Here is a 56,521-nt window from a genome sequence, read left to right as displayed (position 1 = left end):
CTTCTTCTGTCAATGCGTCCTTCAGTGCCGGCAAAGTCGCCGGACCAAGTTGAGCAAGCACCAGCACCGAGATGCCTTCCACCTGACAAAATGCCGCGACGGTCAGGTGACCGCGCGTAAATCGCCGCAACCGCTGTTGCCACAGCCGCCGCTTCACCAAATCTGCCGAACGTGCCATAACGAAGCTCCTTTGCAAAAGGTCGGACTTGCCCCGGACCTTTGCAAGCTACCCTCGCCGTCAAGAATGGCGGTGGAGAACGGTTACGATAGTGAGACGTAGGTCAGGCTTTCCAACCTGACACTGTCAGGCAGGAGAGCCTGACCTACGCCAACGGCCAAACGTTTCATTTCGGCCCGCGTGAAGTATATTTGCCCGGCCATTCCTCGTAAAACGCAATCGCCGCCTCGCTAACCAAGCGGGAGAGCTACCCACACATTCTGCGGAAGAGTCAAAAGTCTCGGCGGCAAATGGACAGGGGCCGATGGCATTCCTTACGAGCAGTTCTGCGCGAAGTGAAACCCGAACGAGTCGAACCGCCTGGCCGAACCGAAGAAACACAGTTCGACGTCCGAAAGCCAGTGACCCCGGTCGGTTGTTTAGCTGCGAAGCCACAACAACGCCTTTGACCGGGCCGCACACCGTTCGCCCGCTGGCATTGGCGCAGCGCGGCGAATGTGTTGGCTGAGCCTTGTAGACACCGCCCATCAAGGGCACGAAAGTGGGGGGCATCCGAAGTCGCTGCGGCGACCGCAAGGAGCTAAGCGCCGAAGATAAACTCCGCGATTGGGACTAAGTCGTAACAAGGTAGCCGTAGGGGAAGCGTGCGGCTGGATCACCTCCTTTCTAAGGATTCCAGGCACCTGCTTGTCAGGTGCCTAGTCACGCGAGTGGCGACATTCGCGTGATATGAATGGGGACGGTCCTTGTGCTCACCTGAGATCGGCCGGCTCGCAAGCTTTTGCAAAAGAGCGAGCCTGCCCGGCAAACTACCGAACCATGTCAGATAAGAAGCCCGCACGGGTCAGCCAGCCCGTCGCGGGTTTTTTATTGCGCAGCAGTGCCCTCGTCAGCGGCCCCAGAAGACCTCGAACCGTTGCCCTACGCTTGGCCGCTCCTTTTTTCCGGCGGATGCTACCATAGTAATGGCCTTGCGCGTGCCGCCTTGCATTGCAGGCGTCGCGGCCGGCCGGACCCGTACGCCCGCATCCGCTCCAATGAGCCAGCTTGAGTTCGAATCGACCGCTCCCGCTTCCGCCCACCGGCCGGGCGAAGTCGGTGCGCTGCGCGTGGCCGGCCATGAATTGACGATCTTCGAAGAATCGCCGCCGCTGATCGCGGCCATGATCGACGACATCGAACAGGCGCGCGTGCGGGTGTGGCTGGAGAGCTATATCATCGCCGACGACGCCGCGGGCCGGGCGGTGGCCGAGGCGCTGGCCCGCCGTGCGGCCGCCGGAGTCGATTGCCGGGTGATGTACGACTACGTGGGCAGCAACGCTACGCCCAGATCGTTCTTTGCGCGCCTGGAGCGGTCCGGCGTGCAGGTGCGCGGCTATCGCTCGCTGTGGCAGGTGCTGCGGCGGTTCCGCTCGCTGCGCCGCTTCCATCGCCGCGATCATCGCAAGCTGCTGGTGATCGACAACCGCCTGGCCTATTTCGGGGGCATGAACCTCGTCGACCAGAGCGGCATCCGCACCGTCGAAGAGGCGAAGGCCCGCCGCCTGCCGGCCTCGGCCGGCTGGCGCGACGTCCACGTGCGCTTGTTCGGCCCCGGTCAGGCCGAGGTGGCCGAGGCTTTCGCGCGGCTGTGGCGAAAGTCGCAAATCGCCCCGCCGCGCCGGCGCTGGGCGCGTTGGCCGGTCCGCCGCATGCTCAGCGAGCAGGGCGAGGGGATTTACTTTTTCGACAGCCGCCCGCAGTTGCGGCACCGCCGCCCCACGCGCGTGCTGGTGCCGCTGTTGCGGCGGGCACGGAAGAACATCACCTTGTCGATGGCCTATTTCATTCCGCAGGGCCGCGTGCTGCGCGAGCTGAAGCGGGCCAGCCGCCGCGGCGTGAAGGTGCGCGTCATCATACCCGGCACGAGCGACGTCAAAACCGTGCAGTGGGCCACGCGGCACTTGTACCAAGAGCTGTTGCGCTACGGCATTCGCATCTACGAGCGCAAAGACCAGATGTTGCACAGCAAGGTGATGGTGATCGACGACCAATGGTCGATGATCGGCTCCTGCAATCTCGACCCGCGCAGCTTCTGGTTCAACCTCGAGTTTTTTGCCGTCTTTCGCTCGCGGGCGATGGCGGCCACGCTGCGGCACATCTGCGGCTTCGAAATGCGCAACAGCCGCCGCGTGACGGTCTTGGACGTCCTTGGCCGCCCCTGGTGGCAGCGGCTACGCGATCGCATCGCCTGGTCGTTGCGGAAGTGGCTCTGAAGACGCGCTGGCGCATTCCGCGGGGCCGGGAGAACCTGTTTAGCAGGCCTCGCCAAAAGGCTACGCCAGGCGCTTGTAGAGATCGGCGTTCTTCCGCAGCACGTAATCCGCCGCTTCGACGAAGTCGCTATTGGGAGAGTCGAGCCAGCGCTTGATGCCCGCATCGAGGAATTCTTCCGGGGTCAGCCCAGCCTCGCCTGCGCGCTCGCGAAGCCGTCGCGCTTCTTCGTCGGGCAATTCAATTGAGAATCTCGTCATAGCGGTTTTCCATCAGCACTTAAGCTGTTCATGATAGCCGACCTACTTTGCCTTCTGCACGACGTCGATCGTGATCGGCCGGCAAGGAATCGCCACCAGCGTGTTGGCCGCCTGAGCGGAGGCGTCTTTCTTGAACGGCACCTGGGCCTGCCCCAGAAGAACCAGCGTGTACTCGCCGGGACGCACGTTCCCCACGTTCAACTCGAACGTTCCCTCGTTCTGCCCGGCCGCAATCTCCCGCTCGCTGAACTGAAAGCCGCCGGGCAAGCCGAGTCCGATCACTTTGATCGCCGCCGTACATTCCGGCCAGTGACGCTCCGCAACCACTTTCACTTGCAACTGGCCGCTGGCCTCGACGGTGGCCCGCTCCGGCTCTGCCCGCAAACCGTAAGGCGCTTTGTCGATCACGGCCAGCGTCAGCTCGCGCGTCGGGCGGCTGGAACCCATGTTGGCGTCGGTCCAAACGCGCGTGTAGGGACGCACCTCGCGCGTCAACGCCATTTCGCCCCGTTTGCCGGTGGCAATCAGTTTCACCGTGCCGTGGAAGGCCGGCGCGTCGGCGTCGGCCCACAGCACGAAGGTGCCTCGCGTGTCGTTGGGTATCTTCGTTTCGGCGGCATGTACGCCCGGCGGCAGCCCTTGAGCCGTCACGGTGATCGGCTCGCCGTAGCCGTCTTGGCGATGAATGACCAGGTCGAGCCAGGTGGCCCCGCCTTGCCGGACGTCGATGCCCGACGGGCCGGGGTTCACTCCGTGGATCGCCGCGATGTGGAAGTCGGGCAGCGAGCGGTGGACCGTGAGCACGTATTGATAGCGCGCTCCGCCGCGGCCGTAGCGGTCTTGCACCATCAAGCGATACTTGCGGCCCGCTTGCAAATCGACCGACCCCACCGGATCGCGCAAGTGCCCGTCGAAGGCGTTCACGCGGGCACCGAAGTCGTCGATCTCGCTCATGCGGTTCCCCTTGTCGTCGACGACCACGATGTACGGATCGGCCTGGCCGGCAATCCGTTCGGAATAGGCCTGAATCTCGTAGCGCCCCGCCTCCCCGGGGGTGATCTCATACCAGTCGACGTCGCGCGGGCGGTTGAAGCGGCCGCTGACGCTGACGGGCGGCACGAGCGGCTGCTCAAGCGTGTCGTTCGGCTCTTGCTCGACGGCGACCGGACCTTCGACGCACATCAGCGTCAGCGGGGGTTGCGAACCGGGATCGATGGGCACCCGCACCTGAAAGCCGTCGAGCGTGCAGGTGGCCGCCGTCGGCAGCACGGTGTGGTCGGTCGGGTGCTCGATAAAGCGATAGACGCCGATCGCGTCCGCCGCAACGGGCGGCGTGATCGTAAAGCGATACTCTTCCAGCGCGCGGTCGTCGATCGACCACGTCGAGGGTTGCCCGGCGGTGCCGAAGTTGCGGCCCAGCGCCGTCAGCTCCACCGGCTTGCCCGCTTCGACGACGCGGGGGAACACATTCTCCACCTGTGGCCGGTCGCCGATCAGCAGCCGATAAGGATAACCGCCGCGATACGAAAGATCGTGGACCTCGACCAGGTATTCGCCGTCGGCCGGGGCGATGAAGTCAATGAAGGGATCGCGGCCGTGATAATCGCTGCTGGTTGCCAGGACGGCGCCGTCGGCGGCGACGACGGCCAGGCAGGCATCGAGCTCGCTGTCGAGTTTGCCGGCCTGGCAGTCGAGCGTGATCCGCTGCCCCTGCTTGAGAGCCACGCGGAAAAAATCCTGCCCGTTGCCGTCGCTGGCGCCGGCCACGGCGGAGTTGATGGCGGCCGGCTGGGCCTCGGCGGGCGTATTGTTGGGCTCCTTCTCGGCCAGATCGGCAAGTCCCCGCGAGACCGCGAACAGCCGGGGATTGCTCAACCCGTAGCGGCCCAGCAACCTCACGTCGTAGCTTCCTTCGGGCACGTCGGGCGCGACGGTGACTTTGAATTTTCGGTTTTCGGTCCATTCGGCTTTCAGGCCCGGATGATCGAACACGAGTTGTTTGGCGTCTTCGTCGTCGGCCGCGCTGATTTGCAGTTCCACGCTGCTGCCGGCCGCGGCGCCGAGCGGCGTGATGCGATTCAGGCGGACCGAGGGCAGGTCGGCCAGTGCCGCGGCGGCGGTGAACGCAAGCAGCACGATCGCAAGCAGGTTTTGTCGCATGGATTTCGGTTGCCTTCCAAAAACGGTTGACTGAACCAAAACTACACCGCCGGTGCTGCAACTGCAACCGGCCGCATGTCACCCCGCCTCGTGTTGCCACCAGCTAAAGCCAGCATCAGGTGCCGTTTCAGCCCGATCCAGCGGCGCCCCTCCCAATGATCGAGTCCGACCTCGCCTTTGCCGTCCTCAAAGCAACGTTCATCGCGCGGCTTCCGCGGCGACGCGTGCCGCCGCGAGTTCGCGCGGATGAGGTTTTGCCGCGCGGCCGGGCAGCGAGGTGAGCACGACGCAAATCGTGTCGCTGGCACGATCGGCCCAACAGAGCGTGCCCGTCGAACCGGTATGGCCGAATGTCTGCGCGGAACATCCGGGGCTGCCCGACTCGTATTCGATCCGCTTGTCGTTCATCAGCGTGTGGACCGGACCGGGGCAGATGGCATTCACGGTGATGCGGAACACCCGATCAACTGTCGGAATCCGACAGTTGGCCAATGGTGGGGGTTCCCTTCGCGTTCTCGACGAGCAGCGCGGGTCCGACACGGCCACCGAGCACTGGTTGCTAAATCGATCTGGCCGGAAGATAATTGCGGCCATAATCAACCGGCAGACATCAGAGTGACGAGAATGGTAAGGGTCGGCATCGTAGGAATTGGTTTCATGGGCATGATCCATTACCTGGCCTACAAGAATGTGCCGGGGGCCAAGGTCGCCGCGATTTGCACTCGCGACAAAAAGAAGCTGGCCGGCGACTGGCGCGAGATCAAAGGAAATTTCGGGCCGCCGGGCACGATCATGGACCTGGGAAAGATCGCCCGTTATGCGGACTGGCGTGAGGTGCTCGACAATCCGAAGATCGACCTGATCGACGTCTGCCTGCCGCCCAAGCTGCACGCCGAAGTGACAGTGGCCGCCCTACAAGCGGGGAAGCACGTGATCTGCGAAAAGCCGATCGCCCTCAATACGGCCGACGCCAGGCGGATGGTCAAAGCGGCCCAGCAATCGAACAAGCTGCTGCTGATTGCCCACGTGCTCCCCTTCGTGCCCGAATTCGCGTTCGTGCGGCGGGCGGCGGCCAGCGGCAAATACGGCAGGCTGCTGGGCGGCCACTTCAAACGGATCATTGCCAACCCGCTGTGGCTGAAGGATTTTTACGATCCGCACAGCGTGGGCGGTCCGGTCGTCGATTTGCACATTCACGACGCCCACTTCATTCGCCTGTTGTGGGGCATGCCGCGGGCGGTGCAGTCTACGGGCCGCGGGCATGGCGACGTGGTGGAGTTCATCAACACGCAGTTTTTATTCGACGCCGAGACGCTGGTCACGGCCACGAGCGGCGTGATTCAACAGCAGGGCCGCAGCTTCACGCACGGCTTCGAGGTCTACTTCGAGAAGGCCACCATGACCTACGATTCGTCGGTGCTCGACGGCCAGGCGGTGACCGGCATGCCTCTGACCGTGCTCACCGCGCGCGGCAAAGTGGAGCGGCCGGCGCTGAGCGAGACCGATGCCTTCGCGGCGGAACTTGCCGACGCGGTCAAAGCGGTGCGCAGCGGGCGGCCCTCGGAGCTGCTGGCCGGCGAGCTGGCGCTCGACGCACTGACCCTGTGCCAGAAGGAAACCGAATCGGTGCAAAAAGGGCGCGCGGTGAAGATCACCTGATCGCCATATCTTGCTAAAAAATGCATCTGACCTTCGATCAAGTCACCAAGTTCTACGGCCCGGTCATCGGCGTGAACGACGTCTCGTGCCGCATCGGGCCGGGCATCACCGGACTGCTGGGCGCCAACGGGGCGGGCAAATCGACGCTCATCAAGCTGGCCAGCGGGCAGCTTCGCCCCAGCCAGGGAACCGTTCGCGTGGGCGAACATGACGCCTGGTCGACCGCCGCCAAACGATTCTTCGGATACAGCCCCGACCTCGACCGCTTCTATGAAGAAATGACCGGCCGCGAGTTCGTCGATACGATGGCCCGGCTTTACGGTTATCGTCGAAGCGAAGCCCGTGACCGCACCGAGTTGGCCTTGGAAGAGGTCGGCATGACCGAACGTGCCGGACGGCGGATGGCCGGGTGCAGCCACGGGATGCGGCAGCGAATCAAGCTGGCCCAGGCGCTGGTCCACGATCCCGAGCTGCTGCTGCTCGACGAACCGCTCAACGGCATCGACCCCGGCGGCCGCCGCGAGATCAACGACCTGCTGCTGCGCCTGGCCGAACGCGGCAAGACCATTCTGGTCTCCACGCACATCCTGGTCGATGTCGAGCAGCTCGCCGATACGATCGTCATGATCTCGCGCGGCCGCCTGATCGCGTCGGGCACGTTGACCGAAGTCCGCAATCTGCTGGCCGATCAGCCGCTGGTGATCGAGATCGTCAGCGACCGGCCCCGCAACTTCGCCTCGCTGCTGGCGGCCGCAAGCTATGTGCGCAGCGTCGAAGTGCGCGACGACACACTGACCGTCAAGACGGGCCAGCCTGCCCGGTTCTTTGCCGACGTGGGTAAGCTGGTCGTCGAACATAACTTCGAAGTGCGGCGAATGCAGACGCTCGATTCCGGCGCCGACGCCGTGTTCGATTACCTGGAGCGGGGGGCCTCATGAGCTTGCTGCGGGCCTGGGTCACGCTGTTCTGGCTGTCGTTCCGCCGGCTGCTGTGGTCGACCAGCACGCTGATGGTGCTGCTGCCGATGGCCGGCGGCACGCTGTTTTTGCTGCGGCGGCGATATGACTTGATCGGCGACTACGACCGGGCGTTTCAACTTTTCAGCGAGTTTGTGATTATCGTGTTTGTGGCCTTCCTGGTGCCCATCTGCGCGTTGGCCTACGGCACGTCGAGCGTGGGCGCCGACCGCGAAGACCGCACGCTGCTGTTTCTGCTCATCCGCCCGATACCGCGGTGGCTGGTGCTTTCGGCCAAGGTGGCCGCCGCGCTGCCGTTGGCACTCGGCCTAGTGGTACTCTGCTTCAGACTCTATTGCGCTCTGGCCGGACCCGCGGGCGAACTGGCCTATCAACTCTTTCTGCCGGCCGTCACCTACAGCACATTGGCCTATTTGGGGCTGTTTCACTTGTTTGCCGTGTCGCTGCCGCACTCGACGATTGTGGCCTTGATCTACGCCTTGTTCTTCGAGTTTCTGCTGGGCAACATGCCGGGCATCGTCAAGCGCGTGGCGGTAAACTATTATGGCCGGTCGTTGATGTATGCGGTCGGGGCGACCGACGGTTTGCAGCGGCCGGGGTGGTTCGAGCCGATTTCGGTCGATGCGGCCGGCTGGACGCTGGCCGGGATCGCCGTCGGCTCGCTGCTGTTGGCGGCGATCGTTTTTCAGTTTCGCGAATATCGCGATTTGACGTGAGGAGGATGGGCTTCCAAGCCCGTCACCGATTGTCGTGACGGCCAAGGAAGGCCATGTGCTCGGTGACGGCCTGGGAAGGCCATCCTCCGTGACGCTTTTATATGGAAGGAAGATGTCATGCAAACGCTTCGTTACGGCATTGTCGGTGGCGGCTTCATCACGCGGTTTCAGCTCCGCGCGATCAAGCAAGTGCGGGGGATCGAGGTGGCCGGACTGGTTTCGCGGCGGCCGCCCGAAACGGCCGCGGCTTATGTTCGCGAACAGGGCATGGGCGAAGGCCGCATTTTCCGCAGCATCAAGGAGATGGCCCCGCACGTCGACGTGATCGCCATTTTCAATCCGAATTTCACGCGGCTGGCGACGGTCGAGGAGGTCGTCGAGGCGGTCAAGGCCGGCGCCGCGTTGAAGGGCGTGATTTGCGAGAAGCCGCTGGGGCGAAACCTGGCCGAGGCGCGGCGGCTGGTGGAGATGATCGACGAAGTGAAGCTCCCGACCGCCTACTTCGAGAACCAGATTTTCATGAACTCCGTCCGCGCGGCGCGCGAGCAGCTTCGCCCGGTGATGGCGGCGATGGGACCGCCGCTGTTGGTCCGTTCCGGCGAAGAGCATGCGGGACCGCACAACGGCTGGTTTTGGGATCCCGTCGAGCAGGGCGGCGGCGTGATGAGCGACATGGGCTGCCATTGCTTGGGCGTCGGCTGGTATGCGCTCACTCCGCCCGACAAGCCGGTGCGGTTCCTCGAGCCGCAGTCGGTGTCGGCCGATCTGGCGCTGTTGAAATGGGGCCAGCCGCGCTGGCGCAAGGAGATGCTCGACCGTTTCGGCGTCGATTACGGCAAGACGCCCGCGGAAGACTATGCCACCGGCATCGTGACCTACCGCAATCCCGATACGGGCCAACACGTGCGGAGCCAGTTCTCGGTTTCTTGGATGTTCGACAAGCAGGGGATGCGGCTATCGCTGGAAGGTCTTGGCCCCGGCTACGGCTTCGACATGAGCACGCTCCGGTCGTCGCTCGACGTGTTCATTGGCGACGTGGCGGCGGCCGGCGTGGCCGACAGCGAGGGGGCGCTGGAAAAATCGCAATCGAGCCGCGGGCTGCTGACCGTGCAGCCGAACGAGGCCGATCTTTACGGCTACACCGACGAGAATGAAGACGCCGCGGCGGCCTTTCGCGCGGGCCGCTCGGCGCTGTTGGACTGGAATTACGGCGTGGAGATCGTCCGCCTGACGATGGCGGCCTATTTGTCGTCGGAGCGAAAAGCGACGGTCGATCTGACCGACCGCGAAACAAACAAGTTTTTGGAGAGCTACGTGCCGTTGATTCAGCAGGGCCGCGGTGGTGAGGTGCTGTAAGGCGGCGAATCGCTCAGTTCGTACTCGACTTGGCGGCCCGCCAGACGGTTGCTATCCTTGTACGTGGAGGCATTTACACCATGCAGACTATCTTTATTCGTTTTTCGACGCAAGAAGATCGCTTCCGCGGCTTCTATGATCTGACAACGCGGGCGCACATCAGCAGCTTGCCCGGCGAGGTGTACCAGGTGCCCCTCGACGCCCTACGTTTGCTCGACGATCAGCACGTCGCCTACCGCCGCGCGACGGACGACGAAGTAAAGGCCGCCCATGATCACAGCCCGTTGCGGACGTCTTCCAGATAGGTATACCCCTGCAAGCCCTCTTCGTAGAACCGCAGCAGGCGGCCCGCCTCCTGAAAGTCGAGGCGCGTCTCGCGAACCGCCATCTCGACGTCGGTCCGCAACTTTCGCACCAAGGCGTCGGGTTCGAACTCCACATAATCGAGCACCTCGCGCACCGTGTCGCCTTTGATCACCGTCTCCAGCACCACGCTGCCGTTGGCGTCGAGGCTGACGTGAACGGCGTTGGTATCGCCGAATAGATTGTGCATGTCGCCCAGGATCTCCTGATAGGCGCCCAGCAGAAACGCCCCCAGGTAATACGGCTCGCCGTTGAACGAGTGCAGCGGCAACGTGCGCTTCACGTCGCGGCGGTCGATGAACAGGTCGATCTTGCCGTCGCTGTCGCACGTGATGTCGCCCAGCACCGCGTGGTGCGTCGGCTGCACGTTCAGCCGGTGGATCGGCATCACCGGAAAAAGCTGGCGGATGGCCCAGCTATCGGGCATCGACTGAAACAGCGAAAAGTTGCAAAAGTAGGTGTCGCTCAACAGGGCGTCGAGGCCTTGCAGGTCTTCGGGCACATAGTCGAGTTGCCGCACCAGCCGCTGCATCTTGCGGCAGATGGCCCAGAACAGGTTTTCGGCCAGGCTCCGCTGGTCGAGCGGCAAATAACCGCCGTTGAACAGGCCCATCGCCATGTCGAGCGCCTGCTGGGCGTCGTGGTAGCTTTCCAGCAAGTTCCGCGGGATCACGTTTTGATACGTGCTCACCAGGTCGGTGATCGGCTGCTCGATGTCGGGCGGCAACTCGCTGGGCACTTCCCACTCGCCCAGCCCGGAGACGCCCAGCACGTTGAACACCAGCGCGCTGTGATAGGCCACCACCGCCCGGCCGCTTTCGGAGACGATGGTGGGGTGCGGCACGCCGGCATCGTCGCATACGCTTTGAATGTGATAAACGACGTCGTTGGCGTACTCTTGCAACGAATAGTTGGCGCTGGACTCGAAATTGGTCTGCGAACCGTCGTAGTCGACGCCCAGGCCGCCGCCTACGTCGAGGTATTCCAGCCCCGCGCCGCGCCCGGCCAACTCGACGTAGACCCGCACCGCTTCATTCAACGCCTGCTTGATGTGCCGGATGTTGGGAATCTGGCTCCCCAGGTGAAAGTGCAGCAGCTTGAAGCAGTCTTGCATGCCGTGCTGCTTCAGCTCGTCGGTGGCGCGCAGCAGCTCGCTGACGGTCAGGCCGAACTTCGAGCGGTAACCGCCCGACGATTGCCAACGCCCGCTCGATTTGGTGGCCAGCTTGACGCGCATGCCGATCATGGGACGCACGCCCACCTTGCGGGCAAATTCGAGAATCAGCCCCAACTCGGTGTACTTCTCGACCACCGGGATGATCCGCCGGCCGATCTTGTGGGCCAGCATCGCCATCTCGATGAACTCAGGGTCTTTGAAGCCGTTGCAGATGATCGGCGTGTCGTTGGAAGCCAGGGCCACGACCGCCAGCAGTTCGGGCTTCGAGCCGGCCTCCAGGCCGAAGTTGAAGGGACGCCCGAACTGGAGCACTTCCTCCACCACCTGCCGTTGCTGGTTGACCTTGATCGGATAGACGCAGCAGTATTTTCCGTTGAAATGGTGATCGCGGATGGCCTGCTGAAAAGCTTCGTGGATTTCGCCCAGGCGGTGCTGGAGAATCTCGGCGAAACGGATCAGTATCGGCAGGTCGATGCCGCGGAGCTGCAAGTCGTCGACCAACTGCTTGAGGTCGATCGAGCGGGCCGGGTCTTTGGTGGGATGCACGCAAAGATTGCCCGATGGGTTGACCGAGAAATACCCCGCTCCCCAGCGGCCAACGTCGTAAAGATCGGCGGCGTCCGTCACCGACCAAGGCTTGACCTGCTGGTCGATCATCGTATGCGGCACTCCTGAGAAAAGGGTCATCGAAAATGGGAATATCGTATCTTATACTTCACGCGGGCAGAAATGAGACATTTGGCCGACAACTGATGGTGGCCGGGGCAGAGGCTGGCCAAGTTGCGGTTGGGAATGCCCAAAAGCGCCGCGGCTAGCCGATGCCCCGGTAGCGCCACCCACCGTGGCATCGCTGGCCGGCAGGGCGTGTTCATGATTCCCAAGTCGAACTCGGCCAGCTTCTGCCCCAGCCACCGCTTTTGCTCGCGGAAAAATGTCTCATTCTGGGCCGCGTGCAGTATAGCGAAGATCGCGTCAGGAACCAGATGGTTGCCGTTGCGCAAAGCGACATGGTATGCTCGCATAATCCACACAATTGCGATGCTACGGAGGTGCTCCTGTGCTCCGACGTTCAAAGACAACGGCTTTCTTGGCGGCGATGTTTGCCGCGGCGGTCGGTCTTGTCTTTGCCGCGGCCCTCTTGGCGGCCCCCAAATCGGGCAAGCGACCGCCTCCGCGCGAAAAGCAAGCGGCGGCCGAGAGCGAGGCGGACAACGAGCGCGACGCGGCCGACGACGAGGAAAAACCCGTTCGCAAGACCGACCGCGAATGGAAGCGGCTATTGACCGGAAAGCAGTATCGCGTCACTCGTCAGAGAGAGACGGAGCCGCCCTTCAGCGGCAAGTACGTGCATACCAAGAAGGAGGGCGTCTACCGTTGCGTCTGCTGTGGGTCGAAACTGTTTGCCAGCCAGACCAAGTTCGATTCAGGCACCGGCTGGCCGAGCTTTTACGCGCCGCTGCGCGAGAAGGCGTTGCGGGCGGCGCCCGACTACAGCGACGGAACGCCGCGCGTCGAAGTGACTTGTGCGCGGTGCGAAGCTCATTTGGGCCACGTGTTCGGCGACGGTCCGCAGCCGACCGGCTTGCGCTACTGCGTCAACTCCGCCTCGCTCAAGCTCGACGAACAGCCGGGCAAGGACGGAAAGCCGGCGAAGTAGGGATCTGCCCCAGCCACCGCCATCCATCAACGACGACTGACAGAGCAGTAGGGCATTTCCAGGTAACCTTCGGCAAGCCGTCAGGCGCCGCCATCCGCCATCGCGCGGCGCAGCTCTTTGAGTAGCTTTTCGATCCGGCGGTGAACGACGACCGGCCGCGTGATCACCAGCACTCCGGCCGGCCGAAAGACGTGGATCGACCGCGGATCGGGCGTGGACTCCTTGCTGGCCGCAGCCTCCGTGAGCACTTCGACCAACGCATCAAAGTCGCTGTCGTCGGTGAAACCTTTGCCCGGCGGCGTCACCAGATCGCGCACCGGATAGACCCGCGTTTCAATGATCTCGTCGGCCTGCGCCTTGCTGGTGATGAACAGCACCTCGTCGTGAATGATCCACGTCAGATCGATCTCGCTAAGAACAAGATCCAGCGCCGACTCCAGCGAGACGCCCTTGATGGATCGCGTGATCGGTGTGTCTGTGGCGCAGCCGGCATCGGCCAACGCTTTCTCGTCAAACTGGACTTCGATCTTATGCCGCTGCTTGATGTACTCGATCACGTCGCTCAGCGGCTGCTCGGCAAAGTCGACCTCGGTCGGTTCATCGAGTGCGGCCACGATTTTGGCTTCGAGCGCACTCTTGGACGGCCTCGCCGATTCGGCCCGGCAGTCGCGGAAGTCCGCATGGACGACTGCCAGCGTCACCACAAGAATTCCCGAAAGCATCGTCGCGCGCGTGCGCAATGGCTGTACGTTGAAACTCCACATGATTCTTCTCCTGTTCTGAACCGGTTTAAGAAGTGTCGCCAGACCAGACCCACTCGGCGCCGAGTGGGCCGACTATGTGACAGGCTACCACCGCCGAGAGCCAGCGGCAACTCGACGGTGAACTGCGCCCTGATTTGTGGCCGCAGACGTAAGGTGGGGCCAGCGAGCTTGCGAGCGGCTGCGAATTCCTCTTCGAGGCCACCCCCGCCGGCGTTCAGGCCACCCTGGTCACGCCCGCACACTGACCCAAAGCGCCAGTTTTGATGTTGCGCTATAGGTGCCCCGGAGGGGCAGAGGAGTTTAGCCGTGGGTGCCAACCCACGGGAAACGTGGGAAAACACGCCCAAAGCCGCGTAGCGGCGGCGGAGAACCCACACGACACTCCGTCGCCGCTACGCGGCTGTGGGGACGATCGCTGAATGTCACCGTGGGTTCGCACCCACGGCTAAACTCCGTCGCCGCTACGCGGCTGAGCTTGGAGTGCGACGTCCACTTCGAGCCACTCGGCACCGCCGCTGGCCCTCCGTCGCCGCTACGCGGCTGAGCTTGGAGTGCGACCCTGAGAGCCGGCGAGGTGTTTGGTGGAAATACCGCCCGCCTGCCCCGGACAACGGACCACGGACGACGGCCAGGTGCTTGCTTCCTCCGCGGCAGCGGTTACAATCGGCCACCGTAGAGGCGTCGATGTCCATGTCTCCCCTGGAGGTGCTTCGATGAAGGATTCCATTCACGCCGAGCGGCCGGACTCCGGCTTCAGCCGCCGGGCCTTTCTGCGCGGCTCCGGTGCCGCCGCCGCCGCGACCGCCCTGGCCACCGGCCCCGGCGCCGTCGAGGCCGCTCAAGCGAAAAAGCCAAAAGTCACCGGCGGGCAAGGCACGAGCAAGATCAAGCTCACCGTCAACGGCCAGAGCCGCGAAGTCGAGGTCGAAACCCGCACCACGCTGCTCGACGCGCTCCGCTATCAACTCGATCTGACCGGCGCCAAGCCCGTCAGCATCGACGAGACCAGCGGCGCCTGCACCGTGATCATGGACGGCAAAACGATCAGTGCCAACACCACGCTAGTCATGCAGTGCGTGGGCAAGAAGATTCAAACCGTCGAGAGTCTCGGCGGCAGCAGGCCCGATGCCGTGCCGCTGGCCTTCGTCAAGCACGACGCCATGCAGTGCGGTTTTTGCACGCCGGGCTTCGTCGTGGCCGTGCGGGCATTCCTGGATAAAAACCCCAAGGCCACCGAAGCCCAGATTCGCCAGGGCCTCAACGGCAACATCTGCCGTTGCGGCACTTACGCCAACGTGATTCAAGCCGCCATCGACGTGGTGAAAGGAGGCAAGAAATGATTGCCTACAATTGGCCCAAATACGGTGAAGCGTCGGTCATCGGCAAAGAGCACGACCGCATCGACGGCCTGGAAAAGGCCACCGGCGCCGCCAAATACACCTACGACATCAACCTCAAGGGGATGCTGTTCGCCAAGATTCTTGGCTGCCCGCACGCCCACTGCAAGATCAAGTCGATCGACACCAGTTCGGCCGAAAAAGTGCGGCGAGTCCATGCCGTCAAGGTGATGAAAAAAGAGGGCGACGAGATCCGCTGGCAAGGCGACGAGATCGCCATCGTGGCGGCCGAAACCGAAGCCGCCGCGGCCGATGCGTTGAAATTGATCGACGTCGAGTATGAAATGCTCGACGTGTTTGTCAAAGACGACGACTTGGAAGCTGCCGAGGAAGCCGGTCGCACGAAGGGAGCCGGCGAAGACGTTACGGTGGCCGCGGAGGCCGAACCCGACGTCGACGAAGACGAGTTCAACGTTCAGGAACTGGATCGGCAGTTCAAACAAGCGGCCGCGGTCGTCGAGGGCCACTACGGCGTGCCCGTCATTACCCACATGTGCCTGGAGCCACACGGTTCGACTTGCGTCTGGGACGGCGATAAGCTGATCGCGTATCTGTCGACGCAGAACGTATCGGGCACGGCCGGCCAGTTCGCCACGCCGCTCGACATCACTGCCGGCGACGTGACCGTGAAATGCGACTTCATCGGCGGCGGCTTCGGCAGCAAGTTCGCGCCCGACACGTGGGGCGTCGCCTGCGCCCAGTTGGCCAAGCAGACCGGCCGGCCCGTCAAGCTGATGCTCGACCGCGATCAGGAGCTGAAGGTGGCCGGCTGCCGGCCGTCGGGCTTCATCAAGGTGCGCATCGGCGCCGACAAGGAGGGCCTCGTCACCTGCTGGGATTCGACGCATTGGGGTACGGCGGGCGCCAAACCCGGCGGCGTGCAAAAGCAGGCGGTGCCTTATGTGTTGGTGCCCAAGAACTATCGCCGCAAGCAGATCTCGATCATCACCGACACCGGTCCCGACCGGGCCTGGCGGGCACCGAATCATCCGCAGGCATGCGCGCTGACGCAGACCGCGCTCGACGACATCGCGGCCAAACTGGGCCTCGACAGCTACGACGTGTTCATGAAGAATCTGGTCAACGCCACGCCCAAGAAACGGGGTGAGAGCATGGCCGACACCTACCGCGAGCAGATGCAGCGGGCGGCCGAGCTGATCGATTGGAAGGCCAAGTGGCATGCCCACGGCAAGGGCAAGCCCAAAGGCGACGTGGTCACGGGGCTGGGCATGGCCTTGCACACCTGGGGCGGCGGCGCGGTCAAGTGCGGCTGCACGGTGAAGGTCCATCCCGACGGCGCGACCGAGGCCTACCTCGGCAGCCAAGACCTTGGCACCGGCACGCGCACCGTGATTGCCAGCGTGATCGCCGAGACCTTCGGCCTGCCGCTCTCGGCGGTGAAGGTCAACATCGGCAGCTCCGCTTATACGGAAGCCAATCCGTCGGGCGGAAGCATCACGGTCGGCAGCGTCAGCGAGTCGAGCCGCCGCGCATCGCAAGAGGCGCTCGGCAAAATCTTCGAGCTGGCCGCCGACAAGCTCGGCGTCGACGCCGACAAGCTGGAGGCCATGGGCGGCCGCATCCAACTGCGGGGCGACGCCAAGAAGGGTCTCACCTGGCAGCAAGCTTGCCGCCTGCTGGGCATGAACGCCCTGGAGGTGACGGGCAAATACGATCCGTCGAAGATCAAAGACAGCCCGCTTAGCAGCTCGCAGGTGGGCGGCGTGCAGATGGCCGAAGTGGCCGTCGATCGACGCACCGGCGTGGTAAAAATGAAGAAGTTCGTGGCCGTGCAAGACATGGGCCTGGTCATCAATCCCAAGACGGCCAAGAGCCAGATCTACGGCGCGGCGATCATGGGTATCTCCTACGCGTTGTTCGAGGAACGCATCATGGACGCCAAGACGGGCGCGTTCGTCAACGCCGAGCTGTCTGACTACAAGCTGCCGCGGCTGGGCGACGTGGGCGAGATCGTGGTCGATCTCTGGCAGCCGGAAAGCGAGTACGAACGGGGCGTAGTCGGGCTGGGCGAGCCGCCGGTAATCAGCCCCGGCGCGGCCATCTCGAATGCCGTTTGCAACGCCTTGGGGGTGCGCGTGCCCGTGCTGCCGCTGACGCCCAAGCGTGTGTTGGATGCAATCAAGAAAGGAGGGAAGGCCTGATGAAAGCGTTTGATTTTGCCTCGCCCGAATGCGAGGCCGACGTGCTGGAGTTGTTGTCGGGCGAGCCGGGCCAGACCGAGATTCTGGCCGGCGGCACCGACCTGGTTCCGCTGATGAAGAAGATGCTCGTCACGCCCGACCGCGTGGTGAATATCATGGACGTGCCCTCACTGCGTGGCGTCTCGGCCGATTCGCTCGCCGTGACGATCGGCGCCACGACGACGCTCGACGACGTTTTGGAAGCCCCCGAACTCGATGACTATCCGGCCATCAAGCAGGCCATTCGCGGCATCAACGCCATGCAGTTGCAAGGGCAGGGGACGATCGGCGGTGAACTGTGTCAGCGGCCGCGCTGCTGGTACTACCGCAACGGCTACGGTCTGTTGGCGAATCGCGGCCGGTTGGTGGCGGAAGGCGAGAACCGCTATCACGCCATCTTAGGCAACGACGGGCCGGCCAAGTTCGTACACTCGTCGCGGACCGCCCCGGCGCTGGTCGCGCTGGGAGCGACGTTGCGGGTGATCGGGCCTCGGCCCGAAGACGAGACCCTTGTGCCTATCGCCGAGTTCTTCCGCACGCCTCGGCACGAAGGTCAGCGCGAGCACGTGTTGGCCCCCAACCAGTTGCTGACGCACATCCTCCTGCCGCCGGCCGCGGGCGTGGCCAACGCGACTTACGAAGTGCGGCACGGCGAAGGGCCGGATTATCCGCTGGCCGCGGCGGCGGTGGCCTTGAAGATCGTACACGGCATTGTGGCCGATGCCAACGTGGTGCTTGGTCACGTCGCGCCGACGCCGTGGATTTCACACGAGGCGGCCCAGGCGATCATCGGCTGGCCGGTGAACGAATCGACGGCCCGCGCGGCCGGTGAGGCGGCGGTGGCTGGCGCCACGCCGCTGAAAGACAACGAGTACAAGGTGCAACTAGCCAGTGTGGCGGTGGAGCGTGCATTGCTGCTCGCCGCCGGTCTCGAGACGGGAGGATTTTAGAGCCATGCCCAACACGAACGTTCAACCGGCCGACGCCCTGCGGCAACCGGCCTGTCGTCACCTGCTTTCCAAGGGGATGTGCGTGACCGGCACGCTCGACCCCGAAGTTGACAGCGGCATCATGGGCGACGGCTATTGCTGGTGCGCCAAGACCCAACGTCAGCTTGGCCCCGACAACGACTTCGTCGACCGGGTGAGTTGCATCGCCGGGCGAAGCTGCTACCTGGAACGGTAGGCAGTCGTCTCCGTCGCCTCGAAAGCCTAATTTGGGTGGCCGCAAGGAAAGGCGAAGCTAGAATTGGCTAGGGTGTTTGTCGACGTCGATCCGCGCACGTTGCACGTGCCCCCGGGCCGAATGTCGGGGGCTGATACCTATAAGCTTTTTCAGCAGATCGGACGGTTCGGTTCTTCAACGATTGGAATGCCAACGCCGTGGGCCTATCGTGGCACGGACGGTGAATTGATGCTAACCAACGGTGTGACGCGCTCGACGCGGTTGCGAAGCTCGCGCCGGGCACAAGAATTCGCGTTGAGGTTGTCGGCAACTTGCGAGGGTCGGTTGGCCATTTACCAACGATTGGAGATTTATTGCCATGATCACGGCGGAGCGTCGAGAGATTTTGCGGTTGCTTGACCAGTTAAGCGAATTGGCTCCTGATATGCGTTTTGGCCAGTTGGTGGCGAACCTGTCGTATCTTGCCGTAGCCCCGACGGTTGAAGCGATCTGGGATATGGAGGATGAGCAATTGCTTGAGGCCATTCGTCAGCAGATTGCGGACCTATCGCAAGCCGAAGTGACAGGAGCGTAGACATTAAGCAAGCGGATTCAGGACCGCGGCGGCAAATTGACCGAGGAGATTCGACAGAAATACGGCACCGTCGAAATCGCCGTCGATCTGATCCGTGAGATTTGCGACGGTGAATGCAGTACGCTAACTTCGCGTGAGTGCAGGATGGCCGATGTAACGGGTAACAGCCTGCGCAGGTGAATGCAGTACGCTAACTTCGCGTGAGTGCAGGAGAGGTGGAAATGAAACGCGATTACGAACCTGACGCAAGGGCGACATCGCCAGCTCTTTGGCGTGAGCTAGGCGAGGTGTGCCAACGCGTTCACCGGCATCTCTATGAAAACGGCAATAAGACCGCAGCGCGGCGCTATCGCCGTCGCTTGGAAAAACTCACTCGCGAGTTGCCTGATAACGATCTGGCGATCCTGAGAGAAGAGGCATTGGCGTTGCTCCACGAGTTGGACGACGATATTCCCGAAGCCGTCCGCCACCGCGAACGAGAGATTGAATTGATCGAGCGGGCTCATGATTCGGTGCGGGAATCGATCAGGTCGGGCCGCTGCGATGAAGGGATGGGCGCGTCGATCCTCGCCGACTGGAACCAGCCCGTGCTCGACGAACGCCGCGAAATTCTGCGCGGCCTGAGAGCCGAGCTTGACCGGCTGGCGGTCTGAAAAGTGAACCAACACCGGATACGGGCTCTTGCCGATGCATCCGCAGCGACAATTACTGCAAGGCTCATCGTTGTCAGGCGTCTCCATGCTGCGCCACGCCCGCGGCGACGTGAACGGGGCAAGCCGCCCCCTCCGTAAAACCCTCCGCCTCGATGCCGAAGCCGCGGTTGAAGCGTGCCCGGAAATTCTCCCAGGCGATCGCCGCGGTCAACTCTACCATCTGCCGCGGACTGAAATGCTCGCGCAGGCTGTTGAACAGTTCCTCCGGAACGTCGGCCGGCGTCCGCGTCAACGCCTCGGCGTAACGCAGCACCCGCTTCTCCAAATCAGAGAACGCCGCGCTCTCCTCAAACTCGGCCAGGTCGGCCAACTGCCGTTCGCTCAGTCCCTCCTCTCTGCTCACGGCAGAGTTGAGGTCGATTCAGAACGGGCAGCCGATGAGCGTGGCTGCCCGGAGGCTTGCGAGCAGCTTTAGTTCAGCAGGCAGCGAGCGTGCGGCCGCCAGCCCGCCCTCCATCTGTCCGATGGCCCTGAACAGCCGCGAGTGGTGCGCCGACACTTTCACCGGTTCGATGAGGCGGTCCTTGCCCGTCAGCTTGACGAATTTTCGGCGGACGAACCAGTAAACCAGCCGAGTCAACCAACCGGCTTCGTTCGGCTCGATGCCCTTCATGCGAGACATAAACCCCCCCTTTCCCAATCACCCGAAATGGTTCTGATTGGTGCAAGCTGCATGCCCTCACCGTGCTATCGGGCGCCGCACGGCCGCCTTTGGGTCTACTGCGACAGCGTACACACCAGGCGGACGCTGCCGTAGGGGGCGGCGAACTCCGGTGGCAGGCCGGCGCGGCTGGCGGAACGCGACAGGACCGCCACGCTTAAGTACGAACCGCCGCGCATCGCGCGGCAAGGCCCCTCGGCGGCGCCGATCGGATCCACACCGGTGCCGCCGGGGATGAAGCCCAGCCAATCATGGCACCACTCTCCCACATTGCCGTGGATCGAAAACAGGCCGCGCCCCGTCGGCTTCAAGACCCAACTCGGCTGCAAGCTGCCGGCGGAATTGCTCTGAAACCAGCCATAGTCGCCGGCCAATGATTGGTCGCTGCCGAAACTGAACGCAGTCACCGTGCCCGCTCGGCAGGCATATTCCCATTCCGCCTCGGTCGGCAAGCGAAAGCCCTTTCTTTCGGGACGCAACGGCCATTGCCGGTCGATCGGGTGCCCGTCGCGGTCCAGCGCCAACGTGGCCGGGTCGGCATAGCACTGGTCGCTTTCGCTCATGCCGGCCTGGAAGGTCAACCAGCGTGCCAGCAAGACCGCGTCGTACCAATTTATGCGGACCGCCGAGTGTTTCGGCGTCGGCGCCATTTCCCGCACCGAGGCGAGCCAGGCGTCGGCCGCCGCGGCGCCGCGGGTCTCCGTCAGAAAGCGCGTATACACTGCCCGTGAAAGAGGCCGATGGCTGATGGCGAAAGGCCGCGACAGTCGCACGCGATGCTGAGATTCCAGGTTCTGACGGTCGGTTTCGGTCGCGGGCGATCCCATCCAGAATTCGCCCGCGGGAAAGGCGATCATCTTCAACACATTGCCGACCCCAGTAGTCGGACCCAACGGGACCATGAACCACTCCCGTTGCCGGTCACGGGCGGCGGAATGCGGCGCGTAGTCAAAGCCATCGACGCGGTCGCGCATGTTCCAGGTTGTCAACAGCCACGCGCAGGCGGAGTGGATCGCGGAACTGGGATCGGTCTGATACCAGTCCGCAAGCCATTGCGTCAGGCGATCGCGGGCCGGTCCGGGAATTTCTTCGATGCGGAATTCGCCCAACGCCAAGATCAGCCCGAAGCGCACCGCCTCTTGGCGCGCGGCGGCGAGAAGCTCGATCAACTTTTCCGGCCCGACGCCGCGGGCCCGCAAACCGGCCACAAACTGCGTCCGGCTTTCCGGATCGTCGCCGGGCGTGAACACCTCGCTCAATTTGGGATCGTCTCCCAGGCGCAGCAGCGCGATCGCCGCCCCGGCCCGCAGGCGTCCCAAGGCGATTCGCTCTCGCTCAGTGATTCTGCCGTCGGCCGGTGGTTGGCGGCCGACGATCTCGCGCAACGTGGCGACGGCGGTCGGCCGGTCGGGCGCGGCGGCCAGGGTCGGCAGCAAGACCACGAAGGGTTCGGCACTCGCCTCGCTGGCCGCCGTCGCCAGCAGGCCGGGCCGGTCGACCGCCCAGGCGGCCAACGCGGCCGTGGCGGCGCTGCACACGTCACCGGGCTGCGAATCGTCGCGGAACGAGCGGTAGACTTCGGGCAACAGCCGCGACGCGATCGGCCGCAGGTCGGCCCGCAATTCTCGCTGGTGATCGACGGATTGGGCGAGCAGTGTGCGCGCCATAAACGCGGAGTCGTCCGCGGTCCAGTGCGTCGAGTCGGGCAGGTAGCTGGCCAGGGCCAGGCCGGCGTGAAAGCGACTGCTTGCGTCGGCGCGAACGTCACGGAGCGTTTGCCACAATGAGTCGATAAAGGTCTTGGCGTGCGGTCGCAAGCGGTCGCGGACGACCTCAAAATCGTCGTAGGAGCAGGTCAAGAGCGACCCGACGAGGTCGGTCACGCGCGTCGGATCGTCGTCGAGCAAGGCCAGATCGAGCCGCATTCGCTGTCGCGGGCTGAGGTCGCCGCCGGCAAGCATCTCTCGCAGCCGCGGCGCGACTTCGTCGTGAAAAGGGCGCAGGTTTTCGAGGATCAACGGTATCGCGGCCGGCTCGGCATTGCAGAGCAAATCGATCTGAGCCAAGGCGCGTTGGTGGTGTGCTTCGTCGATTTGCAGCCGCGCCCGGTTCACCAGACCGCTTGCGACGAGGGCCACGACGGACACCAACGTCAACGAAAAGGCCACCGCCCGCGCCCAGGCCCGGTGGCGGCGCGACCAGCGCGACCAGCGCTCGATCGGCCCTTCGCGATATGCCCGGACCGGCGCGTCGGCCAGCCAGTGCTCGACGTCTTCCGCCAAGGCGTGGGCCGAGGCATAGCGATTGCCCGGCTGCAAGGCCATCGCTTTGAGGCAAATCGCCTCCAGCGGTCGCGGCACGTCGGAGCGGACCCAGCGCGGGGGCGGAAAGTCGCCTTTCAGAATGCGGCTTCGCGTCACCGCGAAGTTCTCGTCGGCAAACGGCGGCTGATTGGTCAGGACCGTGTAGAGCGTCGCTCCCAAGCTGTAGACATCGCTGGCCGGACCAAGCCGGTCGAGCGCGCCGGACGCCTGTTCGGGGCCCATATAGGCGGGCGTGCCGATCACGGTGCCGGCGCGGGTGGCCGGCGTGTTGCCCGATGCCTGAAGGGCCACAAACGTTTGCGTGGAGCTGGCGGCCACGTCGCCTTGCGTGGCCGGTTTGGCCAGCCCCCAATCGACGACGAGCGTTTCGCCGTAGGGACCGAGCATGACGTTGGCCGGCTTGAGATCGCGGTGCAGCACGCCGCGGCTATGGGCATACTCGACCGCATTACAAATATCGATGAAGCGACGCAGCAACTTGCGCAGCCGCAGCTCGCGCTCGCCGGCGTCGCAGGGGGTCTCATGGAACTGCCGGACGGCTTCTTCGAGCGTCTGGCCGCGAATCAGCCGCATGGCATAGAAGGGCCGGCCATCGGGCCAATTGCCCAGGCTATAGACGGGAACGACGCCCGGATGTTCCAGGCTGCCGGTGACTTCGGCTTCGAGCAGAAACCGGGCGCGGCTTTCCGGGTGGTCGGCCAATTGCGGGTGCATTTCTTTGATCGCCACCTGTCTGCGCAGTTCGTTATCGACGGCCACGGAGACTCGGCCCAAACCTCCGCTGGCATGAGTCCGCAGCACTTCGAAGCGCCCAGGGCTGGTGGTGGCGGCGGGCGAGTCGCCAGGTGGCGGGAAAATCGGGGCGCCGAGCACAGGCGTTTCTGCGCCGGCGGGCGCCATCGTGCCGGCGAGCGACGCGAACGATTGCAACATGGCAGGCTTCCGCAGAGCGAGTTGGCAAGACTTCGCAAACATAGCATGACGCCATCGCCTGGGCTGGCGCAGCCGACGCGAGCGAAAACATCGGTACGTTCGTTATGGACGGTATGATCGACAGACACCCGTCCGCAGTAACGCATTGGGCGTAGGGTGGGACCAGCGAGCTTGCGAGCGCCGGCCCACCGTAATCGACGTCGCCAACGGTGGGCCGGCGCTCGCAAGCTCGCTGGCCCCACCCTACCTTGATCGCTCGATATGTGCGGCTAAAGCGATCTTTCCACGGCGGCACGGGTCTTTTCCAGACCCGTGCGGGCAACTTCCAACGGATCCTGCTCCCAGTAACCGCGGTTGAACAACTCCAGCGAAAGCATGCCGCAGAAGCCGGCGTCGCGCAGGTCGCGAAACAATTGGTCTAGCGGCGCAACGCCGTCGCCGGGATAGACGCGATCGGCGTCGGTGATCGTTTGCCGCGGGGGCGATGCCGGGTAGTCGTTCACGTGGAAGACGTGCATGCCCGCACCGCCCAGCAGCTTGATGCCGTTGAACTCGGAGCCGCCCTTGTAAAGGTGATAGACATCGAGGAGCAGGCAGGCGTTGCGATGGCCGGTTTCCACCGCCACATACACGGTCTCACCCAGACGGCTGAGGTTCTTGGAGAAGCCCCACACTTCGAGCTGCGGCGCCACGCCCATCTGCCGCCCCAGCTCGAGCAACGCCCGATAGCGCGTCGCGGCCTCCGATAAATCGAGGGCCGGTTTGTCGGTGGCGCCGGCAGGCGGGGCCGCGATCCGTCGGCCGCCAAGCTGGGCCACCAGATCCATCGTGCGTTTCGCTTCTTCCAGCCCTTTGGCCCGCTGCGCGTCGTCGCCGACGATCCACTGGGCAAAGCCGATGGCGCTGGCCACGGTCAGGCCGCGGTCGCTGATCCGCTTTGCCAGGTCTTTGAGCGAGCCGCCCTGCTTCACGTATTCGTCGATTTCGTTGATCCACGGCTCGATGCCGTCGTAGCCGGCTTTGGCGGCCAGATCGATCTCTTTCTCGATGCCCAGCTTTTGCCCGCGGACGGTGCTGGTGTTCAAGCAATAACCGAACGGCTTGCCGGGCTTCGTTGCCGGCTTCGGCCCGTCGGCGGCCTGCGTGACGGCGGATCCGGCGGCCGTCGCTCCCGCGGCGATGCCGGCTTGGGCCAGAATGTGACGTCGCGTCATAGGTTGGCTCATGGTCAGTCCAAGGTCTCGGGTCGGAAGTTGAAAAGTCGGCTGGTGCCTCACTATCGTAATCGAGACAACCGGAAAAAGGCAGCGGCAACGGGGAAAACGGTGGCTGGGGCAGAAGCTGGCCGAGTGTGCGCGGGGAATCACGAAACACTTCGTCGGCCAGCGATGCCCCGGCGGTGGCACTACCGGGGCATCGCCGCGGCGGAACGTAGAGGCTGAACTCGCCCATCGCGCGGCTCTGCCCCAGCCACCGCGTTTCGTCCTAACGACGGCCTCCTGCGGTATAATTGCCAGTTGGTTTCCTTCGCCGGCTCATTCATCCAGCCAATGCTCGCTCCTGAAACTCTCGCACAGCTTGCCCAACGCTTCCGCCAGATCGTGGGCACCGAAAGCGTGCTCTCGACGCATGGCGAGCTGGTTGTTTATGAGTGCGACGGGTTTGTGATCGAAAAGAACACGCCCGACGTAGCCGTCTTTCCACGCACTACCGAGCAGGTGTCGCAGATCGTGCGGCTCTCGAACGAGGCGGGCGTGCCGTTCCTGCCGCGCGGGGCGGGCACCAGCCTGGCCGGCGGCTGCTTGCCGGTGGGCGGCGGCGTGATGATCGTGCTCACGCGCATGAAGCAAATCGTGGAGATCAATCTCCGCGACCGGTATGCCGTCGTGCAGCCGGGCGTGGTCAATGTCTGGCTCACGCAGGCCCTGAAGGGAACGGGCTATCATTATGCCCCCGACCCGTCGAGCCAGGGAGCCTGCACGATCGGCGGCAACGTGGCCACAAACTCCGGCGGACCGCACACGCTCAAATACGGCGTCACGGTGAACCATGTGCTGGGCCTCGAAGCGGTGCTGGCCGATGGCTCGGTCGTCGAGTTCGGCGGCCCGGCGGAAGATCCTACGGGACTCGATCTCACCGGCACCCTCGTCGGCAGCGAAGGCACGCTGGCCATCGTCACCAAAGTCTGGGTGCGGCTGACGCGCGACCCGCAGGGCGTGCGGACCATGCTGGCCGTCTTCGAATCGGTCGACGACGCCACTAACGCCATCAGCGAGATCATCGCCGCGGGCATCGTGCCGGCCGCCTTGGAGATGATGGATCAGGGCATCTTGCAGGCCATCGAGGCCGCCTTTCACTTCGGCTTTCCACTCGATGCCCAGGCCATTCTGCTGATCGAAGTCGACGGGCTGGAAGCCGGCCTCGACGAGCAACGCGACCGCATTGTCGGTCTCTGTCAAAAGTCGCAGGCGCGCGAAGTTCGCCAGGCCGACAGTCCGCAGGAGCGGCAGTTGCTTTGGAAGTCGCGCAAGCAGGCGTTCGGCGCGGTCGGTCGTTTAAGCCCAAGTTACTGCACGCAAGACGGCGTCGTGCCGCGCACCAAGCTGCCTCACATCTTGCGGCGGATCTATGAGATCGGCGCCAAGCACGAGCTGCGCACGGTCAACGTCTTTCACGCCGGCGACGGCAACATTCACCCAATTCTGCTGTTCGACGAGCGCGATCCGGCACAAGTCCGCCGCGTGCTGGCCGCCAGCGAGGATATCTTGGAAGAGTGCCTGGCATGCGGCGGCAGCGTGACCGGCGAGCACGGCATCGGCGTCGAAAAGCTCGGCTTCATGCACAAAATGTTCACCGGCGACGACCTAGCGGTAATGGAGCGGCTGCGTCGGGCCTTCAACCCCCGCGGCAACCTGAGTCCCGGCAAGATGCTGCCGACTACGGCTGGCTGCGGCCTGGAACAGCGCCACCCGGGGCGAAAAGCGGCCTTGTAAGGGATGAGGGATGAGGGCGAAAGGCGACAACATCTCTCATCTCTTATCTCTCATCAGACCGCCGACAGGCCCTCCGCAAGTCCGGCCATGACCGCGTCTGCCGATTCGATTCCCACGGACAGGCGGACCGTGGCCTGCTCGATGCCCAACGACCGCCGCGCGTCTTCCGACATCGAGCGGTGGCTGGTCGAACTGGGATGGCTGAGGGTTGTGCTCAGGTCTCCCAACGAAGGGCAAAAGGGAATCGTTTTGGCGGCGATGAACCGCTCGGCCGCCGCCAGCCCGCCGTGCAACGTACACGTCACCATGTTGCCGAACCGGCCGTGGAACTGGCTGGCGGCGAGTTCATGATCCGGGTGTTCGGACAAACCGGGATGCTCCACTCGGCTGACCTTTTCGTGACCGATTAGGAACCGGGCCGCCGCCTCTGCGCTGGCCATGGCCCGCTCGGCCCGCAAGGCCAAGGTGCCGAGGCCGCGCAAGGCCAGCCAGCAGTCGAAAGGGCTGGTCGAGAAGCCCCAGGTCGACTGGGCGGCCTTGACTCGTTGCGGAGCGTTCCCTGTGCCGCAGAGCAGGCCGAGCAAAACGTCGCTGTGGCCGCTCATCAGCTTGGTCAGACTCTCCACCACCAAATCGGCACCCAGTTCGAGCGGCCGGCAGACGATCGGCGTGGCCAACGTGTTGTCGACCAGCAGCCGGGCGCCATGCGCATGGACCAACGCGGAGAGCCGGGCGATGTCGGTCACGCGCAGCAAGGGATTGGTGATCGTCTCGGCGACCACCAACCGCGTCGTCGGCCGCAGTGCCGCGGCGGTGGCGTCGAGGTCGCAGGTGTCGACCGTCGCCGCTTCGACGCCGAAACGGGCCAGCTCGCCGTTGAACAATTGCAGACTGCGTCCATAAAGTTGGTTGCCGACGACGACGTGGTCGCCTTGCGTCAGGTGGCTCACCGCGGCCAGGGCCAGCGCCGCCATGCCCGAGCTGCAAGCGGTGGCCCAGCCGGCGGCGTGCAACTCGGCGCATTTCTGTGCCAACTGATCGGCGTTGGGATGCCCGTCGCGGCTATAGACGTATCCGGCCGATTCGCCGGACAGCAGATTCTCGGCCTGCGCGGGCGACTCGCAACGATAGACGGAAGCGGCGTAAATCGGCGGCGACGCCGGCTCGGTCGGCTGCGGCGGCAGCTTTGGCAATCGAGCACAAATGTCGTCGGGCCGGTCGGAGAAGGACGAATTGTCGGGCATCATGGCCGCATTGTAGCAACGCGCGACAGCGGCAACCACGACGGCCTTCGGCCTGGTAACAAAGGCAGCCTGGAGCGTGCTTCACGCCCGGGTGGTGTCCTAATAGTGTGTTGCTGGCCCGCACTAACCCGAAGCGTCAGCGAGGAAATGTCGTGATTCTGCCTCGCTGACGCTTCGGGTTAGTGTCTCTTTGCACACGAGCAACACACTATTAGGGCACCACCCTGAGGCCCGGCACGTGTGGTGTTCTCTGGGGCGTAATGAGAAAATGCGATTGTTGCCCATTCTGTAGTAAAGGAGTCGCCATGCGTCGTTTTCACTTCTCGCTCCGCGGGTTGTTTGGCGTCGTCTCTTTCGCGGCGGTCAGTTGCGGCTTGATGGTTTACGCGACGGCATGGTTCTCCCTGCTGACCTTCACAGCCGTGCTCTTCATGCTGATCACCGCAGCCACGGCGGCGATTTTTTGTTCCGGCGCGCGACGTGCCTATTGGGGCGGCTTCGCGGCGTTCGGCTTTGCATATCTCTGGGCAACCTGCGGGCAATGGCAATCGCCGGATGGTTCTGCGCCATTACGAGACCGCCTGGTCACCAGCGAGTTGCTCGATCGATGCCACCAGATGCTGCCAACGACGGTCATGTATGCGACGCCGGCCGCTGCGCCTTGGCCCTCCGGCTCGACAACTTATACTTATAGCGCCGCGCCGCCCGGCACGATGCCGGGCACACCAGGGCCGATGGGCGCAGAAGCCTTCATCATGCCAACCGTCGATCAAGCTCTTTTCATCACGACTGGTCACGCGCTGTTCGCCCTCGTATTTGCCGTACTGGGGGGCGTGATCGCGAAGCGGTGTTACCTCAGTTCGTCTTGATTTGCAGAGGTTGGGCGTACCGGACTAGGCTAATGTTATGACAAGAACCGCCACCGACAAACTGGCCGCGACGGTCGTCGAGGTTATGGATCTCGGCGAACTCTTTCCGGCCTCTGTTCTTAAAGGACGAATTGGCCTCGACGTTCGCATCGAACGCGGATCGCTCGGCACCGGAAAACGCGTGCGGCTGCACGGCCTCGGTTCCGAGGAAGAGGTCGAGATCCTCGGTATTGAGATGCTGAGTAACCCTCGCGACCCGAATGTCGTTCGCATCCTCTGTTCCAGACCCACGATGCTACCGCTGCCAAGCGGGAAAGTGCAGGGGTGGATGATCGCGGAGGAGTAGCACCTGCACCTTGCATTTGGCCGACTCCGGCCGTCGCGACTAAATGCCCGACGGTGGCGACTCGATCGCCAGCGGCAATTCGCCCAGCACCGGCAATTCCCCAGCGCTCCGCGAGGCGGGCGCAGGCTGCGGGCAACCGAGCAATTCGACGGGCAGGTAGCGGATGGCCCACCACGCACTCGCGCAGCCTAGACCGCCCAGCGCCACCACAACGCTGAAAGCCTCCTCATAACCCCATCGCTCGCCGGCCGCCTGGTAGATGTGGCCTCCCAGCCAGGTCGTGATGGCGGAGCTGATGTTGCAGGTGGCCATGAACAGGGCGAACAGCGTGCCCGCCGCCTCGATCGGACAGGCCCGCGCGGCCAAGTCGACGATGATCATGCTGGCCGTCATATAAGCGAAGCCGGTCAGCACGCTGATCAGCACGGCGGAGGTCCGGCCGGCCAGGTTCCAGTATCCCCAGGTGCTGGCCACGCCCAAAATCACGGCCGCATACACCAATCGCCGCATCGGCACGCGCCGGCAGTAGAACCCGTACGACACGCACGCGGCCAGCGAACCCATGGCGATCAGCGACATCGTATCGCCATAGAACTCCTCGCTGAACCCCATGCCGTCGGTCATGTGCAGATAGAGAACGGCCTGGCAGCAGGGATTGAAATGCCAGAGAAAGACGAACGCCATGACCGCCCGCACTTGCGGCGACCTCATCGCCGCGCCCAGCGAACCGAGCGATTTTCGCCAGTCCTCCCTGGGGCCGATGGCGGGCGTATCTTTCAGGCCCACCAGCGACAGGATAAACGTACACGACATCAGGGCGCCGCATATCACGAAACCAAGCCGCTGTTCTTGGCGCTCGCTGAGAATGCCGCCGAGCTTGCCCGTCAGGATGCTGCCGGCGTAAATCGCCGCCCACTGCACCGATTGCAGCCGGCCGGTGATGCCGCGAGGCTGGCCGGCTTCGATCATCATGGCGTCGACGACCACGTTGGCGAAGATTACGGCCACCGTTGGCACCAGCAGCCAGGAAAGCAGGCGGTTGTATTCGCCCACGGGCCACGGAGTCCACCAGGCCAGGGCGAAGAAGCCGGCCATCGCCACCAGACTGGTGAGGATCAGATAGCTTTTCCGCCGATATCTGGCCAGCGGAAAGAAGTCGGAAATGAAGCCGAACAACGGCTTCAAGCACCAGGGCGCGGCCAGGATGGCCACGAAAGTGGCAATCTGTTCGGGCGTCTCGCCCCACTCGCGCAGCAGCGACTGGTTCGGTTGCGACACCAGCCCGGTCGTCGGCTCGCTTGTCCCTTGCACGAAATAAATCGTGCCGAACAGGAGACCCAGTCGGATCGTGTCGCGCGTCTGCGAGCGCCGGCCACTAAGGCCAGATTCGTCCATCGAGCGGTTTGGTTCGGTGTCTAGCCAGGCGACGTCGGTGGTTGGGCGGCGAGAATTCCGGACAGGAAAAGTTCACCGAGCGTCTCCAGCGGTACTTCTTCCCTGAACTGGCAACCGTACAACCAACGGTCGGCGTCCTCTTTCGCTCGCCATCGTACCATGCCCGACAGGGCGACGTCGATATCAGAGGGCGGGTGGCGCAAAAAAAATCCGATCGTCTCGTCTATGGCCAAGGCCGCACCCGAGCGGAACCGGGCGCCCTGGCGCGAGAAGTCGATCAACTCGGCCGCCTGGCGCGACGATTTGCCGCTCGACTGCCACTGGATCTCGACGTCGACGGTCGCGGCGCCATCCAGTTGGTGGCGCGGCCGCCGGCCGACGAAGCTCCAGTTAGGCAAGTCCATAGAAGAGGTGCCCCCGACAACTATAGCTCAACAACGAGTGCTTTGTCAGTCGTCGATTGATTAATGACACGCGGTGGCTGGGGCAGAGCTTGGCCAGGACTGACTCGAATTGAGGACACGCTCTGCGGCCAAGCGATGCCCCGGCGGGTCACACCGGGGCATCGCTTGGCCGCAGGGCGTGTCCTGATTGTCGGGGCGGTAGCGGGCCAAGCTCTGCCCCAGCCACCGCTTTTGCTCGCGGAAAAACGTCTCATTCTTGGCCGTGTGAAGTATAGCAGAGCACGCTACCGGCCTGACTCGTTCTTGGGCGGCGCCGAGGCGGAAGCCAGAGGCTCCAGGCGGATGACGTGCGAAAGGTCGACCTTCACCGCTCGCTCATAAAGGGTCTTGCCCGGCTCGCCGGTCAGACCCACCATCGCAGTCCATTGCCCAATCATTAAGAGATCCGGGTGCCGAATGTCATAGCCGCCACCGTCTGACATGACCAAGCGGAACGGTTCGAACGGCTGCTGCCGAAGAACCTCACGAACTTCTTCCGGAGCCATAATTTGAACCCTGCGAGCATATAGGCTTTCTTGGATTATATTGCACCGCCCCAGGCACTTTCAATCCACCACCCGCCTAAACAACAGAAACGGAATGGCGGTGGCTGGGGCAGAGCCGCGCCGATTGGGGAGTTCCGCGCAAATCGCTCCGTCGCGGCGATGCCCAGGTAGCGCTACCACCGGGGCATCGCTGGCCGGCGATGCGTATTGCAAGGGCCGGATCAATCTCGGCCAGCTTCTGCCCCAGCCACCGACGATTGCGTGCAAGTAGAGCAACTTGGCGGGTGGTCGCTTTCAATAAGGTCCAATTCACTCCCCTGTCGTTTCACCCTTCCTCCGTGCGCCGTAAATCCTCGTTCGACTCGGCGGCGGCCATCTCGCCGGCTTCGGGCAGAGGCCGTTTGCGCTCCGACGCCGTGCCGGGCACAATCTGCGGACTGGGCGAGTTCTCTTCGATGATCTGACGTAGCTCGTCGGCGTCGATCACTTCGTGCTCGATCAACCGCTTCGCCAGCCCAACCAGCGCCGGCTGACGCGACTGCAAAATCCGACGCACTCGTTCGATGGCCTCCTCGGTAATTCGCTGCACTTCCTTGTCGATCTCGCGAGCGGTCTGCTCGCTGTAGCTGCGATCGCGGGGAAACTCGCCCGATCCGGCTAAGAAGGGCGACCGCGCACTTTCCCGCAAATTAATGCGGCCCAACCGGCTCATGCCATAGTCCATCACCATGCTGCGGGCGATCTCGCTGGCCCGCTCCAAGTCGTTCTGTGCGCCGGTCGAGACATCGCTGAAAATCAGCTCCTCGGCCAGCGTGCCGGCCAGCAACACCTGGATGCGGCTTTCCAGTTCCGATTGGGTCATCAAGTAGCGGTCGCCTTCCGGCCGCTGCATCATGTATCCCAGCGCGGCCAGGCCGCGAGGGATAATCGACACTTTATGCACCGGATCGGTGTTGGGCAGGCTGTAAGCCACCAAGGCATGGCCGCTTTCGTGATAGGCCACGCGCTGCTTCTCGTCTTCGTGCATCACGCGCTGCTTCTTTTCCAGGCCGGCCGTGACGCGCTCGACTCCCTCGTTGAATTCCTCCATGCCCACGGCCGTCTTCCCTTTTCGGGCGGCCAAGAGGGCCGACTCGTTCACCAGGTTGGCCAGGTCGGCGCCGACGAAGCCGGAGGTGATCGCCGCTACTTCCTTGAGCCGAATGCTGCTGTCGAGCTTGACGTTCTGCACGTGAACTTCCAGGATTTTTTCGCGGCCCTTGACGTCGGGCCGGTCGACGAGCACGTGGCGGTCGAAGCGGCCGGGGCGCAACAGGGCCGGGTCGAGCGTTTCGGGCCGGTTCGAGGCGGCCAACACGATCACGCCGCTGTTGGAGTCGAAGCCGTCCATCTCGACCAGCAGGGCGTTCAGGGTCTGCTCGCGCTCGTCGTGTCCGCCGACAAGGCTCGTGCCGCGCGTCTTGCCCAGGGCGTCGAGCTCGTCGATAAAGATGATGCAGGGGGCCTTGGCCTCGGCCTGCTGGAACATGTCGCGCACGCGGGCGGCCCCCACGCCCACGAACATCTCGACGAAGTCGCTGCCCGAAAGGCTGAAGAACGGCACGCCCGCCTCGCCGGCGATCGCCTTGGCCAACAACGTCTTGCCGGTGCCCGGCGGCCCGACCAGCAGCACGCCCTTGGGAATGCGGCCGCCCAGCACCTGATATTTTTCGGGGCTGCGGAGGAACTCGACCACTTCGCGCAGCTCGTCGACGGCTTCGTCGATGCCGGCCACGTCTTCGAACGTCACGCCGATGTCTTCCTGGGCGTACATCTTGCCGCGGCTGCGGCCGAAGGCCATCGGGCTGCCGGCGCCGCCGAACCGCCGCATCATGATGACCACAAACAACACGATCAAGGCGGCGAACATCAAGGCGGGCAAATAATCGCGCAGCGGGCTGGGGGCCGCCTTCCCGCGAACGTCGGTGAAGCCGTGGTCCTGCAACTGCTTGAGCAGCTCGCCGTTGTCGTCTTCCAGGCCCATTCGGGCGGAGCGGAAGTCGACCACCTGGGGCGCGGTCTTCGGTTCGCGAATCTCCTGCGTGACCTTGCCGGTGACCTCCGTCGGCCCGACCGTTAGTTCTTTGAGATTCGAATACCAGAGGATGCGATGGTTGTTGGTGTGCGGGTTTTCTTCGATCTCGATGTGCGGGACCGCGGCCGTGTCTTTGGCCTTGGCCGTGGCGTCTTTCAGATCGCTCGTTTGCGGATTTCCCAGCTTGATGAGCCGGAGCAGTTCGAGGTAAGGAATGTCGGCTTCGTTGCCCCGGTGCAACACCATCACAATCAGCATCGCGCCGATGGCCAGGGCCAGCAGATAGCCGATGACATTGGTGCCGACCGGCGCGCTCTTTTTTTCGGGAGACTTTTTTTCGGGCGGCTTGCGGCCGTTTTCGTTCTTGTTTTCCATTGACGGTTCGTAATCGATTAGCTGATTGAAACAGATGAGAGATGAGGGATAAGGGATGAGAGATGGCCGTCGGCCATCGTTATACCTCACGCGGCCGGAAGTGAGGTCCTGGGTCCCGAAGTCGTCTCTGTAGGGAACGCCCTCCGTGGCGTTCCGCGGCCCACCAATGGACTTTACACCGGCGAGGCTGCGGAACGCCACGGAGGGCGTTCCCTACAGAAGCGGCGGCTCGGGCCTCACTTTCGGCCGCGCGACGTATAATCCCTCATCCCTCATCTCTCATCCCTCATCTCCCTGACATAGTATGCCCTAGACTAGCAAAGGTACAACGCCGCGGCGGGCGACGGCCCACGGGCCGATTCTTCGCTTGTCGGCGAGCGGCCGGCAGGCTTACAATGCGGCTGGCCGGTCGGAACCCCAAGTTGCATCAGTAATTAACGCCAGGAACCCACGGCCATGAGCAGCGTTTCGCCTTCCGCCGAAATCATACCGGCCCAGGCCAGCCCTTTCCCGTTTTTCAGCCCTGTGCCCAAGCCCCACGTCACCCGTGTCGCTGTTCTCGGCTCGACTGGCAGCATCGGCAAAAGCACGCTGGAAGTCATCGGCGCCTCAAGCGGCAAACTGGCCGCCACGGCCCTTTCGGCCCATGCCAGCCTGGCGGAGTTGGCCCGGCAGGCGACCGAGGTGCGGCCGCGCTGGTTGATCGCCACCGATGCCGCCGCGGCAAAGGCGCATCCCTGGCCCCCGCTGCCCGGCGGCGTAGAATTGCTTGTCGGCCCGGAGGGACTGGAGCGGGCCGTCACCTCCTCGGAGGTCGATGTGGTGGTTTCGGCCATCGTCGGCAGTGCCGGTCTGCGGGGAACGTGGGCCGCCCTGGAAGCCGGCAAGACCATCGCCCTGGCCAATAAAGAGACGCTGGTCATGGCCGGGCCGCTGGTCACGGAGTTGGCCCGCCAACGCAAAACAGCGATCCTGCCGGTCGATAGCGAGCATAGCGCCGTTTTTCAGGCCCTGCAGGCCGGCCGGCGGAGCGAGCTGCGGCGGATCGTGCTCACGGCCAGCGGAGGCCCGTTCCGCAACTACACTCCCGAACAATTGGCGAAGGTCACGGTCGACGACGCTCTGGCCCATCCGACGTGGAAGATGGGGCCGAAGATCACGGTCGACTCGGCCACGTTGATGAACAAGGCGTTGGAGATCATCGAGGCCCGTTGGCTGTTCGATCTCGACGCCGACCAGATTGCGGTGGTGATCCACCCGCAGTCGATCGTCCACTCGATGGTCGAGTGGGTCGATGGCTCGGTGATCGCCCAGCTTAGCCCGCCCGACATGAAACTGCCCATTCAATATGCGTTGACCTATCCTGAGCGGCAGCCGGGCGTGGCGGCCAAGTTCGATTGGACGCGGTCGTGCCGGCTGGAGTTCGAGCCGGCCGACGCCGAGCGTTACCCGGCCTTGGGGCTGGGCATGGAGGCGGCACGCCGCGGCGGCACCACCGGGGCGGTGCTGAACGCGGCCAACGAAGCGGCCGTGGCCGGCTTTCTCAAAGGCAAGTTGAAGTTCACTCAAATCGTGCCGCTGGTAAAAAGCGTGCTCGAACATCATCATTTCGATCCGTCCCCGTCGCTCGACCGGTTGCTCGTGCTCGACGGCTGGGCGCGCCAGGAGGTTGTGCGTTGCATTGGTACTTGATCGGGGGCATCGACTGGTTCCTGAAGCCGGAAAACTGGCCCATCATTTTGCAGGTGGCCGTCGGCATCGGCATGGTGATTTTCGTGCATGAACTGGGCCACTTCGCGGTGGCCAAGGCGTGCGGCGTGAAGTGCGAGAAGTTCTATCTCGGCTTCGACATCGGCGGCTGGAAGCTGTTCAAATACAAATGGGGCGAGACCGAGTATGGCGTCGGCGTGCTGCCGTTGGGCGGCTACGTGAAGATGCTGGGCCAGGACGACAACCCCAGCAAACTGCACGAGGAGACCGAGCGCGCCAAGCTCAAGGTCGCCGAAGGCGAAGCCCCGCCGGAGGGCGAATCGGTCTTCGACCCGCGCAGCTACATGGCCAAGAGCGTTCCGCAGCGGATGGCCATCATCTCCGCCGGCGTGATTATGAACGTGATTTTCGCCTTCGTGGTGGGCGGCATCGCCTACGGCATGGGCGTGGAACAAATTGCCTGCGTGGTGGGCAAGGTTTTTCCGGGCGAGCCGGCGTGGGAGGCCGGCTTGCAGGACGGCGACGAAGTTCGGCAGATCGCCGGCGTTAAGAATCCAACGTTTCGCGATCTTCAAACCGGCGTTTCGCTGGGCGACATCGACCAGGGTGTCGATTTCGTTGTCAAGCGGCCCGGCGTCGATGAGTTGTTGAAGATCAAAGTTTTTCCGCGGCGGAGGAAACTGGTTCCCCTGATCGGCATGAGCAACGGGCACACGAACCAGCTCGTCTTGGTGCTGCCCGGAACGTTTTCGGGCCCCGTCGGTCTCAAGGCCGGCGACCGCATTGTGGCCGTCAACGACAGGGCGGTTCAGGAAGGGTGGCAGCTCGACCAGGCTCTGGCAAATGGCGATAGAAAGCTGACGTTTACGGTCGAGCGGGCGGAAAAGGATGAGGCAAAATCGGCCGATCAACCAGCGACGGTCGAACGCCTCGACGTGGAGGTTCCTCCCGTGCCGATGCGGACGTTTGGCTTGGTCATGGCCGTGGGCAAGATCGTGGCGGTGCAGGCCGGCTCGCCCGCGGAAGCGGCAGACATCCGTGCCGGCGATCTGATTAAAGAGATCGACGGCGAGGCCCCCGGCGATCCGATGCGGCTGGCGGAACGGCTTCAACAGCGCGAAGCGGCTGCCGCGAAGGTCACCATCTCACGTGGCGGGCAAACGTTGACCAAAGACGTGGTCCTGGACCGGAACGCCTTTGACAACACGATGCCCGGAGAAGATAGCCCGGTGGCGGTTCCCGCATTGGGCGTGGCAGTCGAGGTCGAGAACAAAGTCGCCGCGATTGAGGCCGACAGTCCGGCTGCCGCCGCCGGCGTGAACCCCGGCGACACGATCGAGAAGGCACGCTTACTGCCTCCCGACGAAACGATGCAAGTGGAGAAATACGGCCGCAAGAATCTGCAGCAGATCAAGGAGATCGATTTCGCTGAAGAACGAAACTGGCCGCTGGTCTTCGACGTCGTTCAACAACTACTTCCGGAGACGCGCCTGGAGCTGCAATTGACGGGCGATCGCACGATCACGCTGGAACCCAAGCTCTCCGGCGATTGGTTTAACCAAGACCGGGGCTTGCTGTTTGCGCCGGTGCTGGTCACGCAGAAGGCCGACACGCTGCCGCAGGCGGTGACGCTGGGATGGCGCGAGACGAAGTATTCGTTGTCATTGGTGTTTCGGTTTCTGCGTAAGATCATGACGGGCCAGGTATCGGTGAAAGGCATGGGCGGACCGGTGGAGATTGCCAAGCAGGCCGGCGCCACGGCCTCGGAAGGGATGTCGCCCTTCCTGCTGTTCTTGGGAATGCTGAGCGCCAACCTGGCGGTCTTGAATTTCCTGCCGATTCCCATGCTCGACGGCGGGCACATGGTGTTTTTGGCGGCCGAAGGCGTGCGCGGCAAGCCGGTCAGCGAGCAGGTGGTGGCGTACTTTCAGTTCGCCGGCCTGTTTTTCCTGGCCAGCCTGATGCTGTTTGTGTTGCTGCTCGACGTGGGCCTGATCTCGCGCGGCTAGCGTTTCGTTTTCTGGCTTCCGCGGATCGGTCGAATGACGAGGCTCTGGAGGCGGAGGCGTGACCTCACGGCCCGTTGGCCAGCTTCGCGCTTACGAGCGGTTCGACAGCTTCACGTTCAACTCGGCTTGCAGGCGACCCATAAGACTTTCCAGCTCCGGCAGCGAGAATGCTTCCAACTGTTCCATAGACATCGCGTCCTCGTGCAGTGCCGCCTGCAGGGACCGAATGAATGCTCGCCGCTCCTCCGCTCGTCCTTCCGCTCGTCCTTCGTCTCGCACCGCATTCATGTCACGCCGCATTTTGAGTCGCGATTGATAGAGCTCACGTTCGCGGTCACTCTGTGAGATCATAAGCAAGTCTCCCAATGCCCAGCGGACTTCCGGCACATTCAACGGATCGGGCAGGACGTCCGCATCCAACTGCTCTGCGTCCGAACACGTGCTTGAAAGCGTAGTCAACTTTTGGATCTGTCTGCGGTTTCATGAATGAGATGATAACGCGACTCCGCCCCAGACGCCGCGCCAGGGCACGCCGGCTCAGCGTTTCCTTTTCTTGCTGGCGGTTTGCGGCGCGGCAGCGTCGGGCGCCGCGCGGCCTTCGACAATCTCGGCATAGTGCTGAGCCGCTTGGAGTTGCGCTAGCGCGATCAGGCCCGTGGTGCCCATCTCCTCCCAGCTCAAGCGGCCGTGGTAGTGCCAGGCCAAAAGCTGCCCGCTGTCGGGCGGAACGGTGCCTTGCACCAGGTGCTCCATCAACTTTTTCATCTCCGGGGCTTGAATCCGCTTGTCGAAATCCGCCAGTTGGTAAGCCAAACCGGCGGCAGGCGCGGGTCGTGTGGTGGGCATCTCAAGGCCGAGCGAGAACAAGGGCAATTGCCGCACCTCGCCGGCCGGCAACGGAACCAGCGCAACCCCCGAATCGGCTTTCTTCTCGTCTTTCTTGGCGTCCTTCGCCTCGTCCTTCGTTTCGTCCGGCTTCTTCTCGTCTTTCGCGTCGTCGTCTTTGCCTTTCCGGCTCGTCTTGACGCCGGTCTTCCTGCCTTTTTTCTCGACGCCGGCGGTCCATCGCGGATCGATCGCCAGGGCCAGGGTTTGCGGCGTCGGAATTTTCCCGAAACCCTTCAAAGCCGGTTCGGCTGCCATGTACAACGGCACTTCGACGTTCAGCGGATTCTGCGAGAGATTGGTCAGCGTCAGCGTGGCGAGCCCCGGCGATTGCACGAGAACCTGCGCATTGACCTGCTTGCCTTCGGCGGCCTTGAACAGATCGACCTTCTGGGCCGAAGGATCGACGCCGTAGCCGCCCGATGAACGGCCTTTGCTGGCCGGCTTGCGTGGGGCCGCCTCGCCGGCGGCCGAAAACAACACTGCGACAATTGCCAACACCGACGTAATCGTGACTGGCCGCTTCATGACCGCCTCCACTGTTTCCGAGGTTTAAGACAGGAATGCCCGCCGGAAAGGCGAAAGGCACGTTCTCAGGCAGGCGCATCACCTTTGATGATAAGGGTCTAAGGCATCGCTGGCAACATGTTTATGGCGCTGTGCCGGCCTTCGCGCGCCGGTCTCTGGCGGGTCAGCCGTAAGGCCGGGGCACTGCCCTCGGCCGGCAAATCCGATATGCTGGATGGGTTAAACCGTACTGAATCCTAACTGAACACTAACACCGTGATGGTATCTCTAACCTCTCAAAGAGTCCCCCATCCCTTTACGAGGCGCCCGATGCCGAAAGAGCGCATCCTCGTTGTCGACGACGAGGAAGACCTTTTGGAGCTGATTCGTTACAACCTTTCGAAAGAAGGTTACCGGGTCAATTGCGTCGTGACGGGCGAAGACGCCATGCGCGAGGCGCGCACCAATCCGCCCGACCTGATCGTGCTCGACTTGCTGCTGCCCAGCGTCGATGGCCTGGAAGTCTGCAAGCTGCTGAAGAACGACACGCGCACCAAGCACGTGCCGATCGTAATGCTGACGGCCAAAGGCGAAGAGGCCGACATGGTGACGGGCCTGGAACTGGGGGCCGACGACTACATCACCAAGCCGTTCAGTCCGCGCGTGCTCATCGCCCGCATCAAGGCGGTGCTGCGCCGCAAACACGAGCCCGCCAGCCCCGATGCCACGATCCAGGCCCGCGAGCTGGTGATTCATCCGGGCAGGCACGAGGTGCTGGCCGCCGGAAAGCCGCTCTCGCTCACGCTCACCGAGTTTCGCCTGCTGCACTTCTTGGCGCAGCGGCCGGGCTGGGCCTTTTCGCGCAGCCAGATCGTCGATGCCGTCAAGGGCGACGATTACCCCGTCACCGAACGGTCGGTCGATGTGCAAGTGGCCGGGCTGCGCAAAAAGCTGGGAGAATTCGGCGAGTATATCGAAACGGTGCGCGGAGTCGGTTATCGGTTCAAGGAATAGACGATGCCCTCGAAGAGGCTCTTCTGGCACCTCTTTCCGCAAGTCCTCACCCTGCTGGTCGCCTCGCTGGCCTCGATCGGGCTGATCTCGCGGTTTGTGAACAGCGTCGCGGCGCGATGGCTGCTCGCCGGGCCGCTGGTGGTGGGCCTGGCGCTGGCCGTGAGTTGGCTGATTGGCCAGTCCGTCGCCCGTTCGATGCAGCGCTTGAAAGCGGCGGCGGAACGGTTCTCGTCGGGCCATCTCAGCGAGCGTCTGTGGATGCCCGACAGCCGCGAAATGGCCGAAATGGCCGACGCCTTCAACGCCATGGCCGAGAAGCTGGAGGCGTCGTACCTGTCGCTGGCCCGCCGCAACAACGAGCAAGAGGCGGTCTTGATGAGCATGGTCGAAGGCGTGTTGGCGGTCGATACCGACCAGCGGGTGATCAGCGTGAACGCCGCGGCGGCCAAGCTGCTGGGCGCCGATGCCAAAGAAATCGAGGGGCGCGGGCTGCAAGAGGTGGTCCGCAATGCCGACCTGCGGCGATTCGTCGCCAACGCACTGATCTGCAATCAGCCGGTCGAAGGCAACGTGATTCTGCGCAACGGGCGAAACCGGGTGCTGCAAGCCAACGGCACGGCGTTGCGCGATTCTTACGGCCGCGGCATCGGGGCGGTGATCGTGCTCAACGACGTGTCGCGGTTGCGGCAGCTCGAGAATCTGCGGCGCGATTTCGCGGCCAACGTTTCGCACGAGCTGCGCACGCCGATCACGTCGATCAAGGGCTTCGTCGAGACCCTGCTCGACGGCGCGCTGGCCGACCGCCACGATGCCGAGCGTTTTTTGCAAATCATCGCCAGACAGGCCGATCGCCTGAACGCCATCATCGAAGACCTGCTCAGCCTGGCGCGGATCGAAAAGGAAGCCGAGGGCGGCGACATTTCGCTCGCCGTCGGCCGCATCGACCAGGTGTTGCAAGGGGCGGTGCAAGACTGCGCCGTTCGGGCGGCCGAACGGAAGATCGACGTTTTGCTCGATTGCGGCAGCGATGTTTCAGCCCGCATGAAGCCCGATCTTTTGGAGCAAGCCGTCATCAACCTGCTCGACAACGCGATCAAGCACAGCGAGCCCGGCGGCCGGGTGTGGTTGAGCGGCTACTGCGACGCCGGCCAGGCGGTGATTGCGGTGAAGGACCAGGGCTGCGGCATCGCCGAAGAGCACCACTCGCGGTTGTTCGAGCGTTTCTACCGGGTCGACAAGGCGCGCAGCCGCAAGATGGGCGGCACGGGCCTGGGCCTGGCGATCGTCAAGCACATTGCCTTGGCCCATCGCGGCGACGTGACGGTGGAAAGCGCGCCCGGCCAGGGGAGCACGTTCTTCGTGCGCTTGCCGGCCGCGTAGGCAACGCCCACACGCCTATTGCCTAACGCTCCGTCCGTCGTCGATGGATGGATGCCAGCGCGTCAAACCGGGGCATCGCTTGGCCGCAGAGCGTATCCTCAAGCCGGGCCGGTTCTGGCCAAGCTCTGCCCCAACCACCGTCGCTGCTTTCGGGATCGATCCATCAATCGACGGCTGACAGAGCACGAGGAAGGCCATTCTCCCATTTTTTTCTCCCCGGCGGGAATTTTTCCGTCGCCGGCGGCGTCTCTTTAGTAGGCATTCGTTGCAATTCCACCACTTCATTTGAGGAGGCCATGCCCATGTGGCAAAACCAAGCGTCGCGCTGCGCGCAGATCGTCGCGTTCGTTCTCCTTGTCTCACTGCCTCTTGCGAGTTGCACCCGAAACGAGGGGCAAAAGTTCGTCGAGCCGGCGGCCATGGCGCCTGCCAAATCGCAAGTATGCGCCGCGGTCGCCGCCGACGCTCCCTCCGTATCACCGGCCGCCGAAGAAGCGCCGCTCGACGAAGGCGACGCCTTCAATATCGAATCCTACGACCGCATCGACGAAAATCCGTTCCTCAACGTCCGCCAGAACCCGCTGTCGACAATCTCGATCGACGTCGATACCGCTTCTTATGCGAACGTGCGGCGCTTTTTCAACGGCGGCTCGCTGCCGCCCAAGGACGCGGTACGCATCGAAGAGTTGGTGAACTATTTCGGCTATCATTATGCTCCGCCGACCGACGACCAGTCGTTTGCCGTTCATGCCGAAGTCGCGGGCTGCCCGTGGCAGCCCAAGCATCGCTTGTTGCGGATCGCACTCAAGGGCCGCGAGATCGACCTGCAGAACCGCCCGGCGGGCAACCTGGTGTTTCTGATCGATGTTTCCGGATCGATGGACGGTCCCGCCAAGCTGCCGCTACTGAAGAGCGCGCTGCACTTGCTGGTCGATAAGCTGGGCGAGAACGACCGCGTGGCGATGGTCGTCTATGCCGGCTCGTCGGGCCTGGTGCTGCCGTCAACGTCGGGCTTGTATAAGGAAACCATCCTGGCGGCGCTCGACGCGCTCGAGGCCGGCGGTTCGACGAACGGCGGATCGGGCATCCAATTGGCCTACAACGTCGCCCGCGAGAAGTTCATCAAGGGCGGCGCCAACCGCGTCATTCTCTGCACAGACGGCGACTTCAACGTCGGCCTCACCGACCGAGGCTCGCTCACGCGGCTGATTGAAGACGAGGCCAAGAGCGGCGTCTTCTTGAGCGTGCTCGGCTTCGGCGCCGGCAATCTCAAAGACGCCACGATGGAACAACTGGCCGACCGCGGCAACGGCAACTATGCCTATATCGACACGCTCAACGAAGCCCGCAAGGTGCTGGTCGAGCAGCTCGGCGGCACGCTGCTGACGATCGCCAAGGACGTCAAGCTGCAACTTGAGTTCAATCCGCGGCAGGTGGCCGCCTATCGGTTGATCGGCTACGAGAACCGGCTGTTGCGGGCCGAGGATTTCAACGACGACAAGAAGGATGCCGGTGAAATTGGGGCCGGACACACAGTGACCGCGCTCTACGAACTCGCGCCGGCCGGCGGCGAGGCGCTCTTGGCCGAGGTCGACGGGTTGAAATACCAGCATACCGTCGAAGCAATCGAGGCCGCCGACCGCGACGAACTGCTGACGCTCAAGCTCCGCTATAAAGAGCCTGAGGGCGAAACCAGCAAGCTGCTCGAAAGCGTCGTGAAAGACGAGAAGCGAAACTACGCTCAGGCCAGCGAAGATTTTCGCTTCGCCGCGTCGGTGGCCGGCTTTGGTCTGTTGCTGCGTGAGAGCCAATACAAAGGCAATCTCACCTTGGGCGCCGTCGTCGAATTGGCCGAAGCCAGCCGCGGTGCCGACGAGCACGGTTATCGGGCCGAGTTCATCGAGTTGGTGAAAAATGCTGCTGCGATTGGCCATGCCAGTGCCGCCTTCGGCTCAGCAGCTTCGTCTGCGCAATGAGAGGTCCTGCAAGCGGTGTAGGGTGGGACCAGCGAGCGTGCGAGCGCCGGCCCACCGTAAGCGACGTCGCTTTCCTGGAAAGAGACCTCCATCGCGCTGGAGGTCTCACCCAGCGAAACCATGTGGGGGGTGATCTCCAGCGCGCTGGTGATCCATCCCGAGAACCATGTGGGGTGATCTCCAGCGCGCTGGTGATCCATCCCGGAGAACCATGTGGGGGGTGATCTCCAGCGCGCCGGCGGTCTCAAGCGCCGTCGCCAATGGTGGGCCGGCGCTCGCAAGCTCGCTGGTCCCACCCTACAAGAGTCGCCAATGGCGGGCCGGCGCTCGCAAGCTCGCTTTTTCCACCCTACAAGAGTTTATGCCAGTTCCCAACCCTTGCGATATTCGCGGCGCAAAAAGTGATCGGCCTCCGGGCAATTCGTCGCCTTGAGCGCGGCGGCGTCCCAGGCCAATCGCTGGCCGACGCGATACGCCACGTTGCCCAACAACACGGCCTCGCTCAACGCGCCGGCATAGTCGAAGTTGCACGTGGTCGGGCTGCCGGTCTTGCAAGCGGCGATCCACTCGGCGTGATGGCCGATCGAACGCGGAATGGTCGGCTCCGGCGGCTTGTAACCCGCGAAGTCGCTCGCCGGCGAGAGCCGCCAACTGCCGTAATCGGCCCACAGCATCCCGCGCTCGCCCACAAACAGGTTGCCGCCGCCGCCCGTCGCCAGTCCCTCGATTTGCGACGGGATCTTGTCGCCGTCGTACCAGGTGAGCTTGACCGGCGGCAGCTCGCCGCGGGAAGGAAACTCGTAACGCACGATCAGCCCCAACGGGCAAGTCTCGGGATGCACCGGCGGCCCCTCCGCCTCGACCGACAAGGGTGCCCGCAGCTTGAGCGCCCAGAACGGCAGGTCGATATGGTGGCAAGCCATGTCGGCGATGTTGCCACCGCCGAAATCCCACCACTTGCGCCAGTTGGCCGGCAGATAGGTCGGGTGATAAGGCCGCTGGGGCGCGGGGCCAAGCCAAAGATCCCAGTGCAAATTGGGCGGCACCGGCGGCATCTCTTTCGGTCGATCGCCGCCGCCCCACGACCTGCCCGCCCAAGTGTGGACCTCGCGCACCGGCCCGATCGCTCCCGACTGGATGATCTCGACCACGCGGCGGTAATTGTCGCCGGCGTGGATTTGCGTGCCCATTTGCGTGGCGACCTTGGCCTTGGCCGCGGTCTGGGCCACGAGCCGGGCCTCCCATACATTGTGCGTGAGCGGCTTTTCGCAGTAGACGTGCTTGCCCATGCGCAGTGCCATGACGGTGGCCGGCGCGTGGATGTGGTCGGGCGTGCAGACCGCCACGGCGTCCAGGCCGGGCTGCTCGAGCAGCTTGCGAAAGTCGTTGTACTTCCGGGCCTGCGGAAACTCTTGGCCGGCCTTGCCGAGATAATTGTCGTCGATATCGCAAAGCGCGACGACGTTCTCCCGGCTGACGTTGCCCATGGTGAACCGGGCCTGGTTGGCCGTGCCGATCATGCCCACGTTCAGTTTCTCGTTGGGCGACTTGCTTTCGGCCGCGGACAGGCTGCTGAAAAAGCCGGTGCCGGCCAAGGCCGAGCCGGCCAGTGCGGTGTGCTTGAGAAAATCGCGGCGATGGTGACGTGTCGGCATTTGGGTCTCCGGTGGGCTGGCGAGGAAGGTGGCGAACGGCGGGCTGCCCGGTGCAACATTATAGTTGAAGCCCGAAGGAGATTGAAGCGCGTGGTGCCGTCGGCAGCGGCCAGTGGTGTCCTGGCCGTTCACGCAGGACGGTGGGCGGTGCATCTCGCGGGCGAAGAATTCGAGGTGATGGACCGCTGCCAGCGCTGGTTCGGGCTGACAACCCGGCAACCCATGGCTAAAATTGAACTCCACCGCTCCGTTAAGACGACTTGCGAATCATAACGCCATGGACATCCCGCGCGGCCGCGAAAAGCTGATCAAGGGGATCACGACGGGGTTCGCTTTCTTTGCGCTCGTCGTGCTGGTTACGGAGAGCCTCATGGTTGGCGCGGCCGTGATGATCGAAGAAGGATGGGACCGGACCTTCCTGTTTGTGTCGTCCGTTTCACTCTTGACGCTATTGAGTGTTCTTGTGGCACTACTTCTTCGTTACCGTCCGTGGGTGCTGACCGGCGAACCTCAGCCTAAAGTGAAAATCCGCCGAATCTCGCCGCCGCCGTACACGGAAACAACAGTCCCGGTTCAGTACTTCCTCAGGGGCATTCGCGAGTCTTACCTCCACGTCCTGGCCGATGCACGGCTAGCCCCTCCTTCCCATCTCCGCCTTAACGTCATGTTGGTCCTTCCCGCCGCCGGCAAGAAAACCAAGGACAAGGCGCTGAAGATCAAGCATGTGGATTACGCGGGTCTGTATTCGACGGATGAGCTGCTTCAAGAATACCCAATTGGCGTGGGGAACTGCGGGGAAGCGTGGCGCTTGCTCGTACAGCGGGCCTGGGCCTCGGATTTGTCCGAGGCCGAGCGCGTAGATATGAAGGACGTAACGAGTCCGACTGCGCAGTCAAGAAATTCCGTGCTCAGCAGCCCGGTAATGTGTGCTGGCGAGTGTGTTGGAGTTTTGAACCTTGACAGCGACGAGGATTCGAAGGCAACCCACGTTCAACTGCCAATGATCCAGAACCTTCTGGAGCAAGCCGCTCAAGAAATAGTCCCGCTTTTGTTTCCGGCTGTGAGAAAGGTGGCTCCGCATGACGCTGGTTGAATCGCTAGTACCAGATGCCAAGGCGGTTGCGGCACTTCACACCAGGCTGCGGACGATTGCCGACAGGCTCACGGATGGCCTGCGTTGGCCCGATTCGCCCGTCGACTCGCTTTCGCTTTTCCTGCAACTGAGCCTTCACCTGCCGCGATTCGACTGGGAACTGGCGCTTCGCGACGAAACCATCTTTGCGGAAGCAATACGTCTCAGAGACAGGTTGGCGTCCGCAAGACGCGAAACGGCGGAATTCGCTCCCCAAGGAGGGAGCAGCCTACAACTGACAAGGTCGGTTTTCGAGCCGGTTTCGGAGGACGTGGCACAGCCCATTCTCGAAAACTACCACTACCTAATGAGCTTTCGTCCGGGAAGTCTGCATTTCGGACTTACCTTCAGCCCACGGCAATGGCCGTGGGCCTTGGTCTCGCTGTCTCCATTCGATCTCAGCAATCTTTCTCAAGGGGGCGTGAGCTGGCAAGAATCGGCTCTCGTGTTGTCACGAGTTTACGTGTTCCCGGAGGCGCCAAAGAACTCCATTAGTTTTGCCCTTGCCAAGCTGCGCAGATGGCTCGCCATCAATCGGCCGGAGACAACAACGCTCATAACGTACTGCAATCCGAACCTGGGATTCACGGGAGCGAGCTACGAGGCCGACAACTGGCGACTCCTTGGATACGAGCATTGCACGCGATACGTGTACCTGCACGGCAACTATGTGACCGATCGTCGAATCGCGGAACTGTTTGGCAAGACGCCCGAACTGCTGTCGCGCGACGAGCTCACCTTCTCGGTCTGGCGCCTGCAGCCTCTTCGACTGTATATTCGCAACGTGCGCGGACGAACTGAAGTCAGGCATGCCGGGCCTTGCCATTTTGAACGCTGGATGCCCGGCCTGCCCAGATGATGCTCGAGCGCGAGGAATACGTCGAACAAGCCTATTTCTTTCAAGTGCTGAGAGAACGGCAGCAGCAGAACCTTTCGACGCAAGACCTGCTGCGGACGGTGCGAGAAGAGCTGCTCTCGACCACCAGGCTGCCGATGGCGGTCGACTTTTTGCGGACGGAGCTGCGGCACAGCGGCACTTTCGCGCCGGCCATGGCCAAGTTGGCCCACTATTTCACGCCGTTTCAGACGTTCGTCATCGCCGAGGCCGAGCGCGAACGCGGCCGTTTCGATTTCACCGTCGCTTTGCAAATTCTGGAGCGCGAGGCCCGTTATCGGGCCGATGGCGCCACGCGGCAGGGCATCTTTCTCTATCAATTCGAGTGCCTCTCCCGCAACCGGCTGGGATACGACAAGGGCCTCGACGCCGTGGCCGGCGACCCGATTTTCGACGACGCCTGGCGGGAATGGATCGCCACGGTCCGGCGGCAGGTGGGGCTGGTTGACATCGCCGACATGATCTACGTGCGCAGCCCCCACTACGTCAACGTGCGTCAGCGCCAGGGGCTCGACCTGGCCGGCCCGGAAAAGCCGGTGCTGTTCGGCGAAAAGGAGGGCAAGATCGCGCTGGCCAACCGCCGCCGCGATCCGCTGTTGCTCTTCTCGGCGTTGGAGCGTCATCTGAACTACCCTCAGGTGCCGCGGCCGAAGCCGATGGACGAGTCCAGGCTCCTGCTGCCCACGCTCTTGCGCCGGGTAGAGCGTCTGGAAATGCGGCTCAAATTGCTCGAAGAAGAAGAGAAGGGCGGCATCGACCTGACGAAGTTTTTCGGCAAGTCGGTGCCCCCGCCGGAGGTCGATGGAACGTGACGGTCACGCCCGCGGGTGGAATTTGCGATGGATCGCCTTGAGCCGGGCCTGATCGACGTGCGTGTAGATTTGCGTCGTGGCGATGCTGGCGTGGCCCAACATCTCCTGCACCTGCCTCAGATCGGCGCCGCCGGCCAGCAGGTGCGTGGCAAAACTGTGCCGCATGGTGTGGGGGCTGACGCTGGCCGGAGCGCCGGCACGCCGGGCGTACTCCTTAACCAGTTCCCAGATGCGTTCGCGCCGCAGACGTTGCCCGCGGCGCGAGAGCAGCAGCCAGGCCGGCGCCGACTGCGTTTTTGCGGCCAACGCGGATCGCTCGTATTCCAAGTAATCTTTGACGGCGGCGATGGCCCGTTGGCCGAGCGGAACCAGCCGCTCCTTGTCGCCCTTGCCCTGACAGAGGCAGTATCCGCCGTCGAGATGCACGTCGCGCAGTTTGAGGGTCGAGAGCTCCGAGGCACGGCAACCGGTGGCATATAACACTTCGAGCATGGCTCGGTCGCGCCGCCAGCAGGGGTCGGCCTTGCGGGGCGCGGAGAGCATGCGGTCGATCATTTCGGGCGGCAACACCTTGGGCACGCGCTGCCAAAGTTTCTGACTGCCCAACAGTTCGACGTGGTTGTCTTTGAGAATCCCTTCCAACTGCAAATAGCGGAAAAAGAGCTTGAGCGACACCAGGTGCCGGCCCAAGCTGGCCGGCGCGAGTTTCCGAGCGTGCAGCCAGCCCGCATAGTCGGCCAGATCCTGCACGCTGAGGGCCGCAATCTTTCGCCCGGCCAGCCACTCGTAAAACCGCTTCAGATCGCGGCGATACGCCATCACGGTGTTGTCGGCCAGGTGGCATTCGCTGCGTAGATAGTCGGCAAAGGCCGTGGCCCAAGGGTGTTCGGGGCTTACAGCCGCGGTGGTGGCAGTGGCTCGATCGGCGGTGGCGGTTTTCTTAGGCATGCAGTGGGGGGCATCCACGGAGGATGGGCTTCCTCGCCCGTCATATCGAGCGGTGGCGGCCTGGGAAGGCCATCCTCCCGCCTGGCCGCAACGATGCACCATCGGCAGACGGCGGCCTGCGACTCGCGAGAATCTGCTAGAATTCCCCAGGGACCGATAGTGACTCTTTTGACGAAAGGCTTTCCGTGAAGATTCTGGTGACGGGCGGTGCGGGATATGTCGGCAGTCATGCTACCCGGTTTCTGGAAATGGCCGGCCACGAAATATGGGTCTACGACAATCTCTGCCTGGGACATCGTTCGGCGGTGGCGGCCGGCCGGCTGGTTGAGGGCAACCTGCACGATCAATCGAAGCTGGCGGCCGTGTTGACCGAAAAGCGAATCGAGGCCGTGATGCACTTCGCGGCCTTCGCCCTGGTGGGCGAGTCGGTGAGCGATCCGGCCAAGTACTACGCCAACAATGTGGGCGGGAGCCTGGCATTATTGGAAGCGATGCGCGCTTCGGGCGTCCGCAAGATCGTCTTCTCCAGCACCACCGCGACGTACGGCGCACCGGAAAGGGTGCCGATCGGCGAAGACGAGCCGCAACGCCCGATCAACCCTTACGGCTTCACCAAGCTGGCGGTGGAACGGGCCTTGGCAGACTATGCACGGGCCTATGGATTTGCCTACGCCGCCCTGCGCTATTTCAACGCCGCCGGCGCCAGCCCGCGCGGCGACCTAGGCGAAGACCATACCCCTGAATCGCACCTCATTCCTCTCGTGTTGCAGGTGGCCCTGGCACAACGGACCCACATTACCGTGTTCGGCGACGATTATCCGACCCGCGACGGCACCTGCATTCGCGACTACATTCATGTGGACGATCTGGCCAGCGCCCATGCTCAGGCGCTCGAACGCTTGACACCCAGCCAGGGACTGCACTTGAACCTGGGCACCGGCGAGGGGCACAGCGTGAAGGAAGTGATCGAAGCGTGCCGCCGCGTCACCGGTCGCAACATCGCAACAGAGATCGGCCCCCGCCGGCCCGGCGACCCACCAGAGCTGGTGGCCGATTCACGCAAGGCCCGTTCCACGCTCGACTGGTCGCCCAAGTACGTCGAGTTGGACGCGATCGTCGCCACGGCATGGCGCTGGCACTCCGGCCATCCGCACGGCTTTGGCGACTGAGCATTGTGCAGAACTACGAACTCGACCACCGCCCGATCACCTGGCCGCTGAACTCGGTCAGCACGCACTCCACTTCGGCCGCCTCGCGAATGTGCTGCCGGCAGGCCAGCACCACGCGCTGGGCGACGGCGTCCCAGTATCCGGTCACCTGCCGCGCGGCGACAATCTCCGAAACATGCCGGGCCGTGTTCGCGCCACGCACTTCCTCGACCACCTCGGCCGGGGCACCGCAGTCGGCCGCGATCGAGGCCAGGAACTCCAGATCGACCTCACTGCCGGCCACGTGCGTCTGCATCTTGCCCTTGGCGATCTTCGACATCTTGCCCGGCATGCCGCAGACGGCGATCCGTCGCACCTTTCGCTGCACGCAGGCTTTGAGAGCGAAGCCGACGAAATCGCCCATCTGCACATAGCACTCCGTCGGCAGGCCGAGCAGCTTCATGGCGAACTCTTCGCTTTTGCCGCCGGTGGTGAGCACGATGGTGTCGTGCCCGGCGGCGCGGGCCACGTCGATGCCCTGCGTGATCGACACCTTGAAGGCTCCGGTCGAGAAAGGCACGACGATGCCCGTCGTTCCCAAGATCGAAATACCACCCAAGATGCCCAGCCGCTCGTTCTGCGTTTTTTTGGCCATCTCTTCGCCGCCGGGCACGGAGATGACCACGCGAAGCCCGCGATTGGCCAGCGCTTCGCCCGCCGCTTCGCGCACCATGTCGATGATGTTGCGGCGCGGTACGGGAGTGATGGCCGGCGCGCCGACGTCGAGACCGACGCCCGGCTTGTTGATTACGGCGACGCCCGACCCACGGTCGAGCACGACGTCGCCGGGCTGATCGGTCCAGGAGACGGTGGCCGTGAGATGGGCGCCGTGCGTGCAGTCGGGGTCGTCGCCGGCGTCTTTAATGACGGAGCACGTCGCCTCGCTGGGGCTGAATTCGCACCGTTCGACGGCGAACGTCTGCTTTCGTCCGATCGGCAGCGCGATTTCGACCTCGGCAACCGGTTGCTGAGCCAACAGTGCCAGCGTGGCCGCTTTGGCCGCCGCGGCGCTGCAAGCGCCGGTGGTAAAGCCCGAGCGGAGCCGCTTTGTTTCAGTCGGATCTGCCTTGTCCGAAGCGATCATTGGAAAATGCGATGTGCATCGGCCACTAAGACGGTCACAAAGTCTCCAGGCCGAATTGGTCTTGATTAGCAAAGTTGCCGTAGTTGAAGCGATTGAGAAACCGATAGCACGCGATCCCATCAAAGCCAGCGGGTGGTGATGGCACACCGACCACCTGTATCGCTTCTCGAAGCCCCAACAGCGGAATGCGGACCTGGATCGAATAAACCGGATAAGGCCCGATGTAAGCCCCGCCCAGGGCTACTGGTTGCAGCGGGATGCCGCCGCACAGTAGGCAATCGTATTCGTCCAGCAAAAGTTCAAAGCCCGCATTTCGATCGCCGGCGCCCGTGTCGGCCAATAGCTTGCGCACGATCTGCTGACCGCCCTGGGCGAGTGCCAGGATCACCTCGACGACCGGTCGATCATGGAGCAACGGCCAGTGAACGCGTGGCATTACTCGAGCGTCCAGATTTCCTGCACCGCGTTGTAGTCGCGCCCGACTTCGACGCCGAAGGTTTTCGTTGGATCGGGTTCAAGTTGCCGCAACTGGCGATCTAGCTCGTCCAAATTGTCCGCAACGACGACCACTTGGCCGTTTGCGATGCCGACGAACTTTCCGGCGTAAACGGATTGCGGGTTGTTCCGGCCCTCGTCGGCCAGTTTTTGGGCAAGTTCGCGATTGAGTTGCTGGATCGTTTTCGAGGTCGCCATATCAATTCAACTCAGGTGTTGCAAGCCAAAACTCATTTTACTCTGGCAAGCGAGCAAGATAAATGCCGCTCGACACAGTCCCGTTCTTCGTCCCAAGGATCAGCGTTTTGCTTGGCCCCAACGTTCATAGTAGACCACCTGGTCCAAAGGGAGCCGCTCCCGCCAGCCGACCTCTTCCAGCATCGGCCGGTCGCGGAACTCCTGCGGATAACCGACGCATAAATACGCCACCGGCACGACGGTTTCGGGCAAGCTCAGCAGTTCGGTCAGTGCCTGCGGCTCGAAGATGCTGACCCAGCCAACGCCGACCCCTTCCGCCCGCGACGCCAGCCAGAGGTTTTGCACAGCGCAGCAGGTACTATAAAGATCGGCGTCGATGATGGTGTTGCGGCCCAGCACGGGACCGGCCCGCGAGCGGTCGCAGGTCACGCAAAGGTTCACGGTCGACTCCAAAATACCTTCCAGCTTGAGCGAATCGTAAAGCTGACGCCGGGGGCCATTGTAGTTTTCGGCCGCACGGGCGTTTTCCTGCTCGAAAAGCGATTTCACGCGGCGGCGGGTGTCGATGTCGCGGATGACGATGAAGTTCCAGGGCTGCATGAAGCCGACCGAGCCGGCGTGATGGGCCGCGTCGAGGATGCGGTTGAGCACCGCATCGTCGATCGGTCCGGCACGAAAATGCCGCACATCGCGCCGGCTATAGATGGCCTCATAGACGTCCATCGCTTACGCCTGATGAAAAAGGTGGTCTTCGACGACTTGCCCTTGCTTGAGATGCTCCGAAAGGATGCGGTCGAGCACCTCGTCGGTGACGCGCTCATACCAGGTGCCATCGGGATGGACCACGACGATCGGTCCTCCCTGGCAGATGGCGAAGCAACTGCACCGCGTCCGCTTGACGCGGATTTCGTCGGCGTCGAGTCCGTGTGCTTTGAGTTTTTCGCCCAGCGAGCTGAACAGCGCTTCCGACTCGCCGTCTTGCGTGCAGCGCGGTCCGGTGCAGACGAGCATGTGCCATTTGTAGGGTTTCATGAAAGTCGTGATTCTCCTGGGTTGGTGCGGCAAGGTAGACGGTAGACAGTAGACGGTAGACGGTAGACGGTAGACGGTAGACGGGGTTCCATTCGCAGCTATCCCCCGTCTGCCGTCTACTGTCTACCGTCTTCCTTGTTTGCCAGTCGGATAAGAGCGTTGATAATCGAAACCGCCACTGGCGTGCCGCCTTTGCGGCCCAGCGCGGTGATAAATGGCAGGTCGGTCTGCGATAACTCGTCTTTCGATTCGGCGGCCGAGACGAAGCCGACCGGCACGCCGACGACCAGCGACGGCCGCGCCGTGTCGGCAAGTTTTACCAGCTCCAAGAGCGCGGTCGGGGCGTTGCCGATGGCGTAGATCGCCCCCGGAAGCTGCTGCGACGCTTTGCGCATCGACATGATGGCCCGCGTCAGGCCTGCCTCTTTGGCGGCGGCCACCACGTCGTCGTCGCTGATGAAGCAGTACACCTCGCCGCCGAACTTTTTCAGGCCTGGTTTGTTGATGCCGGCCTGGATCATCTGCACGTCAGCCACAATGCTGCGGCCGGCGCGAATCGCCTCGATGCCCGAACGGATGGCGCCCGGCGCAAACCGCAACGTCCGGGCAAACTCGAAATCGGCCGTCGAGTGAATGGCCCGCTGCACGACCGCGAATTCATCGGGCGAGAAGGAATGCTCGCCCAGTTCTTCGGCGATGATGCGGAACGACTCGGCCTCGATGGCTTCAGGATTGAGAATGCGTGTCATGGTTTCGTTTCTTTTGACTATGCGTAGTAAGCAAAATGCAAGGTGGGGCAAGCGAGCTTGCGAGCGCTGGCCCACCTTGATGGACGTCGCTTACGGTGGGCCAGCGCTCGCAAGCTCGCTTGCCCCACCTTACGCGGTTTGTATCGGCAATGTCACAGTTCACGAATGGCCCAGCACCGGGTGCGGCCGATACGGTTCGGCCAGACTCTCAACCTCCAGGTCAGTGAGCTTAAGATCGAGCGCCCTAATCGCATCATCCAGATGCTGCATTTTGCTTGCTCCGATAATGGGCGCGGTCACGCCGGGCTGCGCCAGCACCCAGGCCAGCGCGACTTGTGCGTTCGAGACTCCCCGTTGTCGGGCGATCTCGCTGACGCGATCGACGACCGCGAAATCGGAGTCCTGGTAATAAAGCTTATGGGCGAAGTCGTCGGTCTTCGAACGCGTCGTCTCGCCAAATCCCTGTTCTCGGCCGCGGCGGTTGCCGGCCAAAAAGCCGCGGGCCAGCGGACTCCAGGGAATCAGCCCGATGCCTTCCGAGCGGCAGAGCGGGATCATCTCGCGCTCTTCTTCGCGATAGACAAGGTTGTAGTGATTTTGCATCGTCACGAAGCGGTTCAGGCCGAGCCGGTCCGACGTGTGCAGCATGTTTGCGAATTGCCAGGCGAACATCGACGAGGCGCCCAGATAGAGCGCCTTGCCGGCCTTGACGACGTCGTTCAACGCGTCGAGCGTCTCGTCAATGGGCGTGTCGTAATCGAAGCGGTGAATCTGATAGAGATCGACGTAGTCGGTGCCGAGTCGTCGCAGGCTGGCGTCGATCGAGTGGCGGATGTGCTTGCGCGAAAGCCCGCGCAGGTTCGGATCGTCGCCCATCGGCTGGCAGACCTTGGTGGCGATGACCACGCGATCGCGGCCGGGGCCGAATTCTTGCAATGCCCGACCCAATATCTCCTCGCTCACGCCGAGCGAATACATGTCGGCGGTGTCGAAGAAGTTGATGCCCGCCTCGCAGGCGCGGCGGAAAAAGGGGCGGCTTTCGTCTTCTTCGAGCACCCACTCGCGCCACTTCTTGCTGCCGTAGGTCATGCAGCCCAGGCAGATCCGCGAAACCTTGACGCCGGTGCGGCCTAAGTTGATGTAGTCCATGGTGGTAGATCCAAAGGCGGTGTTTGAAGTGCGTAGGGTGGGACCAGCGAGCTTGCGAGCGCCGGCCCACCATGAACGACGTTGCGCACCGCAACGACGTCGCGCGCGGTGGGCCGGCGCTCGCAAGCTCGCTGGTCCCACCCTACACTGCGGGAAACATCTCGTGGACGAAGTCGTGCATCTCGTCGAGATCGCGATAAAAGCGGGTCATGCTCTCGAGCTGGTTTCGCAAATCGAGCTCCACCTTCTTGGTCAGCACGATCAGCGTGCGCAAGTAAGGCATCTGCGGGTCGTCGGCCTTGGTGCGGGCGACGCGCTCTTCCAACTCGACCAGCGCGGTCTCGAAGAACCGCTTCAGATCTCCGAAATCTCGCGACTGTGAGAGCACACGTAGCGTATCGGACGCTGGCTCGCCCTGATTCAACTCAGCCAGCTCGTGCTGGCGCTCGGCCTCGTCTTTGATGCCCAGAATCTGCATCAGTCCCAATCTTAGGGCTGCAATCTCGTGACAAGCCATGTTGTAAACTCCTAGTGGTTTGTTCGTATTCGTAGGGTGGGACCAGCGAGCTTGCGAGCGCCGGCCCGCCGTGGCCCACCGTAAACGACGTCGCCTGCGGAGGGCCGGCGCTCGCAAGCTTGCTGGTCCCACCCTACCGTTGCAATCCAATATCCACAATCGAAAATCAGCTCATGATGTTGTCGACCAGCCTGGCGACGAGCCGATCGGCCAAAAGGTGTTCGTGCATCAACTCGGCCGCGTCGGTCTCGGCCACGCCACGATACCAGATTCCGTCGGGATAAACGGCTACGGTCGGCCCCTCGCCGCAACGGCCCATACAGCTCGTCACGGTGACGCGCACATCGCGCTCGCGGCCGGCGTCTTTCAGCAAGCGACGCAGCGATTCGACCAGCCGCATGCTGCCGCGCCCGGCGCAATCGACGTTGCCGCAGACCAGCACGTGCTTGGTCATCGGGCGATGAGCGTGAACGTGCGGCGCCGCCTGGGCGTGCGTGAACGTGTGCCGCAGACTCCAGAGCAATGCCCGCAGGCCGCCCACGTTCTCAGCCCGGCCCGGCAGTGCCACGCGATATTGGCAGTTGTCGCAGGCGAGCGGCGCCTGGCCCTCGCGCGCCTCGGCCAGCCGCTCGTCGAGCACGTCGAGCAGACGCGGATGTACGCCCAAGTGCGGCGCCAACGTCGTCCTGATCCACGGATAACGGGCACGAAACTCCGCCACCTGATCGTCGAGCTGCGTCAACAGCCGCCCGGCGAACAGCAGGTAGGGAATCACCAGCAGCCGCTCTGGCCGGGCACGCGCCACAAACTCCAGCGTCTCTTCGAACCGCGGCCGAGTGATGCCGATGAACGACGGCACGACCCAGGAGAACGGGTGCCCCTCGCCGATCAGCCTGGCCAGCTTGCAAAAATCGCCGTTCGCGTCCGGATCGCTCGAACCGCGGCCCACCACGATCACGGCCGTCCGCGATGCTTCAACCTCGCCGACGGGGCATGCTTCTGCTGCCCGTGCCAGCGCCAGGTCCACCAGCGACGGGTGAACGCCCAGTGCCCGTGCGGCGCGAAACTGCACATTCGGATGTTGCCGGCGGGCCGTCGCCAAGGCCAACGGAATGTCGTTCTTGACATGGCCCGCCGCGAACAGGAACAGAGGCAGCAGCGTCACGTCTTCGTTGTCGGCAGGGATATTGGCCAGCGCGTCGCCCAGCGAGGGCTGGGCCAGTTCCACGTAGCCATAGCGCAGCTCGACATCGGGCCGACGCGCCTGGTAGCGCGCGACGAGCTGCTCGAACTCCTGATTGGCGGAGGCATCGCGGCTGCCGTGGCCGACAATGATGACGATGGGACGCATAGGTTTGGTGATAACGATCGACTTTGCATTCGAGGTAGGGTGGGACCAGCGAGCTTGCGAGC

The 56,521-nt window shown here is 63.3% G+C and carries 53 protein-coding genes and 1 other annotated feature (1 of these 54 cut by a window edge); of the genes, 25 read left to right on the top strand and 28 right to left on the bottom strand.

Annotation, left to right across the window (positions count from 1 at the left end; genetic code table 11):
* A protein-coding gene (locus tag VNH11_34875; protein HVA51578.1) for a DEAD/DEAH box helicase crosses the window boundary here: on the bottom strand, positions 1–178 show its 5' portion. The gene continues 1,388 nt to the left of window position 1, outside the view; the window shows 178 of its 1,566 coding nt (coding positions 1–178); it begins with the start codon at positions 176–178; the stop codon falls past the left edge of the window.
* A gap of 372 nt (positions 179–550) precedes the next feature.
* Positions 551–844, top strand: a sequence feature (16S ribosomal RNA rRNA prediction is too short).
* Between the two features lie 371 nt (positions 845–1,215).
* On the opposite strand from VNH11_34875, the gene VNH11_34870 reads away from it, so the two are divergent.
* Complete coding sequence (locus VNH11_34870) at positions 1,216–2,433, top strand: phosphatidylserine/phosphatidylglycerophosphate/cardiolipin synthase family protein (protein ID HVA51577.1); 1,218 nt, start codon at positions 1,216–1,218, stop codon at positions 2,431–2,433.
* A 60-nt stretch (positions 2,434–2,493) separates the two neighbouring features.
* Here the strand turns inward: VNH11_34870 and VNH11_34865 are convergent, their stop codons facing one another.
* Together VNH11_34865 and VNH11_34860 are read right to left on the bottom strand one after the other, a co-directional pair.
* Positions 2,494–2,691, bottom strand: coding sequence for a hypothetical protein (locus VNH11_34865; GenBank protein HVA51576.1), 198 nt, complete (start codon positions 2,689–2,691; stop codon positions 2,494–2,496).
* A 42-nt stretch (positions 2,692–2,733) separates the two neighbouring features.
* Entirely contained in the window at positions 2,734–4,851 is a 2,118-nt protein-coding gene (locus VNH11_34860) for a PPC domain-containing protein (protein HVA51575.1), read from the bottom strand.
* A gap of 246 nt (positions 4,852–5,097) precedes the next feature.
* Between VNH11_34860 and VNH11_34855 the strand changes: the two genes are divergently transcribed.
* From VNH11_34855 to VNH11_34835, 5 genes are all read left to right on the top strand, one after another.
* The gene (locus VNH11_34855) at positions 5,098–6,510 is read left to right on the top strand and encodes a Gfo/Idh/MocA family oxidoreductase (GenBank protein ID HVA51574.1); all 1,413 of its coding nucleotides are present in this window, start codon (positions 5,098–5,100) and stop codon (positions 6,508–6,510) included.
* Positions 6,511–6,530: 20 nt separating this feature from the next.
* Positions 6,531–7,448, top strand: a complete 918-nt coding sequence (locus VNH11_34850; protein HVA51573.1) for an ABC transporter ATP-binding protein — start codon at positions 6,531–6,533, stop codon at positions 7,446–7,448.
* Entirely contained in the window at positions 7,445–8,203 is a 759-nt protein-coding gene (locus tag VNH11_34845; protein ID HVA51572.1) for an ABC transporter permease subunit, read from the top strand. Before VNH11_34850 ends, VNH11_34845 begins: the two co-directional genes overlap by 4 nt.
* Positions 8,204–8,320: 117 nt before the next feature.
* A complete protein-coding gene (locus VNH11_34840; protein HVA51571.1) occupies positions 8,321–9,559 on the top strand; it encodes a Gfo/Idh/MocA family oxidoreductase in 1,239 nt (412 codons plus the stop codon).
* A gap of 80 nt (positions 9,560–9,639) precedes the next feature.
* Positions 9,640–9,864, top strand: a complete 225-nt coding sequence (locus tag VNH11_34835) for a hypothetical protein (GenBank protein ID HVA51570.1) — start codon at positions 9,640–9,642, stop codon at positions 9,862–9,864.
* Here the strand turns inward: VNH11_34835 and speA are convergent.
* Positions 9,834–11,786, bottom strand: a complete 1,953-nt coding sequence (gene speA, locus VNH11_34830) for a biosynthetic arginine decarboxylase (protein HVA51569.1) — start codon at positions 11,784–11,786, stop codon at positions 9,834–9,836. The two genes, VNH11_34835 and speA, sit on opposite strands and share 31 nt — an antisense overlap.
* A complete protein-coding gene (locus VNH11_34825) occupies positions 11,783–12,121 on the bottom strand; it encodes a hypothetical protein (protein ID HVA51568.1) in 339 nt (112 codons plus the stop codon). Before VNH11_34825 ends, speA begins: the two co-directional genes overlap by 4 nt.
* A 35-nt stretch (positions 12,122–12,156) precedes the next feature.
* On the opposite strand from VNH11_34825, the gene msrB reads away from it, so the two are divergent.
* Entirely contained in the window at positions 12,157–12,756 is a 600-nt protein-coding gene (gene msrB, locus VNH11_34820; GenBank protein ID HVA51567.1) for a peptide-methionine (R)-S-oxide reductase MsrB, read from the top strand.
* A gap of 80 nt (positions 12,757–12,836) precedes the next feature.
* Here the strand turns inward: msrB and VNH11_34815 are convergent, their stop codons facing one another.
* Positions 12,837–13,520 carry a hypothetical protein gene (locus VNH11_34815; protein HVA51566.1) on the bottom strand — a complete coding sequence of 228 codons (684 nt, stop codon included), beginning with the start codon at positions 13,518–13,520 and terminating at the stop codon, positions 12,837–12,839.
* 713 nt (positions 13,521–14,233) lie between these two features.
* On the opposite strand from VNH11_34815, the gene VNH11_34810 reads away from it, so the two are divergent.
* The 6 genes from VNH11_34810 to VNH11_34785 all read left to right on the top strand — a co-directional run bounded on the left by VNH11_34810 (position 14,234) and on the right by VNH11_34785 (position 19,530).
* A complete protein-coding gene (locus VNH11_34810) occupies positions 14,234–14,860 on the top strand; it encodes a (2Fe-2S)-binding protein (GenBank protein ID HVA51565.1) in 627 nt (208 codons plus the stop codon).
* Positions 14,857–17,079, top strand: a complete 2,223-nt coding sequence (locus VNH11_34805; GenBank protein HVA51564.1) for a xanthine dehydrogenase family protein molybdopterin-binding subunit — start codon at positions 14,857–14,859, stop codon at positions 17,077–17,079. The genes VNH11_34810 and VNH11_34805 overlap by 4 nt, the downstream gene beginning before the upstream one ends.
* Entirely contained in the window at positions 17,079–18,068 is a 990-nt protein-coding gene (locus tag VNH11_34800) for an FAD binding domain-containing protein (protein ID HVA51563.1), read from the top strand. The genes VNH11_34805 and VNH11_34800 overlap by 1 nt, the downstream gene beginning before the upstream one ends.
* 4 nt (positions 18,069–18,072) lie before the next feature.
* On the top strand, positions 18,073–18,303 hold the full coding sequence (locus tag VNH11_34795; GenBank protein ID HVA51562.1) for a hypothetical protein: 231 nt from the start codon (positions 18,073–18,075) through the stop codon (positions 18,301–18,303).
* Positions 18,304–18,661: 358 nt separating this feature from the next.
* Positions 18,662–18,877, top strand: a complete 216-nt coding sequence (locus tag VNH11_34790; protein ID HVA51561.1) for a hypothetical protein — start codon at positions 18,662–18,664, stop codon at positions 18,875–18,877.
* Between the two features lie 221 nt (positions 18,878–19,098).
* Positions 19,099–19,530: a hypothetical protein gene (locus tag VNH11_34785; GenBank protein HVA51560.1), complete on the top strand. Its 432-nt coding sequence runs from the start codon at positions 19,099–19,101 to the stop codon at positions 19,528–19,530.
* 73 nt (positions 19,531–19,603) lie between these two features.
* On the opposite strand, the gene VNH11_34780 is transcribed toward VNH11_34785, so the two are convergent.
* The 4 genes from VNH11_34780 to VNH11_34765 form a co-directional block, all read right to left on the bottom strand.
* A complete protein-coding gene (locus VNH11_34780) occupies positions 19,604–19,933 on the bottom strand; it encodes a hypothetical protein (protein ID HVA51559.1) in 330 nt (109 codons plus the stop codon).
* Between the two features lie 18 nt (positions 19,934–19,951).
* Positions 19,952–20,212, bottom strand: a complete 261-nt coding sequence (locus VNH11_34775; protein ID HVA51558.1) for a hypothetical protein — start codon at positions 20,210–20,212, stop codon at positions 19,952–19,954.
* A 95-nt stretch (positions 20,213–20,307) separates the two neighbouring features.
* Entirely contained in the window at positions 20,308–23,508 is a 3,201-nt protein-coding gene (locus tag VNH11_34770) for a bifunctional serine/threonine-protein kinase/formylglycine-generating enzyme family protein (protein ID HVA51557.1), read from the bottom strand.
* A gap of 269 nt (positions 23,509–23,777) precedes the next feature.
* Complete coding sequence (locus VNH11_34765; GenBank protein ID HVA51556.1) at positions 23,778–24,722, bottom strand: sugar phosphate isomerase/epimerase; 945 nt, start codon at positions 24,720–24,722, stop codon at positions 23,778–23,780.
* Positions 24,723–25,058: 336 nt separating this feature from the next.
* Between VNH11_34765 and VNH11_34760 the strand changes: the two genes are divergently transcribed.
* A complete protein-coding gene (locus tag VNH11_34760; GenBank protein ID HVA51555.1) occupies positions 25,059–26,501 on the top strand; it encodes an FAD-linked oxidase C-terminal domain-containing protein in 1,443 nt (480 codons plus the stop codon).
* 53 nt (positions 26,502–26,554) lie between these two features.
* Here VNH11_34760 and VNH11_34755 read toward each other — a convergent pair whose 3' ends face one another.
* On the bottom strand, positions 26,555–27,748 hold the full coding sequence (locus VNH11_34755; protein ID HVA51554.1) for a PLP-dependent transferase: 1,194 nt from the start codon (positions 27,746–27,748) through the stop codon (positions 26,555–26,557).
* Between the two features lie 302 nt (positions 27,749–28,050).
* Between VNH11_34755 and VNH11_34750 the strand changes: the two genes are divergently transcribed.
* On the top strand, positions 28,051–28,614 hold the full coding sequence (locus tag VNH11_34750; GenBank protein ID HVA51553.1) for a hypothetical protein: 564 nt from the start codon (positions 28,051–28,053) through the stop codon (positions 28,612–28,614).
* A 37-nt stretch (positions 28,615–28,651) separates the two neighbouring features.
* Positions 28,652–28,960 carry a hypothetical protein gene (locus VNH11_34745; GenBank protein HVA51552.1) on the top strand — a complete coding sequence of 103 codons (309 nt, stop codon included), beginning with the start codon at positions 28,652–28,654 and terminating at the stop codon, positions 28,958–28,960.
* 39 nt (positions 28,961–28,999) lie between these two features.
* Here VNH11_34745 and VNH11_34740 read toward each other — a convergent pair whose 3' ends face one another.
* From VNH11_34740 to ftsH, 4 genes are all read right to left on the bottom strand, one after another.
* Entirely contained in the window at positions 29,000–30,355 is a 1,356-nt protein-coding gene (locus tag VNH11_34740) for an MFS transporter (protein ID HVA51551.1), read from the bottom strand.
* A 20-nt stretch (positions 30,356–30,375) separates the two neighbouring features.
* Complete coding sequence (locus VNH11_34735; GenBank protein ID HVA51550.1) at positions 30,376–30,759, bottom strand: PilZ domain-containing protein; 384 nt, start codon at positions 30,757–30,759, stop codon at positions 30,376–30,378.
* A gap of 284 nt (positions 30,760–31,043) precedes the next feature.
* Entirely contained in the window at positions 31,044–31,196 is a 153-nt protein-coding gene (locus VNH11_34730; protein HVA51549.1) for a hypothetical protein, read from the bottom strand.
* A 433-nt stretch (positions 31,197–31,629) separates the two neighbouring features.
* Positions 31,630–33,753: an ATP-dependent zinc metalloprotease FtsH gene (gene ftsH, locus VNH11_34725; GenBank protein ID HVA51548.1), complete on the bottom strand. Its 2,124-nt coding sequence runs from the start codon at positions 33,751–33,753 to the stop codon at positions 31,630–31,632.
* 456 nt (positions 33,754–34,209) lie between these two features.
* Between ftsH and dxr the strand changes: the two genes are divergently transcribed.
* The gene (gene dxr, locus VNH11_34720) at positions 34,210–35,445 is read left to right on the top strand and encodes a 1-deoxy-D-xylulose-5-phosphate reductoisomerase (GenBank protein ID HVA51547.1); all 1,236 of its coding nucleotides are present in this window, start codon (positions 34,210–34,212) and stop codon (positions 35,443–35,445) included.
* Entirely contained in the window at positions 35,430–37,472 is a 2,043-nt protein-coding gene (locus VNH11_34715; protein ID HVA51546.1) for a site-2 protease family protein, read from the top strand. The genes dxr and VNH11_34715 overlap by 16 nt, the downstream gene beginning before the upstream one ends.
* Positions 37,473–37,562: 90 nt before the next feature.
* Here the strand turns inward: VNH11_34715 and VNH11_34710 are convergent, their stop codons facing one another.
* On the bottom strand, positions 37,563–37,892 hold the full coding sequence (locus VNH11_34710; protein HVA51545.1) for a hypothetical protein: 330 nt from the start codon (positions 37,890–37,892) through the stop codon (positions 37,563–37,565).
* Between the two features lie 117 nt (positions 37,893–38,009).
* On the bottom strand, positions 38,010–38,885 hold the full coding sequence (locus VNH11_34705) for a hypothetical protein (GenBank protein HVA51544.1): 876 nt from the start codon (positions 38,883–38,885) through the stop codon (positions 38,010–38,012).
* Between the two features lie 309 nt (positions 38,886–39,194).
* Between VNH11_34705 and VNH11_34700 the strand changes: the two genes are divergently transcribed.
* The 3 genes from VNH11_34700 to VNH11_34690 all read left to right on the top strand — a co-directional run bounded on the left by VNH11_34700 (position 39,195) and on the right by VNH11_34690 (position 43,234).
* Complete coding sequence (locus VNH11_34700; GenBank protein HVA51543.1) at positions 39,195–39,878, top strand: response regulator; 684 nt, start codon at positions 39,195–39,197, stop codon at positions 39,876–39,878.
* A 3-nt stretch (positions 39,879–39,881) separates the two neighbouring features.
* Positions 39,882–41,258, top strand: coding sequence for an ATP-binding protein (locus VNH11_34695; GenBank protein ID HVA51542.1), 1,377 nt, complete (start codon positions 39,882–39,884; stop codon positions 41,256–41,258).
* Positions 41,259–41,560: 302 nt separating this feature from the next.
* Positions 41,561–43,234 (top strand): VWA domain-containing protein, encoded by a 1,674-nt coding sequence (locus VNH11_34690; protein ID HVA51541.1) that lies wholly within the window; start codon positions 41,561–41,563, stop codon positions 43,232–43,234.
* Positions 43,235–43,593: 359 nt separating this feature from the next.
* Here the strand turns inward: VNH11_34690 and VNH11_34685 are convergent, their stop codons facing one another.
* Positions 43,594–44,889 carry a Gfo/Idh/MocA family oxidoreductase gene (locus VNH11_34685; protein ID HVA51540.1) on the bottom strand — a complete coding sequence of 432 codons (1,296 nt, stop codon included), beginning with the start codon at positions 44,887–44,889 and terminating at the stop codon, positions 43,594–43,596.
* A 277-nt stretch (positions 44,890–45,166) separates the two neighbouring features.
* Here VNH11_34685 and VNH11_34680 point away from each other — a divergent pair, with 277 nt between their 5' ends.
* From VNH11_34680 to VNH11_34670, 3 genes are read left to right on the top strand one after another with little or no spacing between them, the layout of a single operon-like run.
* Positions 45,167–45,982: a hypothetical protein gene (locus tag VNH11_34680; GenBank protein ID HVA51539.1), complete on the top strand. Its 816-nt coding sequence runs from the start codon at positions 45,167–45,169 to the stop codon at positions 45,980–45,982.
* The gene (locus VNH11_34675) at positions 45,969–46,880 is read left to right on the top strand and encodes a hypothetical protein (GenBank protein HVA51538.1); all 912 of its coding nucleotides are present in this window, start codon (positions 45,969–45,971) and stop codon (positions 46,878–46,880) included. Before VNH11_34680 ends, VNH11_34675 begins: the two co-directional genes overlap by 14 nt.
* Positions 46,877–47,728: a hypothetical protein gene (locus VNH11_34670; protein ID HVA51537.1), complete on the top strand. Its 852-nt coding sequence runs from the start codon at positions 46,877–46,879 to the stop codon at positions 47,726–47,728. Before VNH11_34675 ends, VNH11_34670 begins: the two co-directional genes overlap by 4 nt.
* A 3-nt stretch (positions 47,729–47,731) precedes the next feature.
* Here the strand turns inward: VNH11_34670 and xerD are convergent, their stop codons facing one another.
* Entirely contained in the window at positions 47,732–48,676 is a 945-nt protein-coding gene (gene xerD, locus VNH11_34665; GenBank protein ID HVA51536.1) for a site-specific tyrosine recombinase XerD, read from the bottom strand.
* A 185-nt stretch (positions 48,677–48,861) separates the two neighbouring features.
* Here xerD and galE point away from each other — a divergent pair, with 185 nt between their 5' ends.
* Entirely contained in the window at positions 48,862–49,845 is a 984-nt protein-coding gene (gene galE, locus VNH11_34660; GenBank protein ID HVA51535.1) for a UDP-glucose 4-epimerase GalE, read from the top strand.
* Positions 49,846–49,858: 13 nt separating this feature from the next.
* Here the strand turns inward: galE and VNH11_34655 are convergent, their stop codons facing one another.
* From VNH11_34655 to VNH11_34615, 9 genes are all read right to left on the bottom strand, one after another.
* Positions 49,859–50,968: a cobalt-precorrin-5B (C(1))-methyltransferase gene (locus VNH11_34655; protein ID HVA51534.1), complete on the bottom strand. Its 1,110-nt coding sequence runs from the start codon at positions 50,966–50,968 to the stop codon at positions 49,859–49,861.
* Positions 50,969–51,002: 34 nt separating this feature from the next.
* On the bottom strand, positions 51,003–51,404 hold the full coding sequence (locus VNH11_34650; protein HVA51533.1) for a hypothetical protein: 402 nt from the start codon (positions 51,402–51,404) through the stop codon (positions 51,003–51,005).
* Positions 51,404–51,661, bottom strand: a complete 258-nt coding sequence (locus tag VNH11_34645) for a hypothetical protein (GenBank protein HVA51532.1) — start codon at positions 51,659–51,661, stop codon at positions 51,404–51,406. The genes VNH11_34650 and VNH11_34645 overlap by 1 nt, the downstream gene beginning before the upstream one ends.
* A gap of 99 nt (positions 51,662–51,760) precedes the next feature.
* Positions 51,761–52,384, bottom strand: a complete 624-nt coding sequence (gene bluB / locus VNH11_34640) for a 5,6-dimethylbenzimidazole synthase (protein HVA51531.1) — start codon at positions 52,382–52,384, stop codon at positions 51,761–51,763.
* 3 nt (positions 52,385–52,387) lie between these two features.
* Positions 52,388–52,693, bottom strand: coding sequence for an NAD(P)H-dependent oxidoreductase subunit E (locus VNH11_34635; GenBank protein HVA51530.1), 306 nt, complete (start codon positions 52,691–52,693; stop codon positions 52,388–52,390).
* Positions 52,694–52,809: 116 nt separating this feature from the next.
* Complete coding sequence (locus VNH11_34630; GenBank protein ID HVA51529.1) at positions 52,810–53,442, bottom strand: precorrin-8X methylmutase; 633 nt, start codon at positions 53,440–53,442, stop codon at positions 52,810–52,812.
* Between the two features lie 159 nt (positions 53,443–53,601).
* A complete protein-coding gene (locus tag VNH11_34625; GenBank protein HVA51528.1) occupies positions 53,602–54,591 on the bottom strand; it encodes an aldo/keto reductase in 990 nt (329 codons plus the stop codon).
* Positions 54,592–54,733: 142 nt separating this feature from the next.
* Positions 54,734–55,108, bottom strand: coding sequence for a DUF3209 family protein (locus VNH11_34620; GenBank protein ID HVA51527.1), 375 nt, complete (start codon positions 55,106–55,108; stop codon positions 54,734–54,736).
* 166 nt (positions 55,109–55,274) lie between these two features.
* Positions 55,275–56,459: a CbiX/SirB N-terminal domain-containing protein gene (locus VNH11_34615; GenBank protein HVA51526.1), complete on the bottom strand. Its 1,185-nt coding sequence runs from the start codon at positions 56,457–56,459 to the stop codon at positions 55,275–55,277.
* Positions 56,460–56,521: the final 62 nt, after the last annotated feature.

Source organism: Pirellulales bacterium (assembly GCA_035533075.1).
Lineage (GTDB): Bacteria > Planctomycetota > Planctomycetia > Pirellulales > JAICIG01 > DASSFG01.
The sequence above is the reverse complement of the archived record's forward strand: the minus strand, read 5'-3'. Positions and strand labels throughout refer to the sequence as shown.

Bases quoted from the DNA above. Each gene is read 5' to 3' on its own strand.
- VNH11_34860 (HVA51575.1), bottom strand. From the start codon at position 4,851: ATGCGACAAAACCTGCTTGCGATCGTGCTGCTTGCGTTCACCGCCGCC.
- bluB (HVA51531.1), bottom strand. From the start codon at position 52,384: ATGGACGTCTATGAGGCCATCTATAGCCGGCGCGATGTGCGGCATTTT.
- VNH11_34870 (HVA51577.1), top strand. From the start codon at position 1,216: ATGAGCCAGCTTGAGTTCGAATCGACCGCTCCCGCTTCCGCCCACCGG.
- VNH11_34745 (HVA51552.1), top strand. From the start codon at position 28,652: ATGACAAGAACCGCCACCGACAAACTGGCCGCGACGGTCGTCGAGGTT.
- VNH11_34670 (HVA51537.1), top strand. From the start codon at position 46,877: ATGATGCTCGAGCGCGAGGAATACGTCGAACAAGCCTATTTCTTTCAA.
- VNH11_34695 (HVA51542.1), top strand. From the start codon at position 39,882: ATGCCCTCGAAGAGGCTCTTCTGGCACCTCTTTCCGCAAGTCCTCACC.
- xerD (HVA51536.1), bottom strand. From the start codon at position 48,676: ATGCCTAAGAAAACCGCCACCGCCGATCGAGCCACTGCCACCACCGCG.
- VNH11_34845 (HVA51572.1), top strand. From the start codon at position 7,445: ATGAGCTTGCTGCGGGCCTGGGTCACGCTGTTCTGGCTGTCGTTCCGC.
- speA (HVA51569.1), bottom strand. From the start codon at position 11,786: ATGACCCTTTTCTCAGGAGTGCCGCATACGATGATCGACCAGCAGGTC.
- dxr (HVA51547.1), top strand. From the start codon at position 34,210: ATGAGCAGCGTTTCGCCTTCCGCCGAAATCATACCGGCCCAGGCCAGC.
- VNH11_34740 (HVA51551.1), bottom strand. From the start codon at position 30,355: ATGGACGAATCTGGCCTTAGTGGCCGGCGCTCGCAGACGCGCGACACG.
- VNH11_34835 (HVA51570.1), top strand. From the start codon at position 9,640: ATGCAGACTATCTTTATTCGTTTTTCGACGCAAGAAGATCGCTTCCGC.
- VNH11_34700 (HVA51543.1), top strand. From the start codon at position 39,195: ATGCCGAAAGAGCGCATCCTCGTTGTCGACGACGAGGAAGACCTTTTG.
- VNH11_34765 (HVA51556.1), bottom strand. From the start codon at position 24,722: ATGACGCGACGTCACATTCTGGCCCAAGCCGGCATCGCCGCGGGAGCG.
- VNH11_34635 (HVA51530.1), bottom strand. From the start codon at position 52,693: ATGAAACCCTACAAATGGCACATGCTCGTCTGCACCGGACCGCGCTGC.
- VNH11_34810 (HVA51565.1), top strand. From the start codon at position 14,234: ATGAAGGATTCCATTCACGCCGAGCGGCCGGACTCCGGCTTCAGCCGC.
- VNH11_34755 (HVA51554.1), bottom strand. From the start codon at position 27,748: ATGATGCCCGACAATTCGTCCTTCTCCGACCGGCCCGACGACATTTGT.
- VNH11_34790 (HVA51561.1), top strand. From the start codon at position 18,662: ATGATCACGGCGGAGCGTCGAGAGATTTTGCGGTTGCTTGACCAGTTA.
- VNH11_34805 (HVA51564.1), top strand. From the start codon at position 14,857: ATGATTGCCTACAATTGGCCCAAATACGGTGAAGCGTCGGTCATCGGC.
- VNH11_34650 (HVA51533.1), bottom strand. From the start codon at position 51,404: ATGCCACGCGTTCACTGGCCGTTGCTCCATGATCGACCGGTCGTCGAG.
- VNH11_34655 (HVA51534.1), bottom strand. From the start codon at position 50,968: ATGATCGCTTCGGACAAGGCAGATCCGACTGAAACAAAGCGGCTCCGC.
- VNH11_34815 (HVA51566.1), bottom strand. From the start codon at position 13,520: ATGTGGAGTTTCAACGTACAGCCATTGCGCACGCGCGCGACGATGCTT.
- VNH11_34850 (HVA51573.1), top strand. From the start codon at position 6,531: ATGCATCTGACCTTCGATCAAGTCACCAAGTTCTACGGCCCGGTCATC.
- VNH11_34615 (HVA51526.1), bottom strand. From the start codon at position 56,459: ATGCGTCCCATCGTCATCATTGTCGGCCACGGCAGCCGCGATGCCTCC.
- VNH11_34645 (HVA51532.1), bottom strand. From the start codon at position 51,661: ATGGCGACCTCGAAAACGATCCAGCAACTCAATCGCGAACTTGCCCAA.
- VNH11_34770 (HVA51557.1), bottom strand. From the start codon at position 23,508: ATGTTGCAATCGTTCGCGTCGCTCGCCGGCACGATGGCGCCCGCCGGC.
- VNH11_34795 (HVA51562.1), top strand. From the start codon at position 18,073: ATGCCCAACACGAACGTTCAACCGGCCGACGCCCTGCGGCAACCGGCC.
- VNH11_34705 (HVA51544.1), bottom strand. From the start codon at position 38,885: ATGAAGCGGCCAGTCACGATTACGTCGGTGTTGGCAATTGTCGCAGTG.
- VNH11_34750 (HVA51553.1), top strand. From the start codon at position 28,051: ATGCGTCGTTTTCACTTCTCGCTCCGCGGGTTGTTTGGCGTCGTCTCT.
- VNH11_34680 (HVA51539.1), top strand. From the start codon at position 45,167: ATGGACATCCCGCGCGGCCGCGAAAAGCTGATCAAGGGGATCACGACG.
- VNH11_34760 (HVA51555.1), top strand. From the start codon at position 25,059: ATGCTCGCTCCTGAAACTCTCGCACAGCTTGCCCAACGCTTCCGCCAG.
- VNH11_34825 (HVA51568.1), bottom strand. From the start codon at position 12,121: ATGCGAGCATACCATGTCGCTTTGCGCAACGGCAACCATCTGGTTCCT.
- VNH11_34730 (HVA51549.1), bottom strand. From the start codon at position 31,196: ATGATTGGGCAATGGACTGCGATGGTGGGTCTGACCGGCGAGCCGGGC.
- VNH11_34690 (HVA51541.1), top strand. From the start codon at position 41,561: ATGTGGCAAAACCAAGCGTCGCGCTGCGCGCAGATCGTCGCGTTCGTT.
- ftsH (HVA51548.1), bottom strand. From the start codon at position 33,753: ATGGAAAACAAGAACGAAAACGGCCGCAAGCCGCCCGAAAAAAAGTCT.
- VNH11_34625 (HVA51528.1), bottom strand. From the start codon at position 54,591: ATGGACTACATCAACTTAGGCCGCACCGGCGTCAAGGTTTCGCGGATC.
- VNH11_34685 (HVA51540.1), bottom strand. From the start codon at position 44,889: ATGCCGACACGTCACCATCGCCGCGATTTTCTCAAGCACACCGCACTG.
- VNH11_34865 (HVA51576.1), bottom strand. From the start codon at position 2,691: ATGACGAGATTCTCAATTGAATTGCCCGACGAAGAAGCGCGACGGCTT.
- VNH11_34775 (HVA51558.1), bottom strand. From the start codon at position 20,212: ATGTCTCGCATGAAGGGCATCGAGCCGAACGAAGCCGGTTGGTTGACT.
- VNH11_34735 (HVA51550.1), bottom strand. From the start codon at position 30,759: ATGGACTTGCCTAACTGGAGCTTCGTCGGCCGGCGGCCGCGCCACCAA.
- VNH11_34785 (HVA51560.1), top strand. From the start codon at position 19,099: ATGAAACGCGATTACGAACCTGACGCAAGGGCGACATCGCCAGCTCTT.
- VNH11_34855 (HVA51574.1), top strand. From the start codon at position 5,098: ATGAGGTTTTGCCGCGCGGCCGGGCAGCGAGGTGAGCACGACGCAAAT.
- VNH11_34620 (HVA51527.1), bottom strand. From the start codon at position 55,108: ATGGCTTGTCACGAGATTGCAGCCCTAAGATTGGGACTGATGCAGATT.
- VNH11_34800 (HVA51563.1), top strand. From the start codon at position 17,079: ATGAAAGCGTTTGATTTTGCCTCGCCCGAATGCGAGGCCGACGTGCTG.
- VNH11_34630 (HVA51529.1), bottom strand. From the start codon at position 53,442: ATGACACGCATTCTCAATCCTGAAGCCATCGAGGCCGAGTCGTTCCGC.
- VNH11_34840 (HVA51571.1), top strand. From the start codon at position 8,321: ATGCAAACGCTTCGTTACGGCATTGTCGGTGGCGGCTTCATCACGCGG.
- VNH11_34675 (HVA51538.1), top strand. From the start codon at position 45,969: ATGACGCTGGTTGAATCGCTAGTACCAGATGCCAAGGCGGTTGCGGCA.